The 56493-nt window shown below is 58.1% G+C and carries 51 protein-coding genes and 2 pseudogenes; 28 read left to right on the top strand and 25 right to left on the bottom strand.

The genetic code is table 11. The features are described from left to right. Positions 1-110: 110 nt before the first annotated feature. The 5 genes from ABE456_RS13755 to ABE456_RS13775 form a co-directional block, all read right to left on the bottom strand. Complete coding sequence (locus ABE456_RS13755; RefSeq protein WP_346644394.1) at positions 111-1259, bottom strand: ABC transporter ATP-binding protein; 1149 nt, start codon at positions 1257-1259, stop codon at positions 111-113. Between the two features lie 17 nt (positions 1260-1276). After that, complete coding sequence (locus ABE456_RS13760; RefSeq protein ID WP_346644395.1) at positions 1277-2083, bottom strand: ABC transporter permease; 807 nt, start codon at positions 2081-2083, stop codon at positions 1277-1279. Positions 2084-2089: 6 nt separating this feature from the next. Continuing rightward, on the bottom strand, positions 2090-3007 hold the full coding sequence (locus ABE456_RS13765; protein ID WP_201207091.1) for an ABC transporter permease: 918 nt from the start codon (positions 3005-3007) through the stop codon (positions 2090-2092). Next, the gene (locus ABE456_RS13770; RefSeq protein WP_346644396.1) at positions 3004-4029 is read right to left on the bottom strand and encodes an ABC transporter substrate-binding protein; all 1026 of its coding nucleotides are present in this window, start codon (positions 4027-4029) and stop codon (positions 3004-3006) included. Before ABE456_RS13770 ends, ABE456_RS13765 begins: the two co-directional genes overlap by 4 nt. A 518-nt stretch (positions 4030-4547) precedes the next feature. After that, complete coding sequence (locus ABE456_RS13775) at positions 4548-5372, bottom strand: aldo/keto reductase (protein ID WP_346644397.1); 825 nt, start codon at positions 5370-5372, stop codon at positions 4548-4550. 247 nt (positions 5373-5619) lie between these two features. On the opposite strand from ABE456_RS13775, the gene ABE456_RS13780 reads away from it, so the two are divergent. Beyond that, entirely contained in the window at positions 5620-6498 is an 879-nt protein-coding gene (locus ABE456_RS13780) for a DMT family transporter (RefSeq protein WP_346644398.1), read from the top strand. A 117-nt stretch (positions 6499-6615) separates the two neighbouring features. Here the strand turns inward: ABE456_RS13780 and ABE456_RS13785 are convergent, their stop codons facing one another. Continuing rightward, the gene (locus ABE456_RS13785) at positions 6616-7215 is read right to left on the bottom strand and encodes a hypothetical protein (RefSeq protein ID WP_346644399.1); all 600 of its coding nucleotides are present in this window, start codon (positions 7213-7215) and stop codon (positions 6616-6618) included. Positions 7216-7318: 103 nt separating this feature from the next. After that, on the bottom strand, positions 7319-8224 hold the full coding sequence (locus ABE456_RS13790) for a LysR substrate-binding domain-containing protein (protein ID WP_346644400.1): 906 nt from the start codon (positions 8222-8224) through the stop codon (positions 7319-7321). 401 nt (positions 8225-8625) lie between these two features. Between ABE456_RS13790 and katG the strand changes: the two genes are divergently transcribed. The 3 genes from katG to ABE456_RS13805 all read left to right on the top strand — a co-directional run bounded on the left by katG (position 8626) and on the right by ABE456_RS13805 (position 13837). After that, entirely contained in the window at positions 8626-10872 is a 2247-nt protein-coding gene (katG, locus tag ABE456_RS13795; RefSeq protein WP_346644401.1) for a catalase/peroxidase HPI, read from the top strand. 263 nt (positions 10873-11135) lie between these two features. Next, on the top strand, positions 11136-12347 hold the full coding sequence (locus tag ABE456_RS13800; RefSeq protein WP_346644402.1) for a M24 family metallopeptidase: 1212 nt from the start codon (positions 11136-11138) through the stop codon (positions 12345-12347). A 155-nt stretch (positions 12348-12502) separates the two neighbouring features. Continuing rightward, on the top strand, positions 12503-13837 hold the full coding sequence (locus ABE456_RS13805; protein ID WP_346644403.1) for an MFS transporter: 1335 nt from the start codon (positions 12503-12505) through the stop codon (positions 13835-13837). A gap of 69 nt (positions 13838-13906) precedes the next feature. Here the strand turns inward: ABE456_RS13805 and ABE456_RS13810 are convergent, their stop codons facing one another. Beyond that, positions 13907-14914: a GlxA family transcriptional regulator gene (locus tag ABE456_RS13810; RefSeq protein WP_346644404.1), complete on the bottom strand. Its 1008-nt coding sequence runs from the start codon at positions 14912-14914 to the stop codon at positions 13907-13909. Between the two features lie 180 nt (positions 14915-15094). On the opposite strand from ABE456_RS13810, the gene pssA reads away from it, so the two are divergent. Further along, on the top strand, positions 15095-16423 hold the full coding sequence (gene pssA / locus ABE456_RS13815; RefSeq protein WP_346644405.1) for a CDP-diacylglycerol--serine O-phosphatidyltransferase: 1329 nt from the start codon (positions 15095-15097) through the stop codon (positions 16421-16423). Between the two features lie 126 nt (positions 16424-16549). Here pssA and ABE456_RS13820 read toward each other — a convergent pair whose 3' ends face one another. Continuing rightward, a complete protein-coding gene (locus ABE456_RS13820; protein ID WP_346644406.1) occupies positions 16550-17509 on the bottom strand; it encodes a DMT family transporter in 960 nt (319 codons plus the stop codon). 102 nt (positions 17510-17611) lie between these two features. Here ABE456_RS13820 and ABE456_RS13825 point away from each other — a divergent pair, with 102 nt between their 5' ends. Continuing rightward, complete coding sequence (locus tag ABE456_RS13825) at positions 17612-18553, top strand: LysR substrate-binding domain-containing protein (RefSeq protein WP_346644407.1); 942 nt, start codon at positions 17612-17614, stop codon at positions 18551-18553. Here the strand turns inward: ABE456_RS13825 and ABE456_RS13830 are convergent. After that, on the bottom strand, positions 18498-18845 hold the full coding sequence (locus ABE456_RS13830) for a hypothetical protein (protein WP_346644408.1): 348 nt from the start codon (positions 18843-18845) through the stop codon (positions 18498-18500). The genes ABE456_RS13825 and ABE456_RS13830 overlap by 56 nt on opposite strands. Before the next feature lie 308 nt (positions 18846-19153). Here ABE456_RS13830 and ABE456_RS13835 point away from each other — a divergent pair, with 308 nt between their 5' ends. After that, entirely contained in the window at positions 19154-20299 is a 1146-nt protein-coding gene (locus ABE456_RS13835; protein WP_346644409.1) for a GGDEF domain-containing protein, read from the top strand. Between the two features lie 161 nt (positions 20300-20460). Here the strand turns inward: ABE456_RS13835 and ppnN are convergent, their stop codons facing one another. Together ppnN and ABE456_RS13845 are read right to left on the bottom strand one after the other, a co-directional pair. Continuing rightward, a complete protein-coding gene (gene ppnN / locus ABE456_RS13840) occupies positions 20461-21834 on the bottom strand; it encodes a nucleotide 5'-monophosphate nucleosidase PpnN (protein WP_346644410.1) in 1374 nt (457 codons plus the stop codon). Positions 21835-22046: 212 nt separating this feature from the next. Further along, on the bottom strand, positions 22047-23108 hold the full coding sequence (locus ABE456_RS13845; RefSeq protein WP_346644411.1) for a YeiH family protein: 1062 nt from the start codon (positions 23106-23108) through the stop codon (positions 22047-22049). Positions 23109-23219: 111 nt separating this feature from the next. On the opposite strand from ABE456_RS13845, the gene ABE456_RS13850 reads away from it, so the two are divergent. Then, complete coding sequence (locus ABE456_RS13850) at positions 23220-24107, top strand: LysR family transcriptional regulator (RefSeq protein WP_346644412.1); 888 nt, start codon at positions 23220-23222, stop codon at positions 24105-24107. A gap of 100 nt (positions 24108-24207) precedes the next feature. Here the strand turns inward: ABE456_RS13850 and ABE456_RS13855 are convergent, their stop codons facing one another. From ABE456_RS13855 to ABE456_RS13885, 7 genes are all read right to left on the bottom strand, one after another. Next, on the bottom strand, positions 24208-24813 hold the full coding sequence (locus ABE456_RS13855; RefSeq protein WP_346644413.1) for a thiamine pyrophosphate-dependent enzyme: 606 nt from the start codon (positions 24811-24813) through the stop codon (positions 24208-24210). 8 nt (positions 24814-24821) lie between these two features. After that, positions 24822-25337: a phosphonopyruvate decarboxylase gene (locus tag ABE456_RS13860; protein WP_346644414.1), complete on the bottom strand. Its 516-nt coding sequence runs from the start codon at positions 25335-25337 to the stop codon at positions 24822-24824. A 166-nt stretch (positions 25338-25503) separates the two neighbouring features. Next, complete coding sequence (locus ABE456_RS13865) at positions 25504-26328, bottom strand: CoA ester lyase (protein ID WP_346644415.1); 825 nt, start codon at positions 26326-26328, stop codon at positions 25504-25506. Next, on the bottom strand, positions 26325-27527 hold the full coding sequence (locus ABE456_RS13870; RefSeq protein ID WP_346644416.1) for a CaiB/BaiF CoA-transferase family protein: 1203 nt from the start codon (positions 27525-27527) through the stop codon (positions 26325-26327). Before ABE456_RS13870 ends, ABE456_RS13865 begins: the two co-directional genes overlap by 4 nt. A gap of 3 nt (positions 27528-27530) precedes the next feature. Further along, a complete protein-coding gene (locus ABE456_RS13875) occupies positions 27531-28883 on the bottom strand; it encodes an MmgE/PrpD family protein (protein ID WP_346644417.1) in 1353 nt (450 codons plus the stop codon). 14 nt (positions 28884-28897) lie between these two features. Beyond that, entirely contained in the window at positions 28898-30061 is a 1164-nt protein-coding gene (locus tag ABE456_RS13880) for an acyl-CoA dehydrogenase family protein (RefSeq protein ID WP_346644418.1), read from the bottom strand. A gap of 41 nt (positions 30062-30102) precedes the next feature. Then, positions 30103-30927: a MaoC family dehydratase N-terminal domain-containing protein gene (locus ABE456_RS13885; RefSeq protein WP_346644419.1), complete on the bottom strand. Its 825-nt coding sequence runs from the start codon at positions 30925-30927 to the stop codon at positions 30103-30105. Between the two features lie 139 nt (positions 30928-31066). On the opposite strand from ABE456_RS13885, the gene ABE456_RS13890 reads away from it, so the two are divergent. Then, on the top strand, positions 31067-31960 hold the full coding sequence (locus tag ABE456_RS13890) for a LysR substrate-binding domain-containing protein (protein ID WP_346644444.1): 894 nt from the start codon (positions 31067-31069) through the stop codon (positions 31958-31960). 109 nt (positions 31961-32069) lie between these two features. Here the strand turns inward: ABE456_RS13890 and ABE456_RS13895 are convergent, their stop codons facing one another. Both ABE456_RS13895 and ABE456_RS13900 read right to left on the bottom strand, forming a co-directional pair. Continuing rightward, positions 32070-32522 carry a VOC family protein gene (locus ABE456_RS13895; protein WP_346644420.1) on the bottom strand — a complete coding sequence of 151 codons (453 nt, stop codon included), beginning with the start codon at positions 32520-32522 and terminating at the stop codon, positions 32070-32072. Positions 32523-32524: 2 nt separating this feature from the next. Further along, positions 32525-33313: an NAD(P)H-dependent oxidoreductase gene (locus ABE456_RS13900; protein ID WP_346644421.1), complete on the bottom strand. Its 789-nt coding sequence runs from the start codon at positions 33311-33313 to the stop codon at positions 32525-32527. Between the two features lie 603 nt (positions 33314-33916). On the opposite strand from ABE456_RS13900, the gene ABE456_RS13905 reads away from it, so the two are divergent. The 14 genes from ABE456_RS13905 to ABE456_RS13970 all read left to right on the top strand — a co-directional run bounded on the left by ABE456_RS13905 (position 33917) and on the right by ABE456_RS13970 (position 46759). Next, a complete protein-coding gene (locus ABE456_RS13905; RefSeq protein WP_346644422.1) occupies positions 33917-35023 on the top strand; it encodes a branched-chain amino acid ABC transporter substrate-binding protein in 1107 nt (368 codons plus the stop codon). 66 nt (positions 35024-35089) lie between these two features. Continuing rightward, positions 35090-36001, top strand: coding sequence for a branched-chain amino acid ABC transporter permease LivH (locus ABE456_RS13910; protein ID WP_346644423.1), 912 nt, complete (start codon positions 35090-35092; stop codon positions 35999-36001). Beyond that, positions 35998-37305, top strand: coding sequence for a high-affinity branched-chain amino acid ABC transporter permease LivM (gene livM / locus ABE456_RS13915; RefSeq protein WP_346644424.1), 1308 nt, complete (start codon positions 35998-36000; stop codon positions 37303-37305). The genes ABE456_RS13910 and livM overlap by 4 nt, the downstream gene beginning before the upstream one ends. Then, on the top strand, positions 37302-38111 hold the full coding sequence (locus tag ABE456_RS13920; RefSeq protein ID WP_346644425.1) for an ABC transporter ATP-binding protein: 810 nt from the start codon (positions 37302-37304) through the stop codon (positions 38109-38111). Before livM ends, ABE456_RS13920 begins: the two co-directional genes overlap by 4 nt. Then, positions 38111-38833 (top strand): ABC transporter ATP-binding protein, encoded by a 723-nt coding sequence (locus tag ABE456_RS13925; protein ID WP_346644445.1) that lies wholly within the window; start codon positions 38111-38113, stop codon positions 38831-38833. Before ABE456_RS13920 ends, ABE456_RS13925 begins: the two co-directional genes overlap by 1 nt. 594 nt (positions 38834-39427) lie before the next feature. After that, a complete protein-coding gene (locus ABE456_RS13930) occupies positions 39428-40204 on the top strand; it encodes an SDR family NAD(P)-dependent oxidoreductase (protein ID WP_346644426.1) in 777 nt (258 codons plus the stop codon). Beyond that, positions 40201-40869, top strand: coding sequence for a 5-oxoprolinase subunit PxpB (gene pxpB, locus ABE456_RS13935; RefSeq protein ID WP_346644427.1), 669 nt, complete (start codon positions 40201-40203; stop codon positions 40867-40869). Before ABE456_RS13930 ends, pxpB begins: the two co-directional genes overlap by 4 nt. Continuing rightward, the gene (locus ABE456_RS13940; protein ID WP_346644428.1) at positions 40866-41825 is read left to right on the top strand and encodes a biotin-dependent carboxyltransferase family protein; all 960 of its coding nucleotides are present in this window, start codon (positions 40866-40868) and stop codon (positions 41823-41825) included. The genes pxpB and ABE456_RS13940 overlap by 4 nt, the downstream gene beginning before the upstream one ends. 11 nt (positions 41826-41836) lie before the next feature. Then, positions 41837-42604, top strand: a complete 768-nt coding sequence (locus ABE456_RS13945) for a 5-oxoprolinase subunit PxpA (protein ID WP_346644429.1) — start codon at positions 41837-41839, stop codon at positions 42602-42604. Positions 42605-42633: 29 nt separating this feature from the next. Further along, positions 42634-43083, top strand: a complete 450-nt coding sequence (accB, locus tag ABE456_RS13950; RefSeq protein WP_346644430.1) for an acetyl-CoA carboxylase biotin carboxyl carrier protein — start codon at positions 42634-42636, stop codon at positions 43081-43083. Between the two features lie 2 nt (positions 43084-43085). Continuing rightward, positions 43086-44441: an acetyl-CoA carboxylase biotin carboxylase subunit gene (accC, locus tag ABE456_RS13955; protein WP_346644431.1), complete on the top strand. Its 1356-nt coding sequence runs from the start codon at positions 43086-43088 to the stop codon at positions 44439-44441. Beyond that, entirely contained in the window at positions 44442-44840 is a 399-nt protein-coding gene (locus ABE456_RS13960) for a biotin/lipoyl-containing protein (protein WP_346644432.1), read from the top strand. It begins immediately after the preceding gene. A 40-nt stretch (positions 44841-44880) separates the two neighbouring features. Further along, positions 44881-45447 (top strand): TetR/AcrR family transcriptional regulator, encoded by a 567-nt coding sequence (locus tag ABE456_RS13965; protein WP_346644433.1) that lies wholly within the window; start codon positions 44881-44883, stop codon positions 45445-45447. Positions 45448-45487: 40 nt separating this feature from the next. Then, on the top strand, positions 45488-46759 hold the full coding sequence (locus ABE456_RS13970; RefSeq protein WP_346644434.1) for an aminotransferase class I/II-fold pyridoxal phosphate-dependent enzyme: 1272 nt from the start codon (positions 45488-45490) through the stop codon (positions 46757-46759). On the opposite strand, the gene ABE456_RS13975 is transcribed toward ABE456_RS13970, so the two are convergent. Further along, positions 46748-47515, bottom strand: a complete 768-nt coding sequence (locus ABE456_RS13975) for a helix-turn-helix domain-containing protein (RefSeq protein ID WP_346644435.1) — start codon at positions 47513-47515, stop codon at positions 46748-46750. The two genes, ABE456_RS13970 and ABE456_RS13975, sit on opposite strands and share 12 nt — an antisense overlap. A gap of 265 nt (positions 47516-47780) precedes the next feature. Between ABE456_RS13975 and ABE456_RS13980 the strand changes: the two genes are divergently transcribed. Next, complete coding sequence (locus ABE456_RS13980) at positions 47781-48950, top strand: FAD-binding oxidoreductase (protein ID WP_346644436.1); 1170 nt, start codon at positions 47781-47783, stop codon at positions 48948-48950. Between the two features lie 334 nt (positions 48951-49284). Here ABE456_RS13980 and ABE456_RS13985 read toward each other — a convergent pair whose 3' ends face one another. After that, positions 49285-50442 (bottom strand): MFS transporter, encoded by a 1158-nt coding sequence (locus tag ABE456_RS13985; protein ID WP_346644437.1) that lies wholly within the window; start codon positions 50440-50442, stop codon positions 49285-49287. 602 nt (positions 50443-51044) lie between these two features. On the opposite strand from ABE456_RS13985, the gene ABE456_RS13990 reads away from it, so the two are divergent. The 4 genes and pseudogenes from ABE456_RS13990 to ABE456_RS14005 all read left to right on the top strand — a co-directional run bounded on the left by ABE456_RS13990 (position 51045) and on the right by ABE456_RS14005 (position 54567). Then, the gene (locus tag ABE456_RS13990; RefSeq protein WP_346644438.1) at positions 51045-52616 is read left to right on the top strand and encodes an APC family permease; all 1572 of its coding nucleotides are present in this window, start codon (positions 51045-51047) and stop codon (positions 52614-52616) included. A gap of 736 nt (positions 52617-53352) precedes the next feature. Next, a pseudogene (locus tag ABE456_RS13995) lies at positions 53353-53583 on the top strand (NUDIX hydrolase); the annotation flags it as partial. A gap of 111 nt (positions 53584-53694) precedes the next feature. Next, positions 53695-53976: pseudogene (locus tag ABE456_RS14000) on the top strand (RHS repeat-associated core domain-containing protein); the annotation flags it as partial. A 57-nt stretch (positions 53977-54033) separates the two neighbouring features. After that, positions 54034-54567, top strand: a complete 534-nt coding sequence (locus ABE456_RS14005; RefSeq protein WP_346644446.1) for a hypothetical protein — start codon at positions 54034-54036, stop codon at positions 54565-54567. A 71-nt stretch (positions 54568-54638) separates the two neighbouring features. On the opposite strand, the gene ABE456_RS14010 is transcribed toward ABE456_RS14005, so the two are convergent. Further along, the gene (locus tag ABE456_RS14010; protein ID WP_346644439.1) at positions 54639-55568 is read right to left on the bottom strand and encodes a DMT family transporter; all 930 of its coding nucleotides are present in this window, start codon (positions 55566-55568) and stop codon (positions 54639-54641) included. Positions 55569-55861: 293 nt separating this feature from the next. Next, positions 55862-56455 (bottom strand): helix-turn-helix domain-containing protein, encoded by a 594-nt coding sequence (locus ABE456_RS14015; RefSeq protein WP_039613872.1) that lies wholly within the window; start codon positions 56453-56455, stop codon positions 55862-55864. Positions 56456-56493: the final 38 nt, after the last annotated feature.

The following is a 56493-nucleotide window of genomic DNA, read 5'->3' on the forward strand; positions in this document are numbered from 1 at the left end:
CCCACCGCCGCCACGCCCGCCCCCCCTGTTACACCGCCACCTTCAGGATGGCCACGCTCCCGGTGGCCGCGGCCTGGCCGGCGATGGGCCGCAGAGCGGCCCCGGCGATCTCAATGCGCCCCGGCCGATTTGTTCAGGTCACTTTCGGCCCACTCGGTATAGATGCAGGCATCAGCCACCGCCCAGCGCACTTTCACGGTATCACCCGGCTGCATCGGCATGCCCGCAGCCGAAAGCGCCTTCACCGTCAACTCGGTACCGCCTGCAGTCACCACATGGCAGGTTTGGCTCTCACCCAGGAACAGCACTTCACCCACCTTGGCGCTGACCTCGTTCCAGCCTGCAGGCAGCGGCTCGCGCGCGGCCTGTTCGGCAGTCAGGGCCAGGGCCTTTTCCGGCCGCACCATGATCAGTGCATCCTGCGAGGCGGCCAGGCCCGGGGTCAGGCGAATCGCCACCGGCTGGCCCTCGAAGCTGCCCGCGCCATTACTGCTGGCCTTGATCCGCAGGAAGTTGGAGTTGCCCAGGAACGAGGCGACGAAGGCATTCGGCGGGTTCTGGTACAGGTCGTAACCGGTGCCCAGGCCAACGATCTTGCCGTGGCTGAAAATGGCGATGCGCTGCGACAGGCGCATGGCTTCTTCCTGGTCGTGGGTGACGTAGACAATGGTGATACCCAGGCGGCGGTGCAGCTGGCGCAGTTCGTCCTGCAGGTCTTCACGCAGCTTCTTGTCCAGCGCGCCGAGCGGTTCGTCCATCAGCAGGATGCGTGGTTCGTACACCAGGGCGCGGGCAATCGCCACGCGCTGCTGCTGGCCGCCAGACATCTGCGACGGCTTGCGGTGGGCGAATTTCTCCAGCTGCACCAGCTTGAGCATGGCGTCGACGCGCTTGCTGGTCTCGGCAGCGTTGAGCTTGCGGATGGCCAGCGGGAAGGCAATGTTGTCGCGCACGTTCAAGTGCGGGAACAGCGAGTAGCGCTGGAACACCATGCCGATGTCACGCTTGTGCGGCGGCACGTTGACCAGCGACTGGCCATCGACCAGGATCTCGCCGCTGCTCGGTGTTTCGAAGCCGGCCAGCATCGACAGGGTAGTGGACTTGCCCGAACCGCTGGAGCCGAGGAAGGTCAGGAACTCGCCGTCCTGGATTTCCAGGTCGAGGTTGTCCACGGCGGTGAAGTCGCCGTAGTGCTTGTTCAGGCCGCGCAGGCTGACCAGGGTCTTGCCGTGCGCGTTGTCTTTGATCACTGCACTCATTGTTGTTTTCTCCGCGCTCAGGCGTTTTCGGTGCGCCGGCGCATGGCGGCGGCAATGAACATGACAAGCAGCGACAGGCCGATCAGCAGGGTCGAGGCCACGGCGATGACCGGGCTGAGGTCCTGGCGCAGGGTGGTCCACATCTTCACTGGCAGGGTCTGCAGGTCGGGGCTGGCCATCATCACGCTCAGCACCACTTCATCCCACGACACCAGGAAGGCAAACAGGCCACCGGCGATCATGCCCGGGCGAATCGCCGGGAAGGTTACCTTGAAGATTGCCTGCAGGCGCGAGGCACCGCAGATCACCGCGGCATCCTCGATCGACTGGTCGAACAGCTTTAGCGAGTTGATGATCGAGATGATGGTGAAGGGCAGGGCGACGATCACATGGCTGACCACGAAGGCGAACAGCGTGCCGGTGTAGCCCAGCTTGAGGAACAGCGCGTACACCGCCACGGCAATGATCACCAGCGGCACGATCATCGGCATGGTGAACAGCCCGTACAGCAGTTCGCGGCCCGGGAAGCGGCCACGCACCAGGGCGAACGCGCTGGGCAGGCCCAGCAGCACGGCAGCGATGGTGGTCAACACGGCCACCTTCAGGCTGGCCAGCGCGGCGTCCATCCACTCTGGGTTGGAGAAGAACTGGCCGTACCACTTGAAGGTCCAGCCCGGCGGCGGGAACACCAGCCACTGCGACGAGCCGAACGACAGCATCACGATGAACACCACTGGCAGCAGCAGGAAGGCCGCGATCACCCCGGTGGTCAGGTACAGGCCGGTACGCAGCGGGCGGCCCATGGCATTGGGAGACAGGAGCATGGCGGTTTACCTCGCGTTGCCAACCGGGGACTCCGGCTGCAGCTTCAGGTACAGGTAGAAGAGCACCAGGGTGATTACCACCAGCAGTGCGGCGGCGGCGCTGGCCAGGCCCCAGTTGAGGAACGACTGCACCTGCTGGATGATGAATTCGGGCAGCATCATGTTTTGTGCACCACCCAGCAGGGCCGGGGTGACGTAGTAACCGAGCGACATCACGAATACCATCAGCGCCCCGGAGAACAGCCCCGAGCGGCACAGCGGTAGGAACACCTTCCAGAAGTTGGTCCACGGGCTGGCGCCGCAGATCGAGCCGGCCTGCAGCACCATCGGGTCGATGGCATGCATGGTCGCCTGCAGCGGCAGCACGATGAACGGGATCATGATGTAGCTCATGCCGATCACCACGCCGGTGAGGTTGTGCACCATTTCCAGCGGGGCATCGATGATACCCATGGCCATCAACGCCTTGTTGATCACCCCCGAGCTTTGCAGCAGTACCAGCCACGAATAGGTGCGTGCCAGCAGGCTGGTCCACATCGACAGCAGCACGATGTTCAGCAGCCAGCGGCCCCAGCCCTTGGGCACCAGGGTGATCGCCCAGGCCAGCGGGAAGCCCAGCAGCACGCTGATCAGGGTGACCACGCCGGCCACCGAGAAGGTGTTGAACAGCACCCGTGCGTAGGCCGAGTTGGCGAACAGCTGCTCGTAGTTGCCCAGCCCAGGCGTTGGCTCCAGCACCCCGCGCAGCAACAGGCCGACCAGCGGGGCGAAAAAGAACAGGCCAAGGAACAGCAGGGCCGGCAGCAGGTTGCGGCTACCTTTCCAGCGTTGGCTCAGGCTGACGCGGCGCGGGGCCGTACCCGGGGCGCCGGCGCCCGTGGGGGCTCCTTGCGCGTTATGCAGGGCGTTGATGGCGACTTTCATTTGACCAACCACTCATTCCAGCGGGCAGCGATGGCCTGGCCGTTCTTGGCCCAGTAGGCAAAGTCGAGGGTGACTTGGTCCTGGGCGTAGGCGGTTGGCAGGTTCGGTGCGAGGTCTTTGTTCAGTTTGGCCACGCTGTCGACGTTCACCGGCGCGTAGGCGGTCTTGTTGGCGAACTCGGCCTGGCCCTCGGCGCTGCTGGCGTTGGCCAGGAACTTCATGGCCGCATCTTTGTTCTTGGCACCTTTGGGGATGACCAGGAAGTCGGCCATGACCAGGTTCTGCTTCCAGCTCACGCCAACGGGTGCACCATCTTGCTGCAGGGCATAGACGCGGCCGTTCCAGAACTGGCCGAGCGAGGCTTCACCAGAGGCCAGCAGCTGTTGCGACTGGGCGCCACCACCCCACCAGACGATGTCCTGCTTGATGGTGTCGAGCTTCTTGAAGGCGCGGTCCAGGTCCAGCGGGTAGAGCTTGTCGGGGGCTACGCCGTCGGCCAGCAGGGCCAGTTCCAGTACGCCGGGGCTCGGCCATTTGTACAGGGCGCGTTTGCCGGGGTAGGTCTTGGTGTCGAACAGCGCGGTCCAGTCCACTGGTTTGTTGGCACCGAGCTTGCCTTCGTTGTAGCCCAGCACAAAGGAGAAGAAGAACGAGCCGACGCCGTGGTCGGAGACGAAACGCGGGTCGATCTTGTCGCGTTTGATCTGGTTGAAATCGAGGGGTTCCAGCAGGCCTTCGCTGGCGGCACGCAGGGCAAAGTCGGCTTCGACATCGACCACGTCCCACTGCACGTTGCCGCTCTCGACCATGGCCTTGAGCTTGCCGTAGTCAGTGGGGCCGTCCTGGACGACTTTGATGTCGGTGGCTTTGGTGAAGGGTACGGCCCACGCTTCTTTCTGGGCGTCCTGGGTGGTACCGCCCCAGCTGACGAAGTTCAGGCTGTCGGCGGCCTGGGCGGCCTGACATGCCAGGGTCAGCAGGCTGGCGGACAGCACTGCGGTTACACGTTTGCTCAACAGCATGGTTACGCCCTCGTTGCTTTTGTTATTCGAGGCGGGGCTTTTGGTGCGCCCGCCAACAGTGTTCGGGGAGCAGCTAAAACAAAGTGTCATGTGGCCGTTTGTAATTGTAGGTGCCGGCCTGCAGATTCAAGGTCTACGGGATATCATATTATGGTATTCCAAACTTTTGGCAAGAGGCATGAGGCGACCGGCCATCACTCCGCCCTCTGCAAGGTGCCGCGAACCTTTGCAGGAGCAACTGCCTTGCTCATAATCCAAGCGCTTGCGCAATGTTTAGTGGGGGCGGGCGTGTCGAGGCGTCGACGTGGTGGTAGGCACCGGCTGTGCGCGGGTGTTCGCGGCTAAAGCCGCTCCTACAGGTGCGGCGATAGCCTGAAGATTGGGCAATATCTGAGGGAGCAACTGCCTTGCATTAATCGAGTGGCCTTGAGCTGGCTGCTCCCGCAGGGATCGCACAAGATTTTGGATTTTCAGCAAGACAGTTGCTGCTAGAGAGGGGAGCGCGCCAGCTTTCGGGGTTAGCTGTTCCAGTCCGGCGCAAACGCCGGGCTTACCACGCGCTGGTCTTTCGGCAAGCCGGCAATCGCCGCGCGGTCTTGGTCATCCAGTTGCACGTTAAATGCCGCCAGGTTGGCCAGCTGGTTGTCGCGGCTGCTGGCCTTGGGGATCGCCGCCACGCCGTCCTGGTCCAGCAACCACTTCAGGGCCACTTGGCTGGGTAGCACGCCATGCTTGCGGGCAATTTCCTGGATCACCGGCTGTGCCGCTGCCTGGCCGCGGGCCAGTGGGGTAAAGGCAGTGAGCAGCAGATCGTGGCGCCGGGCGTAGTCGAGCAGCGGTTGCTGATCGAGCAGCACATGGTATTCCACCTGGATCGCCGACAACGGCGCGCCCAAGGTCTCGATCACCTGGCGCAACAACCCCAACGGGAAGTTGGCCACGCCGATGTTGCGCACCTTGCCTTCATCGTGCAGCGCCACCAGGGTGTCGATGCAGCGGGCCAGGTCCCAGTCCTTGCCGGGCCAGTGGATGTGGAACAGGTCGACCTGCTCGGTACCCAGCGCGCGCAGGCTGTCTTCCAGCGACTGGCGCATGGCCTTGGGCTCCAGGCGGTCCCACCATACCTTGGTGGTCAGGTGGATCTGCTCGCGCGGCACGTCGCTGTCGCGCAGGGCCTGGCCGACGGCCGCTTCGTTGTCGTAGGCGGTGGCAGTGTCGATGTGCCGGTAACCCACTTCAAGCGCCTGGCGCACGGCCTGGGTGCACTCGGTGCCGGTCATTGGCCAGGTGCCCAGGCCGATTGCGGGCAGGTCCAGGCCGTTACGGGTGGTGAGCCTTTGCATGTAAATTCCTTGTAGGGTGTGCTGGGTTCGCGCTCGATGGTCGGTGATCAGCTCCACACGGGCCATGCGTGCGGGGTGGAAAGTGGTCGGTCAGCGAACAAAAATTGCAATCAGCCTGGACAAGCGGCATTTGAACTTCCTTATGCTGCGGCATCTCTTCTAGAATCCGAGCTGTTGCATCCGCCAGGCCATGCCTGTGCGGCCTTCCCTGGGCGTGGCATTCGGCCGCGTCGTCATCGAGAGAGCCATGAGTTCCAGCACACCGCTGTCCGGCGTCAACCAACCCCTGCGCGGCATTGCCCTGGTGGTAGTGGCGACGTTCCTGTTCGCCAGCCACGATGCCCTGTCGAAATTCCTTGGCGGCCTGTACCCGATCGTCATGGTGGTATGGGCGCGCTATGTAGTGCATACGCTGCTGATGGCCGGCATCTTCCTGCCCAAGGCCGGCCTCAACGTGCTGCGCACGCGCCGCCCGGTGTTGCAGACCTTGCGGGCACTGAGCCTGCTGAGCACCAGCTTGCTGTTCACCACCGGCCTGCAGTACCTGCCACTGGCCGAGGCCACGGCGGTCAACTTCCTCGCCCCGGTGCTGGTTACCGCGTTGTCGGCGCCGCTGCTCAAGGAGCGGGTGACGGTAGGGCAATGGGTGGCGGTGGTGCTGGGCTTTATCGGCGTGCTGGTGGTGGTGCACCCGGGGGGGGCGATGTTCACCCCGGCCATTCTGTACCCGTTCGGTTCGGCGTTGGGCTTCTGTTTCTATCAGTTGCTGACGCGCATCCTCGCTGCGCACGACAGCCCGACCACCAGCAACTTCTATGCAGGGCTGTGCAACACCCTGGCGATGAGTGCGCTGGTGCCGTTCTTCTGGGAAGTGCCGCGTTGGGACCATGCGCTGCTGATGCTGGCGCTGGGCGGTTTTGGCATGACCGCGCACCTGCTACTGACCCAAGCCTTCCGTCATGCGGCACCGGCGTTGCTGGCGCCGTTCAGCTATTGCCAGATCGTGTTTGCCGGTTTGCTTGGGTTGATCATCTATAGCCAGGTGCCGGATACCTTGAGCCTGGTGGGTATTTCGGTGATATGCCTCAGTGGGCTGGGGGCGGCGTGGATGCAGCGGGGTAAGTAACCTGTACCGGCCTCCTCGCGGGTGAACCCGCTCCCACGGTTCGGCACAGTATCGAAGCACTGTGGTGTACCTGTGGGAGCGGGTTCATCGAGGCGTCGAACCGCCGCGAAAGGGCCATCAGACTCGCCCCTTCATCAAAGCCTGCAACGAATCGTCGAAGTCCCGCAGCGCATCCGCCTGCACCGCCCGCTCATCTTCCATCACCCGCGCCACATCGCCCAGGCGCTTGCTGGCCCGCCCTTCGGCGCGGCCGATGTAGGTCAGCTGATCATCGAAAAAACGCGCCACCACCCGGCTCTCGATACCCACACTGGCCAAGCGGCTTTCGATGTCCAGCAGCACGATCACGTCCGGATGGTCGCCCAGCAGCGTGTCCAGGTCGTCATAAAAGGTGACTTCGGCGAACTGCTGCGCCAGCGAGCGTGCCAGCCAGTCATAGGCCTGGCTTTCGCTGTTCAGGGTCGCCACCGGAATATGCTGGCCTGCTACCGGCGCGGCAGCCTGGGTGCGGTGGCTGCTGAGGTAATTGAGGGTTGCCTCGGCATCACGCCCCAGCAACACCGCCACCCGCTGCCCGGGGGCCAGGGCGACGCTGGAAATGGCTGTGGCCGAATAGAAGTGCCCGAAGGGCCGCGCGGTATCGGTGGCGGCCGGGCTGGCACAACCGCCGAGGGCGGCCAACAAGGCAAGCAGGGCAGCGATCATGCCGGATTTCATGGGGTGATCCCTCAGCGATTCAGTGAATGCCACCATCTTCCGCCCGCGCCGGCCACAGCGGAACTTGATGGCATTCATGGTGGCTATCGATGAGGTCGATGTGTCACTGCGTAGCCATGAACTGCAAGATGCGTTCGCGCAGCCAGCGCTCGGCCGGGTCGTTGTCCTGGGCACCGCTCCACACCATCGAAAGCTCAGCCTCGGTGATGTCGAATGGCGCCGGGTCGGCGCGCAGGCTGCCGTCGTCGGCCAGGGCGCAGGCGGCGTAGTCCGGCACCGTGGCGATCAGCTCGGTGTTGCGCAGCAGGGCGCGCAGGCTACCGAACTGCGGCACCGCCAGCACCACCTTGCGGCAACGGCCGATGCGCGCCAGGTCGAGGTCGATGTTGCCGCTCATGTCGCCAGAGAACGACACCATCACATGCGGCCGGGCGCAATATTCGTCGAGGGTCAGCGGCCCCGGGCGGTCGTCGGCACGCAGCACTCGCACGCCGATGTCGCGCAGCTTGCGGCGCTTGGCGGTGGCCGGCAGGTCGGTGGTATAGCTCACGCCTACCGAGATTTCGCCGCTGGCCAGCAAACCCGGCATCAGCAGGAAGTTGGCCCGACGCACCACCACGCTGATGTCCGGGGCTTTCTCGCGCAGGGCTTGCAGCAGGGCCGGGAACAGGCCGAATTCGGCATCGTCCGACAAGCCCAGGCGGAACACGTTGCAGCTGTTGGCCGGGTCGAACTCGCGGGCGCGGCTGATGGCGGCGGAAATCACGTCCATAGCCGGCCCCAGCTCGGCGAAAATCTGCATGGCCCTTGGCGTGGGCTCCATGGCCCGGCCGCTGCGGATCAGCAGCGGGTCGTCGAACAGCTCGCGCAGGCGGGCGAGGGCGGCGCTGACAGTGGACTGGGTGATGAACAGTTTTTCACCAACGCGAGTCAGGTTGCGTTCGATCATCAGGGCTTCGAACAGCACCAGCAGGTTCATGTCGACGCGGCGCAGGTCGTTGCGGTTCATGAGGGGGCAGGTTCCGGAGTAGAGGGGTTGGCGGTGTATTGAAGCATGTGGGTGGCCTGTTTGCCTTGTATGGATGTGCCGGCCCTATCGCCGGCAAGCTAGCTCTCCCCGGTATTGCACAAGGCCGTGGCAGGTGCAGGCCTGACAGAGCCAACCTATCGCCCTCTAATAGCCACTCTATTAGAACTCTGCCCAAGCTCGGCTAGTCTTTCCCCTGGCCCCGCGAATTCCGCGAACGGGCGGTGTGTCAGCACCTGCGTGCAAGACCGCGCCAACCCGCCGTGACAGCTTCGCAAGCCCCGTGTACACCTGATGAGGGGTAGCATGAGCACACGCGCTCGGCTGAAAGAACACCTGGCATAGACCGGAAATCTGGATAACCGACCCAAAGGTACCCGCAGATGTCGAACGAATCGAAATGCCCGTTCCATCAAACCGCAGGTGGCGGCACCACCAACCGTGACTGGTGGCCTGACCAGCTCAACCTGAGAATTCTTCACCAGCACTCGTCCAAGTCCGATCCGATGGACCCTGGCTTCGACTATGCCAAGGCGTTCAAGAGCCTCGACTTCCAGGCCCTGAAGAAAGACCTGACCGCCTTGATGACCGACTCGCAGGACTGGTGGCCAGCCGACTTCGGCCACTACGGTCCATTGTTCATCCGCATGGCCTGGCACAGCGCTGGTACCTACCGCATTGGCGATGGCCGTGGCGGTGCGGGCTCTGGCCAGCAACGTTTCGCCCCGCTCAACAGCTGGCCAGACAACGTCAGCCTGGACAAGGCGCGGCGCCTGCTGTGGCCGATCAAGCAGAAGTACGGCAACAAGATTTCCTGGGCCGACCTGATCGTGCTTACCGGCAACGTTGCCCTTGAATCCATGGGCTTCAAGACCTTTGGCTTCTCTGGCGGCCGTGCCGATGTGTGGGAACCGGACGAAGATGTGTACTGGGGGTCGGAGAAGGTCTGGCTGGGCGGTGATACCCGCTACGGCAAGGCCCAGCCACCGGGCAAAGGCGACCTTGTGGCAGAACCTGCCAAGCGCCCCGAGGAGGAAAGCCGCACCCTACAGGGTGAACGCAACCTGGAAAACCCGCTGGCCGCGGTGCAGATGGGCCTTATCTACGTGAACCCGGAAGGCCCGGAGGGTAATCCCGACCCGGTGGCTTCGGGCAAGGACATCCGTGACACATTCGGGCGCATGGCCATGAACGATGAAGAAACCGTGGCGCTGATTGCCGGTGGCCACGCCTTCGGCAAAACCCACGGTGCCGGCCCCGCCGATAACGTTGGCCCCGAGCCGGAAGCGGCAGGCCTGGAGCTGCAGGGCCTGGGTTGGGCCAACAAGTTTGGCAGCGGAAAGGGCGGCGATGCCATTACCAGCGGCCTGGAAGTGATCTGGACCTCGACCCCCACGAAGTGGAGCAACGAGTACCTCAACAACCTGTTCAACTTCGACTGGGAGCTGACCAAGAGCCCGGCCGGTGCGCACCAGTGGCGGCCGAAGGACGGCAAAGGCGCAGGCAGCGTGCCGGATGCCCACGACCCGGCCAAGCGCCATGCACCGTCGATGCTCACCTCCGACCTGGCGCTGCGCTTCGACCCGATCTACGAGCCGATCGCCCGGCGCTTCAAGGACAACCCTGACCAACTGGCCGACGCCTTCGCCCGCGCCTGGTACAAGCTGATCCACCGCGACATGGGCCCGCTGGCACGCTACCTGGGCCCGGAAATGCCCAACGAAGAGCTGTTGTGGCAAGACCCGCTGCCCAAAGTCGACCACCCGCTGGTGGGCGAGCAGGACATTGCCGCACTCAAGGCCAAGGTGCTGGCTTCGGGCCTGAGCGTTGGTGAGCTGGTGGCCACTGCCTGGGCATCGGCATCGACCTTCCGTGGTTCGGACAAACGGGGCGGGGCCAACGGTGGCCGCCTGCGCCTGGCGCCGCAGAAGGACTGGGCGGCCAACCAGGGCACCGGCAAGGTGCTGGCGGCACTGGAGAAGATACAGGCCGAGTTCAATGCCGGTGGCAAGAAAATCTCCCTGGCCGACCTGATCGTGCTCGCCGGTGCCGCAGCGGTGGAGAAAGCCGCCAAAGACGCCGGGCACAATGTCAGTGTGGCGTTCCGCCCGGGGCGTACCGATGCCACCCAGGCGCAAACCGACGTCGAGTCGTTCGCCGTGCTGGAGCCGCTGGCCGATGGCTTCCGCAACTTCAGCAAGGGCCGCTACAGCGTCAAGGCCGAGAAGCTGCTGCTGGACAAGGCCCAGTTGCTGACCCTGACCGCGCCGGAGCTGACCGTGCTGATTGGCGGCCTGCGTGTGCTGGGCGCCAACCATGGCGGCAGCCAGCAAGGTATGTTCACCGACAAGGTCGGCACCCTGAGCAACGACTTCTTCCGCAACCTGCTGGACATGAGCGTGGAGTGGAAGCCGACCTCGGCGGACAACGAAGCCTTCGAAGGCCGCGACCGCAAGACCGGGCAGGTGAAGTGGACCGGTAGCCGGGTTGACCTGGTGTTTGGTTCGCATGCGCAACTGCGGGCGTTGAGTGAGGTGTATGGCAGTGGTGATGGTGGTGACAAGTTCGTGCGGGACTTTGTTGCGGCCTGGGAGAAGGTCATGGAGCTGGACCGTTTTGACCTGAAGTAACGTTGTTCGCAGCGGGGGGCGCTTTGCGCCCCTATCGCCACACAAGGCCGCTCCCACATTGATCGGCGTACGCAGGACCTTGTGGGAGCGGCCTTGCCGGGGCGCCGGACCGGTCGGATGGGCTGCAAAGCAGCCCCAGGGCAGGTGGCGATCCCGCCAATTCCAGGTCGGATAGATACAAAAGCGTCCTCGTCGGTTCTGTTGCAATGCTTCTCAGGCGGCCGGCCTGAACAGCGTGCTCACAACGACAAGGAACCCCGACCATGCAAATGCCCAAGACCCTGAAAATCCGCAACGGCGACAAGGTACAGCCAACGTTCTCAGCCCAGGAATACGCCGCCCGCCACGCCCGGCTGCGGGCCTACATGGCCGAACAGGACATCGAGGCGGCGATCTTTACCTCGTACCACAACGTCAACTACTACAGCGATTTCCTCTACTGCTCGTTCGGCCGCCCGTATGCGCTGGTGATCACCCAGGACAAGGTGGTGTCGATCAGTGCCAACATCGACGGCGGGCAACCCTGGCGGCGCACGGTCGGCACTGACAACATCGTCTACACCGACTGGCAGCGCGACAACTACTTCGTCGCCATCCAGCAGGCACTGCCGCTGGCCTCGCGCATTGGCGTGGAATACGACCACCTCAACCTGCAGAACCACGGCAAGCTCGCTGCCTGCTACCCCAAGGCAGAGCTGGTGGACATTGGCGCGCCGTGCATGCGCATGCGCATGATCAAGTCGGCCGAGGAGCAGGCGCTGATCCGCCACGGCGCGCAGGTGGCCGATATCGGCGGGGCGGCAGTGGTCGAGGCGCTGCGTGAGCATGTACCTGAGTACGAAGTGGCGCTGCATGCCACCCAGGCGATGGTCCGTGAAATCGCCAGGCGCTTCCCCGATGCCGAGCTGATGGACACCTGGACCTGGTTCCAGTCCGGGCTCAATACCGATGGCGCGCATAACCCAGTGACCAGCCGCCGGGTCGGCAAGGGCGAGATCCTCAGCCTCAACTGCTTCCCGATGATCGCCGGCTACTACACCGCGCTGGAGCGCACGCTGTTCCTCGACCACTGCCCGGATGAATACCTGCGCCTGTGGCAGGCCAACGTCGAAGTGCACGAAGCCGGGCTGAAGCTGATACGCCCGGGCATGCGCTGCAGCGACATCGCCCGCGAACTGAACGAGATCTTCCTGCGCCACGACCTGCTGCAGTACCGCACCTTCGGTTATGGTCACTCGTTCGGCACCCTGAGCCACTACTATGGCCGCGAGGCCGGGCTGGAACTGCGCGAAGACATCGACACGGTGCTGGAGCCGGGCATGGTGGTGTCGATCGAACCGATGATCATGCTGCCCGAAGGGCGACCGGGGGCGGGCGGGTATCGCGAGCATGACATCCTGATTGTCAACGACAACGGCGCCGAGAACATCACCAAGTTCCCGTATGGGCCGGAGCACAACATCATTCGCAAATAAGCATCGGCGTCGCCTGCTTCGCGGCTAAAGCCGCTCCCACAGGTATTCATTGTGAGAGCGGCTTCAGCCGCGAAAGGGCCAGCCCAGACAACAAAAAAATCACTGTATGACCACCAGACCCTGCCTCCAATTAAAAGAACCAGAGGGTACCCGTCATGTCCAGCACCACCCTTGACCCATCTGCAGTCGCCGGCCCCGCACACAACGCCGAACGCCAGGCCCTGCGCAAGGCCGCCCGAGCCAGTTTCATGGGCAACTTCGTCGAGTGGTTCGACTACGCCGCCTACGGCTACCTGGCCACCATCATCGCCGCCACTTTCTTCCCGCAAACCGACAAGGCCACCGGCCTGCTGGCGACCTTTGCGGTGTTCGCCCTGTCGTTCCTGGTGCGCCCGCTGGGCGGCATTGTCTGGGGCCATTTCGGCGACCGCCATGGCCGGCGCAACGCACTGTCGTGGTCGATCCTGATCATGTCAGTATCCACCTTCTGCATCGGCCTGTTGCCCGGCTATGCACAAATCGGCCTGTGGGCGCCTGGCCTGCTGCTGCTGATTCGCCTGGTGCAGGGCTTCTCCGCCTCGGGCGAGTACGCCGGTGCTGCGGCGTTTCTGGCCGAATATGCACCGCCCGGGCGGCGTGGCTTGTACACCAGCATCGTGCCGGCCAGTACGGCGGCGGGGTTGCTGTTCGGTGCAGCGTTCGTCGCGGTGCTGCACGAACTGCTTAGCAGCGAAGCCCTGCATGAGTGGGGCTGGCGCCTGCCGTTCCTGCTGGCGGCGCCGTTCGGCCTGGTGGGGCGCTATATCCGCATGAGTCTGCAGGACACGCCCAAGTTCCTGGAGATGGAGCAGCGCCTGGAAAACAAGGCCGGTATGGCCCCGGCGCCGCTGCGCGAGCTGCTGGGCCAGCACCGGCGCAGCCTGGCCATTGGCATTGGTGTCACCTGCCTGAACGCGGTGGCGTTCTACCTGCTGCTCAGCTACATGCCCACCTACCTGTCCAGTGAAATGGGCATGAGCGAGCGGGACTCGTTCATTGCCTCGACGGTGTCGCTGGCCACCTATATCGGCTTGATCTTCCTGATGGGCCGGCTGTCCGACCAGTTTGGCCGCAAGACCATGCTGGTGGTGGCCTCGTTGTTGTTCCTGGGGCTGACCGTGCCGCTGTTCCGCCTGCTGGACGGTCAACCACTGCTGGTGATCCTGGCCATCCAGATTTTCTTCGGCGCGATGCTGGCGATGAACGACGGGACCTTGCCGTGCCTGCTGGCGGAGATATTCCCGACACGGGTGCGCTTCAGCGGCTTTGCCTTGAGTTTCAATGTGGCTAACGCCTTATTTGGCGGGACTGCGCCGTTCATTGCCACCTGGTTGATCCAGGTGACTGGCAGCAAGCTTGCCCCGGCGGGGTATTTGCTGGCGGCGGCACTGGTGGCGTTGGTGGCCATGCTGATGTGTCGGGAAACGGCGCATTCGGCCCTTGAAGATTAGTTGATCTTCACCGGCCTCTTCGCGCCGAACCGCCGCGAAGAGGCCGGCAAAGCCGACACAATCCTTCAATCAATGTAGAGAAGCCTGCCGCCGCTCCCCCAAAGGCGACAAGCCAAAGAACCGGCTGTAGCTCTTGGAAAAGTGCGCCGGCGAACTGAACCCGCAGGCCAGCGCCACCTCGCGCACCTGCACGTCACTGCGCAGCAGCAGCTCCCGCGCCCGGGACAGCCGCAGCTCTAGGTAATACTGGCTGGGCGTGCGCTGCAGGTACTTGTGGAACAGCCGCTCCAGCTGGCGCACGGTCACTTCGTTGAGGCTGGCCAGCTCCTCCAGCCCTAACGGCTCTTCGAGGTTGGCCTCCATGATCGCCACCACCTGGCTCAACTTGGGCTGTGCGCTGCCAAGCAGGGTGCGCAGCGGCACCCGCTGGCGCTCGCGCTCACCACGTACCCGGTCGCACAGCAGTAGTTCGGCCGCCTTGGCCGCGATGTCCTGGCCGCCGGGTTCGCGGGCTACCAGTTGCAGCATCATGTCCATGGCCGCTACGCCGCCCGAGCAGGTATAACGGTCGCGGTCCAGTTCGAACAACTGGCTGGAGATGACGATGCCGGGGAATTGCGCCTGCAACGTTGGCAGGTCTTCCCAGTGGATGGTGCAGCGGTAACCCTTGAGCAGTTCGGCCTTGGCCAGCAGGTAGCTGCCGGTGCAGATGCCGCCCAGTGGCAAGCGTTGGCGGGCCAGTTGGCGCAACCAGTCGACCAGCGGGCGGTTACCACGGCCGCGGTTGATCGGGTTGGCTCCGACCACCAGCAGGGCATCCAGCGCGGGGGCGTTGGCGATACTGTAGTCGGGTAGCACGCGCATGCCGTTGCTGGCCATCACCGGCGCATCGTCTGCAGCAATCAGCACGCTGCGAAACAGTGGCTTGCGCGCGGCCAGGTTGGCCATGCGCAGGGTCTCCACCGCCGACGCCAGGCCGATGGTGGTGAAATTGGGCAAAATCAGAAAGCCGAAGGTTTTTACCGAACAACTCTTTACAATAGAAGGCGATAGGTTTGCAGAAACGGGGTGGACCATTGCGCTGTTCCTGTGCAAGCTGAGGCATAGTTCGTCAGGGGCAGTGAGAAAAACAGCCTCGCGTGATTCTTGTTGTTATAGGTCGTTGCCGGGTCGATCTTACACCCCGGGCGCAGCGGCCAGGAATGGCCCCGCCGGCCGGCAGGGCCGACAGTGATTGCACAGAGAAGGTGATCGTTCGTGAACCCCGAATCCATGCTGGCGGCATTGCCGGGCTACGCCATGTCGCCCGAGTCGATCCAGGTGCTGCCCGATGCCAAGGCCTACCGCGCCTGCCTGCTCGAGCGCATCCGCGCAGCAACCCGGCGCATCGTTATCGTTGCGCTGTACCTGCAAGAAGACGAAGCCGGCCAGGAAGTGCTGGATGCCTTGTACCAGGCCAAGGCCGAGCGGCCGGGCCTGGAAATCACCATCGTGGTCGACTGGTTCCGCGCCCGGCGCGGCCTGCTGGGGGCGGGGCGCCAGCCAGGTAACGCGGCCTGGTACCAGGCCCAGCGCCAACAGCGCGGGCTGGATATCGTCATCCATGGCGTGCCAGTGCAGACCCGCGAGCTGTTTGGGGTGCTGCACCTGAAAGGCAGCGTTATCGACGACTGTGTGATCTACACGGGCGCCAGCCTGAACAACGTGTACCTGCACCGCTTCGACCGTTACCGCCTGGACCGCTATCACCTGTTCCAGTCGCCAGCACTGGCCGACGCCATGGTCGACCTGGTGCGGCGCCTGCTGCATCACACAGCCACACCGCGCCTCGACCTGCCGGCGCCACCCTCCACCCGTAGCCTGCGCGGCGACATCCGGCGCTTGCGTGCGCGGCTGCGGCGCATGGCCTATGAAGCACCGGCCAGTGTGGCGGGGCAGGGCCTGCGGGTGGTCCCGCTGCTGGGTGTGGGCCGTGGCAACCCGTTGAATCGGGCGCTGTGCGCCTTGCTGGCAGCGGCGCGCACGCAGGTCATCATCAGCACGCCGTATTTCAACCCCCCGCGGGTAGTGATGCGCGAACTTGACCATGCCCTGGCGCGGGGGGTGCAAGTGGAGCTGATCGTCGGTGACCGCACGGCCAACGACTTCTATATCGCCCCTGGCGAGCCGTTCAGCGCCAGTGGTGCGCTGCCCTATCTGTACGAGGACAATCTGCGCGCCTTCGCCCGACGCCGCCACGCCGCGATTGCCAGCGGCCAGCTGCAAGTGCGGATCTGGAACGATCCTGGGCATACCTTCCATGCCAAGGGCGTGTGGGTCGACCAGCGCTATTCGCTGCTGACCGGCAACAACCTGAACCCGCGCGGTTTCAACCTGGACCTGGAGAATGGCCTGCTGATCGATGACCCGCAAGGGCAATGGCTGGCGCCACGTGAGGCGGAGTTGAACGAGCTGCGCCGGTATGCGCCGAAGATTGGTTCGGCCGAGGCGCTGGGGGTCAAGGCCGAGCACCCCAAGGAAGTGCGCAAGTTCTTGCGGCGGCTTCGCTATAGCCGGTTGGAGCCGTTGATCAAGCGAGTGCTCTGATGTCGCCTATTCTGGCCCTATCGCCGGCAAGCCAGCTCCCACAGCTAAAGCGCAGGTTTCAAGGCATGCGCTGTACCTGTGGGAGCTGGCTTGCCGGCGATAGGGCCAGAACAGCCAGTCGAAAACTCAGGCTGTGGCGCCTTTGGCGGGTGCCACCTCGGCTTCCTTCTTGCTTTTCGGCTTGAGCCGCGACACGGCAAACAGCACCACCGCCAGCCCGACGACCTGGTACAGCGAAATCTCCTCGCTCAAGATCGCCCAAGACGCCAGCACGGTCAGCACCGGCCCCAGGTTGCCCACCGCCGCCGTATGGGTCGGCCCCAGGCGCTGAATCGCCAGTGCCACCCAGTAGATCGGCAACACCGTGGAAAACAGAGCCATCAACCCGGCATTGGCCCACACCGCACCTGGCAACTGCCACAGCTGGCCCACTGGTGCCACCAGCAGGTAATGCGCCAACACCATCAGCGAGGACGCGGTGCCGCATAGCCCGGCCAAACGCATCGAGCCCATGCGCTTGAGCATCATTCCGGTGCCGGAGTAATACAACGCGTAGGTCACCGCACTGGCGAACACCCACAGCGAACCCAGCACCACCTGCTGGCCAACCCCGGCAACACTGACGTCATGGACAAAGGCGATGCCCAGCCCCAGGTAGCACAGGCCCATGGCCGACAAGGTGCGCAGGCTTGGCCGTTCGCGCAGGGCGATGGCCTGGAACACCAGCACCAGCGTCGGGTAGGTGAACAGGATCAAGCGTTCCAGCCCAGCGCTGATGTACTGCAAACCATAGAAGTCGAACAGGCTGGCCAGGTAATAACCTAGCAGCCCGAGCAAGGCGACACGCAAGCCGTCGCCCAGGTTGAGGGGGATGCTGCCCTGACCACGGCTGGCCCATACCAGCCAGGCAAACAACGGCAGCGACAGCCCCATGCGCAATGCCAGCAGGCTGATGGCGTCCACCGGCCCGGCGGCATAGGCGAGCTTGACGAAGATGGCCTTGAAGCTGAAGCCCAGGGCCGCCAGTACGGCGTACAGGGCGCCGCTTTGCAGCTGGCGCTGGATCAGGCTGCGTAATGCGTTCATGGGATACCCGCGGCAGAAGAAAGACAGGGCTTATTCTGAACAGAAGGCGGTCGCGCTAGAATCGCTTTTTAGCGAACATGGTGTTCGTTTTTGGAGAAGGGCATGCCATTCGACCTGACTGACTTGCGCCTGCTGCTGGCGATCGCGGCTACGGGCAGCCTGAGCAAGGCGGCTGCGACCTTCCCGGTGGCGGTGTCGGCCGCCAGCAATCGCCTGCGCCTGCTGGAGGAGCGCTGCGGCCTGGTGCTGTTCACGCGTAAGGCCGACGGCATGCAGCTGACGCCTTCCGGGCGCCTGGTGCTGGAGGGTGCGCGTAGCGTGCTTGGCGAAGCGCAGAAACTGCAGGAGACCTTGCAGCAGCTGTCTGGCGAGCACCGCATCACCTTGCGCCTGGCGGCGTCCACCGTGACCAACAGCACTTTGCTGCCGGCGGTGCTGGGGCCGTTCCTGGCGGACTACCCGGAAGTCGACCTGCAACTGGTGGAGCACAAGAGCGTCGATGTGCTGCGGGTGGTGGTGGCCAACGAGTGCGAGATTGGCGTGTACGACGGCATCCTGCACAGCGAAGGCGTGGTATCGCTGCCGTTTCGCACCGAGCGCCTGGTGATGCTGGTGCCGGCCGATCATCCGCTGGCCGGGCGCGAGCAATTGCGTCTGGTCGATGCCTTGGGCTATGCGTTCATCTGCTTGCCGGGTGAGCGGCCGATGCAGCGCTTTGTCGAAGAGCTGGCGATGAACCTGGCCATGCCACTCAAGGTGCGGGTGCGTGCGCCCAGTTTCGAGGCCATTGCGCAACTGGTCGCGCAGCGCGCAGGGGTGGCCATGCTGCCTGAAACAGCCGCAGTGCGCGCCGAGCAGGAGCTGTCGGTGCGCCGAGTGGCCCTGGCGGAAAGCTGGGCCACCCTGGAGTTACGCCTGTGCTTCCGTGACTGTGAGCGCCTGAGTTCGCACGGGCGGCAGCTGGTGAGCTTTCTGTCCGGGCAACGGCTTACTGCGCCGGGGCCAGGCGAATACCACTCACCTGCACCTGATCACCGGGCTTGAAGCGGGCATTGGGCGAGCGGTAGCGCTGGGTGCTGCCGTCGTCGTGGCGCACTACATAGGCCGGGTCGCTGCTGCCAGTGCTTTGTTGCACGGCAGCACCGCCAAACGCGCCCAAGGCAGCGCCGGCGATGGCGCCAAACGGGCCACCGAGCGCAGCGCCGACCATCAGGCCGCTGACACCGCCGGCGCCATAGCCCACCGTGTTGTCGGCGCTTTCCGACAGCACCTCGTCGGCGCAGGCGGGCAGGGCGATAGACAGGGTCATCGCCAAGGGGAGGAGGAAGTTTTTCATGATAGTTATTCCGCAAGGCAGATTGTGGCGAAAGAGAACGGTTCAGTTTTCGTGCCAGGTAGTCAGCCCTTGCAATTCGGGGTATTGCACCAGTGCGTTGTCTTTACGACAGCGGTTTTTGTGGTGCGAATGACAGCGGTGATGTCAATATGACATGCATTTCGTGCAGGTACCTTCAAGGGCTGGTCTATGATTTGCTGGCACGTATGCAGGGCCCCTCTGAAAAGTCATCACAAGCGCATACAATCGGGCCCTTTTCCTCTTTAACCAGAAAGGCCAATCCGTATATGGCGCTTGATCCACCCACGATGCTGACTATCTCGATCGCCTTGGCCGCCGCAGCTGCCTTGTACCTGGCGATCGAGTGGCGCAGCGTTCGCGAGCCTTCACTGCTGTTCTGGAGCGCAGGCTTTGCCACTATTACGGTGGGCTCCACCTTGGCTTTGCTGCGGGGCATAGGCTTGCTCTTGATCGGTATCTGGTTCGCCAACGGCTTGTTGGTGGTGGCGCACTGGTTCTTCCTGGTTGGGGTATTGCGCTTCACCCAGAACCGTCTGTCGCGCAGCTGGCTGCTGATAGTGGCTGTATGGTTTGCCTTGCTGCTGCTGCCTGTCGGGCCGCAGTGGTCGAAGGTGATGCTGATGGTCAACTCGCTGCTGGTGGCCTTGTTGACGCTCAAGGCCAGCTTCCTGCTGCGGCCGCATGGCAAGTCGCTGAGTGTTGGCGCGGTGCAGTTGCGCTATGTGTTGCTGATCCATGGGCTGTTCTATGTGGCCAAGGCGATCATTGCAGTCACACCGGGTACGCTGATCGACCTGGCCACTTTCGGTGGGCTGATCATTCAGGTTTCCTTGGTTGAAGGTGTGATGGCGATCATGTTGATTGCCTTGTCGATGACCGGCACCGTGCGCTACCGGCGTGAAGAGCGGATTGCCCGGCTGGCGGCCCGTGACCCGCTAACTGCGCTGTACAACCGGCGTGCATTGGAGGTGCGCGCTGCAGATTTCTTCAAGGACGTTGGCCCGGCGCAACCTGGGGCGTTACTGCTGATCGATATCGACAACTTCAAGCTGGTCAACGACCTGCATGGGCATATTGCCGGGGACCGCTTGCTGATTTCGCTGAGCGAGATGATTCGCACGGCGCTGCCCGAGCGTTCGCTGGCGGCGCGGTTGGGTGGCGATGAGTTCGTCATTTTGCTGCGTGGGGCCAGTAGCGAGCGGGTCTTGGAGTTGGGTGAGGGGTTGCGTGAGCAGTTCCAGCAGTATGCTGGCAAGACCGTGCCTACGCCTGAGGCGGTTACCTTGAGTATTGGTGCCAACCTGTTCGACCAGCCGCCAGCGAGCCTGGCGGCGTTGATCGAGCAGGGGGATGTGGCGTTGTATCAGTCCAAGCGGGGCGGACGCGATAGCATTCGGTTTGTTGAGCGCTCGATGGCCGACCTCAACCAGTAGCCTACGTATTGCTTTTGCTTTTGCCTTTGCTTCTAAGCGCGCGGTAGTTCAGGCGCCGCAGATTGCGACTTCAGGAGGCCTGCGTTCGGCCTCCTGAAGTCGCGAAGATCAAGATCAAGATCAAGATCAAGATCAAGATCAAAAGCAGGGGCAGGCAGGAATCAGGTCACCACCTGGTAGCACGGTACATACGCTGCGCCACCAGGCAGCTTCATCCGGTGCTGGTCGACGAACGCCTGCAGCAGCCGGCCCAGCGGGTCCAGCACGGCGCTGTCGCCACGGATCTGATAGGGCCCGTGTTCTTCGATCAGGCGGATGCCCTTGTCCTTGACGTTGCCGGCGACGATGCCAGAGAACGCCCGGCGCAGGTTGGCGGCCAGTTCATGGGGTGGCAGCTCCCGGCGCAAGTCCAGGTCGGCCATGGCCTGGTGGGTCGGGTCGAACGGGCGCTGGAAGCTCTCCTCGATCTTCAGCAGCCAGTTGAAGTGGAAGGCATCGTTGCGCTCGCGGCGGAACTGCTTCACGTCCTTGAGCCCTTCGACCATGTGCCGGGCGACTTCTGCCGGGTCGTCGATGATGATCTCGTACAGGCGGTGTGCCGCTTCACCCAGGGTTGCGCCGACGAAGGCGTGCAGCTGCTGCAGGTAGGGTTCGGCACTGCGCGGGCCGGTGAGCACCACCGGGAACGGCAGGTCGCGGTTGTCCGGGTGCATGAGGATGCCCAGCAGGTAGAGGAACTCCTCGGCCGTACCGGCGCCACCCGGGAAAATGATGATGCCGTGGCCGACACGCACGAAGGCCTCCAGGCGCTTCTCGATGTCCGGCAGGATCACCAGTTCGTTGACGATCGGGTTAGGTGCCTCGGCGGCGATGATGCCCGGTTCGGTCAGGCCCAGGTAGCGGCTGCCATGCATACGCTGCTTGGCGTGGGCGATGGTCGCACCCTTCATCGGGCCCTTCATTACGCCCGGGCCGCAGCCGGTGCACACGTCCAGTTTGCGCAGGCCCAGCTCGTGGCCGACCTTCTTGGTGTACTGGTATTCCTCGCTGCTGATCGAGTGGCCGCCCCAGCACACCACCATCTTCGGCTCCACACCCGGGCGCAAGGTACGGGCGTTGCGCAGCAGGTGGAAGACGTAGTCGGTGATGCCCTGGGAGCTTTCCAGGTCGATGCGCTGGCTGGCCAGCTCGCTTTCGGTGTAGACGATGTCGCGCAGGGCGCTGAACAGCATTTCACGGGTGCTGGCGATCATCTCGCCATCGACGAAGGCATCGGCCGGGGCATTCAGCAGTTCCAGGCGTACGCCGCGGTCTTGTTGGTGGATACGCACCTCGAAGTCCTGGTAGGCCTCGAGGATGGTCTTGGCATTGTCGACATGGGCGCCGGTGTTGAGGATGGCCAGGGCGCACTGGCGGAACAAGGTGTAAAGGCTACCGGTACCGACTTCACTCAGTTGCTGCACTTCACGTTGTGACAGCGTCTCCAGGCTGCCTTTGGGGCTGACGGATGCATTGATGACATGGCGTTGGGGCATCTAAGTCTTTCCTGTGCAGGTAAAACATCCTTCTTTGACAACACCATACCGAGAAATTTGGGCGGCAACGAGGGGGGACAACAAAAACGTCATGAGACCAAGTTGGCTTTTTCGCGGGTAAACCCGCTCCCACAGGTACAGCGCAAGCCCTGAAGACGGCGCTGTCCCTGTAGGAGCGGGTTTACCCGCGAAGCAGGCAACTCGGTCTCACATCAGCCCAACAGCTTTTGCACCCCCAGGGTAATCGCCATTCCACCGCCAACCAGCCACAGGTTGAGAATCGCCCCGGTGGCCAGCGCCCGTGGCCCGGCCTGGCGAATCTGGCTGAAGCGGGTCTCCATCCCCAGCGCGGTCATGGCCATGGTCAGGGCAAAGGTGTCCAGGCTGTTGACCGCCTGTGTCACGCTGCCGGGCAGCACCTGCAGCGAGTTCACCAGCACCAGCGCGAGGAAACCGAAGGCGAACCAGGGCATGGCGATGCGCCCGTTGCCCTGCGCCTGGCCAGCCTGGCGCGAGCGGCTGATCCACAGGCCCACCACCAGCAGCACCGGCACCAGCAGCATTACCCGGGTCATTTTGACGATGGTGGCAATGTGCGTGGCCTCGGGGCTGACGTTGCTGGCCGCGCCAACCACCTGCGCGACTTCGTGGATGGTGCCACCCAGGAAGAGCCCGGCGCCCATGGTGTCCAGCTGCAACCAGCCGGCGTTGATCGCCAGTGGGTAAAGGAACATCGACAGGGTGCCGAACAGCACTACGCTACCCACCGCCATGGCGCTTTTGTGCGGGGCGCTGCGCAGCGCCGATTCGAAGGCCAGTACTGCGGCAGCACCGCAGATGGCGCTGCCAGCGGCGGTCAGCAGGGCGGTATCGCGGTCCAGCTTGAACAGTTTCATGCCGCACCACAGGCCGATCAGCAGGGTGCTGGACACCACCAGCAACGACACGATCAGCCCCGACCAGCCGACTTCGGCGATCTCCTGCAGGCTTACCCGCAGGCCGAAGAAAGCCACGGCGATGCGCAGCAGGCCGCGAGCGGAAAAGTTGATGCCCGCTGCCCAGCTTGCCGGTACGCCGTCACGCAGGGCATTGCCATACAGCGCACCGGCGACGATACCGACGATCAGCGGGCTGATGCCCAGGTTGGAGATGGCGGGCATGGCCGCCAGTTGTGTGACTGCGAGCGCGAACAGCGCGACGAACAGGATGCCATTGAGCCGCCCTTTGGTAGAAAGGGTAGGGGCAAAAGCAGGGTTGGACGGAACCGTGGCCATGTGAGTCCTCCGGAAAGGTGTTTCGACAAGGCCTACGTTAATCTGGTTATAAGCTTATAAAAAATCGTAATTTAGAATGGAAAATATCCGAATAGCTGATATTTTTCATTTATGACCCCGGAACAACTGATAACGTTCGCCGCCGTCGCCGAGCATGGCAACATCAGCCATGCGGCCCAGGCCCTTCACCTGTCGCAGCCAGCGGTGTCTGGCCAGCTCAAGCTGCTGCAGGAGGCCTTTGGCGAGCCGCTGTATCAACGTGCCGGCCGTGGTGTGCGGCTGACGGCGGCTGGCGAGCAGTTGCTGGCGCATGCCGAGCGCCTGCGTGAAACCTTCCGCCAGGCCCAGGCGCTGCGCGACGCGATGCGCGGGCTGGAGCGCGGGACCTTGCGCATTGGTGCCAGCACCACACCGGCCAGCTACCTGTTGCCGTATCTGCTTGCCGACTTTCACGCGCGTTATCCGGATGTGCTGGTGACTACGTCGCACGGCAACACGGCGGAAATCGTCGCAGCACTGGACACTGTAGATATTGCGCTGATCGAAGGCCCTCCCGGGCAGGAGCTGCCGTTGGGCACGGCAGTGACGGCATGGCGGGAGGATGAGATCGTGGCCATCGTGCCGCGTGGGCACCCCTTGGCTGATAGTGACCAGCAGGTGCTGGCGGCGCTGGGGGCGTACCCGTTGGTACTGCGTGAGAGCGGCTCGGGTGTGCGGCAGATCGTCGAGCGCGCGTTTGCCCGCAGTGGCGTGGCGATGCGTGTGGCGCTGGAAATTGCCGGGGTGGAAGGGGTGAAGGAGGCGGTGCGGGCCGGGATGGGCATTGGTTTTGTGTCGGCGATGTCGATCCGGCATGAGGATGGGGCGTTGCACAGGTTGCAGGTTGCGCCGCAGGCCTTGGTCAGGCGGTTTTCCATACTGATGCCGCATGCGGCCACGCCGTCGCGGGCGGCGGCGCGGTTTCTTGAGTTGTGTGTTGGCTTGCAAGAGGTGGGTTGACTGCGCCGGCCTCTTCGCGGGCTTGTCGCCCTAGGAAAAAGCCTATAAACGGCAAAGGCTCCCCTCAGCGAGCACTGAGAGGAGCCTTGCTTTTTAGCGATCAGCGGTGAGCGTCATCGCCCAGCACGGCTGTTCTGAAGCGGCTGCGCAGGTAAGGCCCATCGCGAGGAGGCAGGGCGGTCGGCTCCGGATCAGTGGTCACTTTAATCACCACCAGGACAGGGCCGTTGTGCTGGTAAAGGGTATCCAGAGATGCATCAAGCTCTTCATCGGTTCGAACGATGAGGCTGGCCTGGATGCCGGCAGCCTTAGCGATAGCGCTGATGTTCACACCTTTGCCGGCGTGAGCAGGTTGCATACCAGTCTCTGCGTAGTGCTCGTTGTCGATGACAACGATGGTCAGGTTCTGCGGGTTTTGGCATGCCACTGTAGCGAGCGAGCCGAGTCCCATCATCATCTCGCCGTCGCCTACGAAGACGAAAGTACGACGAGTCGGCTGCGACAGCGCGAGGCCAAGGCCAAACATGGCAGCACCGCCCATTGCGCCCCAGAGATAGAAGTTCTGTGGGCAATCACCTGCCGCCGCCACATCGAAGGTAGGGTTACCCAAGCTGGTGATGGCAAAGGAGTCTTTGCGATTTTTCAGGATCTTTGAAACCACTTGCCGGCGACGCAGCGTCGGTTTGATATCGTTCGAGTAGGTCATGACTTCTCTCACTTGTTAAAGTTTTTAGTTCCGATCACGCGCTGGGCGATCAACACTGCAACCATGCGGCCAGTTTGATATGCGAAGCGGGCACCAGCGGCGATGTTGGGATGAACTTCTTCTGGCGAGTCGGCGCGATATACATGGACGCCGGAGTCTTCGAGAACAGCTTGAGTCGATTTACCCATAGCTACCTGCCAAGGGTTGAACTCACCCCATTCGCCACGCATGGTGACGATCATGAACAGAGGCATACGCGTCTCATGCTGAAGAGAAAGCATGTTGATGCAGTTGCCTACCCCGCTCGATTGAATAAGCAGGACGCCGCGTTGACCACCGATCCAGGCACCACCCAGTTGTGCAATACCTTCTTCTTCGGTGGTCAAAGAGACCGAGTGAATTTCAGGATCTTCATCGCACATGCGAATCAGTTTGGCGTGACCTGCGTCCGGCACATATGCAACTTGCTTGACGCCAAGTGCTTTGAACTCCGAGAATATTTGTTCTGGCCAATTGGTGCTCATGGTGTACTCCACGTTTTATTTAACGGTTGCCTACGCAAAAGCAGGCAGCTTAGACAGTCCAATAATTAAAAACTTCACGAATTTCTTCATTTTGATGCAGCTCTTTTTCTTTTTGTTTTTCATTGGCTCACCTGTGGTAGCCAGTTACATCAAGGCTTGGTAATGCTTATCGCTGCTGCTGCAATAGTTTCCTCGCCGCAGCAATGACTGGGGCATCGATCATCTGGCCGTCGAGAGAGAATGCACCTGGATGGGATTTGGCTGCTTCCAAGACTAGTGTCGCCCATTCAATCTCTGACTTTGAGGCTTCAAAGATTTTTTTCGTTTGCTCAACCTGTTTAGGGTGGATGCAAAGTATCCCTTCCAACCCCATATGCTTTGCATTTAAAGCATGCAGCTTGAACTGGCTGCCTTCTTGGGTATCAGCACAGACCGTATCAAGTGGCTTTTTCAAACCAGCGTTACGACTTTCAACGACCAGGTTGTATCGAACAAGGTCGAAAATTTTGTTGCGTCCCGCCTCCTCTTTTCCGAGGCCGAGATCTACAGCGAGATCGAGGGCGCCGAACGTAAGCCGTTCAATGCCGCGAGTGCTTGATATCTCGCGGAGGTTGGCAAGACCTTTCGCACTCTCGATCAATCCCCAAACTGGCTTGCCAAACTCCGCGACGACTTCCACGTCGTTTCGTGTTTCAGTCTTGGGCAGCATGATTGCTGCAACGCCAGGATGGTGTGCCAAGCGCTTGAGGTCATCCTTGAAAGCTGGGTGATGGCGACCATTACACCTGAGGACGATACGAGACTTAGGCGATTGAATTAAGAAGACATCGATGTTTTGCCGAGCCGTCTCTTTCGCTGCTTCCTCGACTGCATCTTCAAGATCAATGATTATGCAATCCGCACCTGAGGCAAATGCTTTCTCAAAACGATCTGGCCGGCTTCCAGGCACAAAAAGTGCCGTGCGGATCTGCACAGGAAGACCTTGTGTCATGCTGTTTCTCCTTCACGCGGAGAGCCAATCACCTGCTGGTCGATATTCAGTTCAGCCAGGATCGATGCAGTGTGCTCGCCCAGGGCTGGTACAGCATCCATGCGTGGTTGGTAGGCGTTTGTCCTGCCCGGAGGCAACAACGCAGGAAGAGGGCCGGCGGGGCTTTGGATCTCTACCCAACGTTCACGCGCCTTAAGCTGTGGGTGATCCCACACAGCCTTCATGTCGTTCACGGTAGCGTTAGCAATACCGGCATCGTCCAGGCGACGCAGAACCTCTTCACGCCCCAGGCTCGCAAACACCTCGCAGATGGTCGCGCGGAGGCCGTCGCGATTTTCAGAGCGCTTGTAGTTCGCTGAGTAGCGTGGGTCTTGCTTGAGCTCTGGCTGCTGGAGAACCGAGTCGCAAAAGATCGCCCACTCGCGCTCGTTCTGCAGACCGAGCATCACGGTTGCCCCTTCTCCGGTGGGGAAGGGGCCATACGGGTAAATGGTCGCGTGGGAAGCGCCCGCACGCTTCGGCGCGGGAGCTCCGTCGTAGGCGTAATAGAGGGGGTATCCCATCCATTCGGCCAGCGACTCCAGCATCGAGACCTCTACTCGCGAGCCTTCACCAGTGCGCTCTCGCAACAAAAGTGCGGAGAGAATGGAGCTATAGCCATACATGCCTGCCGCGATGTCAGCGATCGAACATCCAGCCTTGGCCAGCTCATCTTCCCCTTCGCCGCCAGTTACCGACAGGAAACCTGCCTCACTCTGGATGAGCAGGTCGTAGGCCTTCTTCTGTTCGTACGGGCCACCTTCTCCATAGCCGGAGATGTCGCAGACGATCAGGCGGGGGAAGCGGTTGCGCAATTCCTCGTAGGACAGCCCCATGCGAGTTGCGGCGCCGGGCGCGAGGTTTTGTACCAGCACATCGGCCTTTTCGAGCAGCTTGAACAGGACGGACTTTGCACCTTCCTCTTTAAGGTCGAGGGCCAAACTCTCCTTGGAGCGGTTCGCCCACACAAAATGCGATGCAAGCCCATTGGTACGGGTGTCGTAACCCCGTGCAAAGTCGCCGGAGCCTGGTCGTTCTACCTTGATGACCCTGGCTCCAAGATCGGCCAGCTGGCGAGTACAGAATGGAGCTGCGATTGCGTGCTCCAAGCTGATAACGGTTATGCCATCCAGTGGACGTTGAGCATTTGGACTGTTCATGGATTACTCCGTAAACGCGCTGAGGTTCTGTGCAGAATGCAGTTGCCAGGAACCCGCAATGAGCTTCTCGGTTTGATCAGGCGATCGAGCCTCTGCAAAGGCGACCAATCTGCGGAATTTGTCTTCCAGCTCTGGTCGAGTCAGTGTGTTTCCTGGATCACCTTTAGGTTCATCGATGGAGCCTTCGATGGTGCGTCCATCCTTGGTCAGAACAGTCACGCGGCCCAGCCAGCGTGCCGGATATGCGCTGTCTACCTTGCGATCCAGTTCCATCGATACCTTCTGGCGGAAGCTCGCTACGTTGGGATCGACCAAGGCCAGATCACGGAACTCAATCAACCCTGCATTTCCGTGAACAGCGATGAGCCCAAGTACTGTTCCCATCGAGAACTTCGCCTGGTGAACAGTCTGTGGTTCAACGACGCGACCGAGTACGTCGATTGCGGCCTGGTGCACATGAGTGACCACACGTTCCACATCGTCATGCTTCAAGTTCTCCCGCTGCATCAGTGCGAGCAGGGCATCTGCAGCAGGGTGCGTATGGCGGCACGAGGCATGGAACTTGAACGATGTTTCCTCAAGTGCCCAACGAGTGCCGAGTCGATCGCTCAGCCATTCCGGTGCGGCGTCAGAAGACATACCGGCAGCCATGCCCTGGTCACCTTCGAGGATGTTGCGTGCACCAGTGAGGCCATCCCGTGTCAGGTATGCAGCCAGAAGGCCATCTGCAGCAGCCTTGGCGGTATGCAGTTGCTTGGAGTCTGCCGCATCGCGCAGGAACTCCCAGAGGCCTGCTGCCTGAGTGCCCGCAGTGCCCAGCAGGTTGATGAACTGCTCTCGATCGAAGCCGAGCAGCTTCCCTACGGCTACTGCTGCTGCAAGCGTTCCCACCGTGGCGGTGGTATGGAAGATGCGATAGTGACTGCGACCCAGGAACTCACCAATACGAATGCCTGCTTCATAGCCGGCGACGGATGCGACGATGAACGCTTGGCCAGAGCTTTTCAGGTCTTCTGCCGCTGCCAAGGCGGCAGGGAACACCACGGTGGCCGGGTGGAGAACGGAGCTGTTGTGAAGGTCATCCTGCTCAACCAAGTGAGAAGACGCGCCGTTCACCAAGGCTGCGAAATAGGGGCTGGTTTTCTTGCCGTTGACCAGGATCCCGGCTGAACCAGTCGAGGGCCCCATGAGGGCGGCATAGTTCTCAAACAATGGAATTGGATGCGCTGCGCCGCTCGCCAAGGCCGAGCCCAGCCAGTCCAGGAAGAGATCTTCCGTGCGGCTGATGGTGCTGGCTGGGATTTGTTCGTAGCTGAGGTTAGCCAGGAAGTCAGCCAGTTGTTCAGTGTGGCTCATTGTCGCTGTCCTTTTTAGAAGCTGCGAGGAAGTTCGAGCAGGTGCTCTGCCACGTACGACAGGATCAAGTTGGTGGAGATAGGGGCAACCTGATAAAGCCGTGTCTCACGGAACTTGCGTTCGACGTCGTATTCGCAAGCAAAACCGAACCCACCGTGTGTTTGGAGGCAGGCATTGGCTGCTTCCCAGCTTGCCTTCGCAGCCAAATATTTGGCCATGTTGGCTGCAGCACCGGCGTTACGACCTGCGTCGTATTCCTCGCATGCTTTCCAGCGCATCAGATCGGCAGCTTCGATCTCGATGTGGGCTTCAGCAATCGGGAATTGAACGCCCTGGTTCTGACCAATTGGGCGACCAAATACGACGCGATCTCGTGCGTAGGTGCTGGCTTTCTCAATGAACCAGCGGCCATCACCTATACATTCCGCAGCGATCAGGGTGCGCTCAGCGTTGAGGCCGTCGAGGATGTAGCGGAAACCTTTCCCTTCTTCACCAATCAAGCTCGAAGCAGGAATTCGCAGGTTGTCGAAGAACAGTTCGTTGGTTTCGTGGTTAACCATGTTGGAGATTGGTTGAACAGTCAGACCGTTCCCAATAGCTTCACGCAGGTCGACCAGGAAGATGGACATGCCTTCAGACTTCTTCTTTACCTCAGCCAGTGGCGTGGTTCTGGCCAAAAGAATCATGAGATCAGAGTGCTGGATGCGAGAGATCCAGACTTTTTGGCCATTGATGACGTACGCGTCGCCATCACGAACTGCGGTTGTTTTGATCTTGGTTGTGTCAGTGCCAGTAGTCGGCTCAGTAACACCCATGGATTGGAGGCGAAGCTCCCCGCTTGCAAGCTTTGGCAGATAATAACTTTTCTGTTCCTCGCTGCCATGGCGCAGCAAGGTGAACATGTTGTACATCTGGCCGTGGACAGTGCCAGAGTTGCCGCCGCAAGCATTAACCTCTTCGAGGATTACCGAGGCCTCAGAGAGGCCCAGGCCTGATCCACCATATTCCTCTGGAATCATCGCAGAGAGCCAGCCTGCCTCGGTCATGGCTTTTACAAAAGCCTCTGGGAAACCTTTTGTATCATCAATTTTGCGCCAGTACTCAGCTGGGAATTCAGCGCAGAGCGCTCGAACGCCATCGCGAATTGCCGTGAGTTCCTCTGCTTGGTAGTTGTCCATCTCTTTTACCTCTTGTGCTTATTTTTGGAGCGACGGTCAGGTCAGGTGAAAGTTAATTCTGCGGACTGTGCTTCGCCTTCTGCTGAAGTAGCCCAGAGCTTTGCTTCGCCGATCCCTGTAACGCAACCTTCTACTCGGAATCTGGAGCCACTGAACAGGGGTCTTAGCCCCCTGAATTGGAAGCTATCTACTTTGGCTGTCGGATGTGTTTTGACGAATGCTGCTAAGTTTAAAGTTGCGATAAGTGGGCCGTGTACAACAAGCTCTGGGTAACTTTCGTGGTTGCTGGCGTAAGGGTGGTCGTAATGAATTTTATGGCTATTAAAAGTTACGGCTGAGTACCTGAAAAGTTGAATTGAAGACGCAGTGATGCTCTCAGACCATTGTGGATTTTGTGCCGGAAGAGGGCCGGAAAGACGAGGCTTAGTTAGGTCTTTGTAAACAATATCTTGTTGCTCTCGAATGCAAATTTTTCCGCCTTGAGAGATAAGGTGCTCAACTTTGTAGAACGTCAAAGTGCCTGTGCTTCCAGACGTTTCTTTGATGCCAGTAATTCGTGATTGTCGGGATGCCCGAGAGCCCACCAAGATGGGGTTCAGAAACTCAACCCGACCACCGGCCCACATCCTGCTGCGCCCGGGAACCGGCGTGATATGTGTATTTCGGATAGGGTGGCCGTCAGCTCCGAGGTCTTCCTCCCAGACAGGCCGCTGGAAAAAACACCAGTGCCAAAGATGAGGAAGTGGTGTGCCGTCTGCAGGAATCGGGAGGCCGAAAGTGGCAGCGATACGAGACAAAAGTGATCCGCCGATGTAATCAGTAATCACTTCTTCAGTGGGCAGTTCAAGATCAGTGGTACTTGTCATGGAACACATTGCGGCGGCCCTTTGTGTTTAGTTTTTATGGCTCAATATTGCGTGACATCGGGGGGGGTTGGGAATAATATTTTACTGAAGCCCCTATTAAGCTGGGCTGAACATAAATTGTTGTAGGGTTCCCCTGATGATTCACTTCGACCTCACTGATTTGCGACTTTTCATCTGCGTCGCTGATGCTTCTAGTTTAACGAAAGGGGCCAGGCGAGCATTTATTTCGCCTGCGGCTGCTAGCATGAGAATCAAGGCTTTGGAGGAGCAGTTGGGGACGCAAATTTTTTACCGAGACCGCAAGGGAGTTGTGTTAACCGACTCAGGAAAAAAGTTGATGAAGCATGCGAGGATCGTGCTTCGGGATGTTGAACGGTTGAAGTCAGAGTTTTCAGCGACCGATGGTCAGGAATCAGGCCATGTTCGGATATTTGCCAATACCACCGCAGTTACTGACTTTCTGCCAGAAGTGCTGGCAGATTTTTTGTCTAGCCGACCCGCTTTAACCGTTGACTTGCAAGAGCGGCCCTCGGTGGAAATTGTGCGCGGGGTGGTTGAGGGGGCTGCAGACATGGGCATTATTGCTGGGCCTGTCCAGGTTCCTGATATCGATATCGTGCATTTCAGTACTGACAAGCTAGTGCTGGCAGTTCCTGTTGGCCATGAACTCGCGAGTCGAACGACTATTACGCTTGGTGAGACATGCTCGTTTAGGCATATTGGCTTGCAAGAAGGATCGACGCTGCATAGTTTTTTGGCAGAGCAAGCTCAGAAGCTGGGTCGAAAGCTTGATTGGCGTATCCAGCTGACGAACTTTGAATCTGTTTGCCGGATGGTTAGTGCGAATGTAGGTGTCAGTATAATGCCCGAGTCTGCCACTCGCCGGAGTGTCGCTGAAGGACTTATTGCTACAGTTCAATTGCAGGAAGCATGGGCTGTCAGAGAAAGAAGTATATTGGTCAAGGCGCTCAGCTCTCAGCCGGCATTTGTACGAGAGCTTGTCGATATGCTGGTCAAACACCACCTGGCGTAAGTTGGAATCCAATGAGACAGTGCAGGTTGAGGCGGGCATTGAACTTGGGGGAAGGGGATAGTGGCGAAGGGCCCTTTCCCCTTAGTGATTGGGAAAAGGGCTTGGCTATTTACTTGGCTGCGGATCGAACCTGCAGTGTGACTCCGGCGCCTCGATCAATCGTGTCGAAGTAAGTGAAGCCATGTCCGTTAGGAAGCCGACCTCGAAGCAGAGCGAGCAGGCCCAGTGCCCTGCCATCTGCTTCGCCCTTGTCGACCTGATCTACGACGAACCCAAGATGGAAAACGCCTTCGCCGTGGGACTCCAAGAAGCGCCGCTGAGGAGTGTCCCCTGGTGGTGGCGCACAGAGCTGCAACTGGATATTCGCCAGGTTGGCGAACCGGTAATGGAGCTTCAGGAAGTCCTCGGCATTGGGGACTTGGAGGTTGCCGGCAAATGCGGTGAGAGACGGAAACTCCTGCCAAGGGCCGATGCCAACTGACTCATAGAAAGCGGTTGCTTGCTCCAGGTCGTTGACGACGATGCACACATGGTGGATTTCTTTGAAAGGCGTGGCAGTCATTGTTATCTCCGGGTGTAGCGATCGGCAGCCTCAATGCGGGTTTGATCTGCACGAGGATTCCACTGAACGCCCGACTTAGCCACGATCCCCGGCTTCAGGCGCTGAGTCTCGTCGTAGTCTTCCCAGTTGTGGAAGAAGAGTGGTTCAAGGGTTTCGATCTGCTGCAGGTGCTGCTCGTAGTCGGAGAGGTAGGCTTGACGTTCTTCATCGGACACACGAGCTGGCATCCAGGCTGCAAATGGAGGCAGTACAGTGAAGCCGGTGTAGGCGAGCAGGCCGTTATGGATTGGCCACAGGACGTGATAAAGGTCGCCATCGATGCCATTGGGTTCGTAGAGCGTCGACGCGGTACCGGTCGTTAGGCACAGCATTGCTTTCTTGCCTTTGAAATGACCACTGCCGTATTTGTGCCCGGTGCTATAGGCGAAACCGCGAGCAAAGACGCGATCTACCCAGCCTTTCATGATCGCGGGCATCGAGAACCACCAGACCGGGAAGTGGAAGAGGATCAGGTCGGCTGCAGCAACTTTTGCCTGCTCATCAGCGATGACTTGGGCGAACGTTTTGTTGGCAAACGCATGCTCCTGCTCGCGCGACAGATCCAAGTAGTTGGGTTCTGCGTGCTCACCAGTGAAGTCGTCGGCGCTCAGCGCTGCCTGCCAGCCCATTGCGTACAGGTCGCTGACGGACACGGTGTTGCCTGCCTGCGTCAAGGTTGAAACGGCAGTGTTTTTCAGGGCTGCACTGAAGGACTGCTTCTCGGGATGGGCGAACACGATAAGTACATTCATTTGGTCGGACCTTGCTGATACAGGATTCCTGATCATTCAAGCATTGGCCCGTGCCCGGTGTCTTGGAACAAAGCGTGCCGTTTTCTACGGTTTTTTGCATAGTCTTCGTTGGGTGCCGGCTCCGTTCGGCTGGTGCATTTGCGGGGTATAGTCGCAGCTGAATTTTCGTGCCAATTCCTATAAGACGCGGGGCCTGTCCTCTCGCGGGGATGTCTTTTCACGGGGGAGCGTTGTTGTAGTCCAGGCGCGAGGTCATGAAGGGCCGGTTTTGCGGCACTTAGCGTTATCCGAGTGCTCTGGCAGGCCGAAAATTCAGTTGTTCTGCTCCCCAGGATGAACTTCACAAAGCTCGGAGCAAAGGCACTTGAGGAGGGCAAAACTGCCAAGTTGTGCAGAAAGCCGCAGAAAAGCCCTTCGTTAAGATCAAGCCATCCTTGTTGCCCAGTCGCAGAATGAATTCGCTGGGCTTCAAATAAAAAAACGCCCATCAGCCGGTGAGAGCAATTCCCGGCTGCTAGTCATTTACTGCCGATCCGCGTTTCCACGAAGCACATCGCCGTGCTTACGAGACAGCCAGAATAAAAAACAACTGGAGAAGGCGTTATGAAAAAGCAATACCGCGTAATGTTGGGCGGCTGCTTCGCCGCTATTAGCTATCTGAGTGCGCAAGTTGCAAGTGCCGATCTCCTTATCGGCGTCGCTGGGCCCATGACTGGGCCCTACGCGTCGGGTGGACAACAGATGCGAAATGGCGCTGAAATGGCCATAGCAGATATTAATGCGCGTGGAGGTGTCCTAGGTCAGAAGTTGAAGCTTGTAGTGGGTGACGATGTATGTGACCCAAAGCAGGCTGTTTCAGTAGCAAACACTTTTGTTAATAAGGGCGTAGTATTCGTTGACGGTCACTATTGCTCAAGCTCGACCATGCCGGCATCCGAAGTTTATGGCGATGAAGGCATTCCCATGGCAACCATCTCGACCAACCCTCAAATTACAGAACGAGGCCTGGTAAATATCCTGCGCGTAGTCGGGCGTGACGATCAACAAGGTGTCGTCGCGGCTGATTACATCGCTACCAATCTTAAGGGCAAAAAAGTTGCAGTTGTCGATGACAAAAGTGCATACGGGAAAGGCCTTGCAGATGAAATTACTAAAGGCTTGAAAGCAAAAGGCGTTACTCCAGTTCTGGAGACGTCAATCACCGCAGGCGAGAAAGACTACAATGCGTTAATCAGCCGCTTGCGAGCTGCCGGTGCCGAAGTCCTGGCGTTTGGTGGCTACTATGCAGAGCTTGGTATGATCCTGAGGCAAGCAGAGCAAAGCGGGCTGAAAGTCACTACGATTGGTGGGGATACACTGACCAACTCCGAGCTTCTCACTGCAGCCGGTAGTGCTGCAGATGGGACATTGTTTACCTTCGGCCCTGACCCTCGAAACTCTCCAGTCGCTGCAGAAGTAGTTGAGCAGTTCCGCAAGTCAAAGATCGAGCCAGAAGGCTATACGCTCTACTCCTACGCCACAATCCAGTTATTCGCACAGGCCGCAACTGAAGCCGGCTCAATTAAGTTAGATGATATACGCAAGGTTTGGGGTAAAAAGACCTTTGATACGGTCGTAGGCCCTTTGAATTTCAACGAAAAGGGTGACATCACCAAGCCGGGATACGTTGTTTATCGCTGGACAGGGAGCCAGTACGGTTACGCGAACTGACTTCCTCGCTTGCCTCCTCGGGAGGAGGGGGCAGGCATGCTATTCGTCCACCTGGAGTAGATGAACATGTATCTCGCATTGCAGCAGTTAGTCAACGGGCTAACGCTAGGCGCTGTCTATGGTTTGATCGCAATTGGTTATACGATGGTTTATGGAATCATCGGCATGATCAATTTCGCTCATGGTGATATTTTTATGATCGCCGCTTTTATCTCGATCGCTGCGTTTACACTGTTGTCAGTGTTTGGGATTAGTTCTGTTCCGCTTGCTATTCTCTGCGTATTGATCGTGTCTATTCTGCTCACGTCCGCATACGGTTGGGCCGTAGAGCGTACTGCCTACCGGCCATTGAGAGGGGCGCCAAGGTTGGCCCCTCTGATTTCGGCTATCGGTATGTCAATTTTTCTGCAGAACTTTGTCCAGTTGACGCAGGGCGCACGGGTAAAAGCAATTTCCCCCGTTATTCCAGGAGGCGTGAGAATCCCTCTTGGGGCAGACAGCGTGTTCCTTTCATACAGTCAGATGTTGATTGTGTTCGTAACGGCAGTGCTACTGACGGCGTTCACGTGGCTGATCACCAGGACATCCTTTGGGCGGCAGCAGCGAGCCTGTGAGCAGGATCTGAAGATGACCAGCTTCCTTGGGTGCAACGTTGACCGAATCATCTCGTTCACGTTCATGATCGGAGCTGGCCTGGCGGCTGTGGCAGGGGTGATGGTGACGATCTACTACGGAGTGGTGGATTTCAGTATTGGTTTCCTCGTTGGGATTAAAGCGTTCACAGCTGCGGTTCTTGGTGGCATCGGATCTCTGCCTGGAGCAGTGCTGGGCGGTTTGCTGATAGGGCTTATCGAGTCTTTCTGGGGTACCTATTTCTCTGCGGAGTATAAGGACGTCGCAACGTTTGCAATTCTTATTCTCGTGCTGTTGGTTCGCCCCTATGGTCTGCTCGGTCGACCTGAGGTAGAGAAAGTATGAATATGATCAGAGAGAAGAATCTGCGGCGGCATTTGGTTGATGCCCTTAAGATGTCGGCCATCGGTGCAGTCTTAGGTGTCCCGCTGATTGGGATGTATACCACCGATAAGGGTGGCGTACTTGAAGTGCATACAAGGTGGTCTCTGCTGGCGGCGGTGGTGATCGCTATATTCTTCATTCGCCTAGCTCAGTCGGCAGTGATGACGTCGCTGCATATTAGACGCAAGAAGCCAATCTTAGGGCGATCCCTTCGGCAGCCCAAAAAAATTACCAATCCATTGGGGTGGGCAATATTTGTTGTGGCATTACTTTTGCCTATCCTGTTTTCAGGGAACCGGTACTTTGTAGATGTGGCAACCACCGTTTTGATCTACGTCATGCTGGGTTGGGGGTTGAACATTGTGGTGGGGCTAGCAGGCCTGTTAGACCTTGGCTACGTAGCGTTTTACGCCGTTGGTGCATACGCATATGCATTGTTGTCCCACCACTTCGGTTTCTCATTCTGGGCATGTTTGCCTATTGCGGCAGTTATTGCCGCTACATTCGGCATATTGCTGGGTTATCCGACATTGCGCTTGCGTGGTGACTACCTTGCTATTGTCACATTGGGCTTTGGCGAAATTATAAGGCTTATTCTTATTAATTGGGGTGGCCTTACCGGTGGCCCAAACGGAATTTCGGGGATTGATCGCCCAACGTTGTTCGGGCTGAGCTTTAGTGGAAATGCAGACGATTCATTTGCTAAGTATTTTGGCCTGGAGTACTCAAGCTCTCATCGAGTGATATTCCTTTATTACTTGATTTTTGTTTTGGCTGTAATTACCAATACCCTAGTGCTTCGCATGCGCAAGGTGCCTACGGGGCGGGCTTGGGAAGCTGTGCGAGAAGATGAGATCGCATGCCGGGCTTTAGGTATAAATGTCACTAATATCAAATTGTCTGCTTTTGCACTTGGTGCAATGCTTGGTGGCCTGGCTGGTGTGTTCTTTGCCGCTCGCCAAGGTTTTATATCTCCGGAAAGCTTTACGTTCAATGAAAGTGCAATCATTCTGGCGATAGTAGTGCTAGGTGGCATGGGTAGTCAGTTGGGTGTCGTATTTGCTGCGCTGGTCTTGGTGCTGTTGCCAGAGTTCGGGCGAAGCTTCACGGAATATAGGATGTTGCTTTTCGGTGCTGCCATGGTGCTCATCATGGTCTGGCGTCCAGGAGGAATTTTCTCATCCCGTGAGCCAAGCATAATTTGGGCTCGGCTCCGCAAAAAGCCTTCACCAGACGGTCGCCAGGCAGCAGAGGTGGTGCGATGAACTCTGTTCTCCTTGATGTTCAATCCCTCGGGATGACCTTTGGTGGTATTAAGGCGATTGAAGGGCTTAGCCTTCAGGTGCGCAGCCGAGAAATCACGTCGGTAATTGGCCCGAATGGTGCTGGGAAGACTACGCTTTTCAATTGCCTCACAGGTTTTTACAAGCCCACAGCCGGCAGCATTCAGATGTCCCATCCAGAGCGTGGGCAGATGAACCTGGAGAAGCTGTCTACAATCGATGTCACTAGGCGTGCAGGAGTAGTTCGCACATTTCAAAACATCAGACTTTTCCCGAAGATGACCGTCTTGGAAAATTTGCTGATCGCGCAACATAACAGCCTGCAGAGTGCGTCAGTCTTCTCCTTGGCCGCAATTCTGGGCTTGAAGAAATACCGCAGTGCGGAAGAGGAGGCCGTCGAAAAGGCTTATAAGCATCTGGCATCGTTGGGCCTCGAAAAGTTTGCCGACGAGCCTGCTGGTGCTTTGTCCTATGGTGTGCAGCGAAAAGTAGAGCTCGTCCGTGCGCTGTGTACAGACCCGGTTCTCCTGTGTCTGGATGAGCCGGCTGCGGGATTGAATCCAAAAGAGTCGATGGAGCTCAATTACTGTCTGCAAGCACTTGTGGTGGAGCAGGGTATCAGCGTGCTTTTGATTGAGCATGATATGAGTGTTGTTATGAATATCTCGAACCATATCTATGTTCTGTCATATGGCAAGAAGATCGCCGAGGGCACACCTAAGGCTATTCAGGAGGATCCACGGGTGATTGCCGCCTATCTTGGTACGCCTGGTGGGGAGGCTGCATGATGCTTGAAGTTAATGAGCTGAATGTACATTACGGCCACGTTCACGCCCTGCGAGGCGTCAATCTGCAGGTTGAGCAGGGTGAGATCGTTACTCTGATCGGCGCCAACGGCGCAGGTAAATCCACACTGATGACCAGCCTCTTGGGCAGCCCCGTGCCCAGTTCGGGATCCGTGGTCTTTGAGGGGCGTTCTTTGGTTGGCTTGCAGCCTCACCGAATTTCTCGGATGGGGATCGCACTCTCTCCCGAGGGGCGTCGGATTTTTTTGCGAATGACTGTCGAAGAGAACCTGCTGATGGGGGCAGTGTTCCAGGATGTCGGCACACGTGCAGCCGATCTGCAGAGAATGTATGAACTGTTCCCAATCCTGGAGACGCGTCTTCATCAGCCTGCGGGTACGCTCTCCGGTGGTGAGCAGCAGATGCTGGCCATCGCACGGGCGCTCATGAGTCATCCCAAACTGCTGCTCCTCGACGAGCCCTCGTTAGGTCTGGCTCCGATTTATATCCAGAAAGTGTTCCAGATCATTCAACGACTGAACCAGGATCTGGGCATGACCATTTTGCTGGTTGAGCAGAACGCCGCCCAGGCGCTTGCGGTCGCTCATCGTGGCTATGTGCTTCAGCACGGTGAGATTGTGATGGAGGGTACGGGTAATGAACTCGCTAGCAGCCAAGAGGTGAAGGCGGCGTACCTGGAGGGCGGGCATAAAGTGAGCGCGTAGTCTCAGTTGTTTGTGGCGTCTATCGGCACCGCCTTCAGTCTGAAGGCGGTGCTTTGCCATTGGTGTGTGGGACTGCATGGTGGGCCGCGAGCAATTACTCCAGCATCGGTTTCGGCGCGAATCTACTAGACCTCTCTGTGGCGCTATCCAAATGACCAATGCGTCGTGTTTCTGGGGCCTGAGCCAGGTCTTTGCGGCCTGTCGGCTTCACCTGTGTCTGGCCTTTGAGTAAAGCATGCGGGCTGGGATTTTTTCCGGCTGTGGCTGGCAATTTGCCGAATCCATTGAGCTGCCCGATTGTTCGCAAATCTCGACTGGGATTGCCCGCGGAGTGATTCGTGCGCTGGTTACCAACGCCCCGTTTTGTGGCGCATTGCACCATGGTGGGCTGCACGCTTTGCTGAGATGACGATTCTAAAACACCGCAGCCGACAGATGGTTAAATTGTGCTAGAAACCGCAATCGACTGCCTGTCTTGATACAAGTCAAACGCCGTTCTGTCTAGCAAGATGTTACCTAACCGCAATCAGCTCTTTCGCCATTCGTTCTGACGGATCGATGGCACGCCAAAGAGCACAATCGTTAGGAGCAACTATGAAACATTCCGGCAAAGTCGCACTGGTTACCGGCGCCGCACAGGGGCTTGGCCTCGCTTGCGCTGAGCGCTTCCTTCAAGATGGCGCAAAAGTGATTCTGGTCGACGTGCAGGCTGACAAAGTCCGCGCGCAAGCCGAACGGCTGGGCGCGAATGCGTCCTGGTTTGCTGCCGACCTGAGCGAGATCTGCTCCGAGCTGGCTACAGCAATTGTACAAAAAGCCGTAGACGAATTCGGCTCGATCGATATCGTCGTGAACAACGCCGGCATCATCCACACCGCTGACTTTGTTGATTTCCCGGAAGATGCATTCGACCGTGTTCAGCGTGTAAACCTGAAGTCCCCATTCCTGATCGGCCAGGCAGCAGCTCGCGTGATGGTGGAGCGGGGTATCCAGGGTTCGATTATCAACATGTCGTCGATCAACGCTGAGTTGGCCATTCCAAACTCGGTTGCCTACGCCGTTTCCAAGGGTGGCATCAAGCAGCTGACCGCCGTCATGGCTGTTGGCCTGATCAAGCATGGAATCCGGGTTAACGCTATCGGCCCAGGCACCATCGCAACTGAGTTGGTGTTGAACTCCGTAATGGCGAACGAGGCGCAACGCAAGACCGTGCTCTCCCGTACGCCTATTGGCCGTTGTGGCGAGGCGTCCGAAGTCGCGAGTGTAGCTTCGTTCCTGGCAAGTGACGACGCCTCCTACATCGTTGGCCAAACCATCTACCCAGATGGTGGTCGCCTAATTCTGAACTACACCGTTCCGGTGCAAGAGTGACTGTAGAGCTTTCAGCGCCCCCGCGTCTTCATAGCGCGGGCGCGCGGGCGGTCTTATTCGATCCGTCGTCTACCGTTTTCAGCACCTCCATCCAGCAGCGTCTCTTTGCGCTGGTGGATCTGCTGAGCCGTGTAGATGGGGTCGAGCAAACCGTACCTGGCATGAACAATCTTCTGGTGGTTTTCAATCCCCTGGAGATTCGTCGAGAGCGTCTGAGTGACTGGCTTGTCGAGCACTGGAATGGTGATTTGCCCGTATCGCTTCAGGGCAGGGAATTTGAAGTTCCGGTTGTATATGGTGGTGATGAAACGGACTTGAGTGAAATCAGTGCGCAGCTTTCGGTTGCCGCTGATGAGTTTGTTGATCGTCATGCCAATGGAACGTACAGCGTCGCCTGCATCGGCGCGATGCCAGGGTTCCCTTATCTGAGTGGGCTCGATCCAATGATTGCAGTCCCTAGGCGAGCGGTACCGAGGATGAGGCTTGAGCGTGGTGCTGTCATCGTCGGCGGAGCACAAGCGGGGATCATGCCGTGTGCTGCACCTTCTGGCTGGCACATCATTGGACACACCGACTTGGAGCTGTTCGATCCCAAACGCTCCCCTGCAGTCCTGTTGTGCCCAGGAGACATTATCCGATTCAAGGTTCTTGAGGTTCTAAGATGATCGAGATTCTGACAACGGGAGCGGGCAACACAATCCAAGATCTTGGCCGCCCTGGGCTGTTAGCGTTGGGTATCAGCTCTGGTGGAGCGATGGATCGCCTCGCTTTACGCCTCGGTAATCTGCTCCTAGGAAATCCTCAAAACACCGCCTCCTTGGAAGTCTCGCTGTTTCCATTCCGCTTGCGTGTCGAAGAGGATGTTTGGCTCTCAATCACCGGGGCGGACTGCAGGGCAACTCTCGACGACAGGGCCCTGTCGCCAATGTGGGCGGTGCACGCCAAAGCAGGGGAGACCCTTAAGCTAAGTCCGCCGGCTCGGGGAGCTCGCTCCTACATTTCATTCGCGGGTGGCATAGATGTCCCTCAAGTGATCAGTTCTTGCTCCACTGACCTGAAAACCGGGTTTGGGGGCCTTGAAGGGCGTGGCCTGGGCCGTGGCGACAGGTTGCAGCTTCGTTCAGTAGCGCATCCTGAACCCAGGGATCAGGGTATTTACTTCCCGGTAGCCATGCCCGGGAGAAATGAAGCCACCGCGATTAGGGTGGTGGTAGGCGCAGAGCACGAGGTTTTCACTAAAGACTCGCAAGCAACTTTCCTCGACGAAGAGTGGCTAGTGACACCTGACTCCAATCGCATGGGCATGCGATTTAAAGGTGCTGAGCTGAAACTTGAACAGCCGTTGGAAATGCTCTCGCACGGCATATTGCCTGGAACCATTCAGGTTCCTCCTTCCGGTCAGCCTATTGTGCAGCTCGCTGACGCGAACACTTGTGGTGGGTACCCGAAGATAGCGCATGTCATTGACGCGGACTTGTGGCGGTTGGGACAGCTTCCTATCGGTGGGAAGGTTCAGTTCAAGGTAGTGACGGAACAAGAAGTGCTTGCTGAAGAACAGCGCCTGGAAGGGTGGATTTCAAAAATCGAGTGCAACTTGGGCATTCTCGCTAAGTGTAATTGAGTGATCTAATAATGACTGAGAAGACACTGCGTGTTGACTTGAACTCCGACATGGGTGAGGGGTTCGGTACCTGGAGTATGGGTGACGACGAAGCCATCCTGGATATTGTCAGTACAGCGAATGTCGCGTGTGGTTTCCATGCTGGTGATCCAGAGATCATGGCTCGCACTTTTGCGTCCGCGAAGAAGAAAGGGGTTGCAGTTGGAGCCCATCCAGGGTTTCCCGACCTTTGGGGCTTTGGACGCCGGGTTATGCCTTATACAGGGCCCGAAATCGAAAGGATTGTTGCCTATCAAGTCGGGGCAGCCCAAGCGTTGGCTTCATATGCGGGGCATAAGCTCACCCATGTGAAAGCACATGGCGCGCTGGGCAATCTCACGCAAACCAGCCGAGAAATCGCTACGGCGGTCTCTCGTGCTGTGAAGGCCGTGGATCCGTCTTTGACTTGCCTGGTGATTGCTCTGGGCGAGCAGTCGCGAATCGCAGCTGAAATGGGCTTACAGGTCAAATCTGAGATTTTCGCTGACCGCGCGTACGACGCCATGGGGCGTTTGGTGGCGCGGGGTACTCCAGGCGCGGTGATTCATGATCCAGAAGAGGCTGCCCTCCGGGTCGTGAGAATGGTGCGGGCTCAAGCCATAGAGACAATCGATGGGATGTCGATCCCTTGTCCGATCGACTCTATTTGTGTTCATAGCGATACCCCGAGTGCAGTCAAGGTGGCGGCTGCTGTGCGGAAAAGGCTTCAAGAAGATGGAATTACCATCGGAGCTTGGTAAGAGATTCCCCACCTTAATCGGAATAAGTTATGAATACTGACTTTATTGATCGGCTCATCGATATTGCGCAAGCGTCCAATATTGATGAATTGCAATATTCGGAAGGAGGGAAGCGAGTGCAAATTCGCCTGCACAGTGCGATTGCTCAAGCCCCCAAGAGTAACGTTGCAGCGACCGTTGTTGGTCAGGCACAAGAGACTGTAGCAAAACCTAAAGACGACGCGCCTGCACCCAAAGGTTATACCGTAAAGTCATCGTTGGTCGGGATCTTCTATCGCTCACCTGCTCCTGATAAAGCTCCTTTCGTTTCTGTCGGCGATCAAGTAGCGGAAGGGCAAACTCTCGGGATTATAGAAGCGATGAAGATGCTGAACCCTCTGGAGGCTGATCGTCAGGGGAAAGTTGTATCTATCTTGGTGGAAGATGGTGCATCCGTCGACCAAGGCACTCCTCTTTTTGTGATTGAGGAGAATTGCTGAAGATGTCGACTTCCTTTGATAGTGTATTAATCGCCAATCGTGGCGAAATCGCATTGCGTATCATGCGTGCTGCTCGCGACCTTGGCATTCGTACCATCGCGGTGCATTCCGCTGCAGACGCCGATCTCAGGCATGTGGCTTTGGCCGATCAAAAGCTCTGTATTGGCCCAGCACAGTCGAAAGACAGCTATCTGTCGATTGAGCGCTTGCTTCAGGCCGCAGAGTTGACCGGTGCTCAAGCTATCCATCCGGGGTATGGTTTCCTTGCGGAGAATGCCAAATTCGCTGAAGCGGTGACGAATTCTGGCAGGGTTTTTATTGGCCCAAGTGCTGAAGCAATCCGTTTGATGGGGGATAAGGTATCCGCTAAGCAGGCCATGCTCGCAGCCGGTGTGCCTTGCGTTCCCGGATCGCCTGGAGCACTACCTGACTCTCCTGATGAGATTCACGCCATCGCGGATCGCTGCGGTTACCCCCTCATTGTTAAAGCGTCGGGCGGCGGCGGTGGTCGAGGAATGCGCATCGTGCGGCACTCCAGCGAGCTCCTTGAGGCAGTTGCCATGACCAAAGAGGAGGCGGGGAGGGCGTTTGGCAATCCAGAGGCCTACTTGGAGCGTTTCCTTGAGCACCCCCGCCATATTGAAATTCAGGTGTTGGCTGACGCTCACGGTAACGCGGTATGGCTGGGTGAGCGGGATTGCTCGATGCAGCGCCGTCACCAGAAAATCATTGAAGAGGCGCCCGCGATCGGGATTGATCGGGAAAGGCTGAACGTCGTTGGTGAGCGTTGCGCAGAAGCCTGTAAGCGCATTGGGTATCAAGGTGCCGGAACCTTCGAGTTCTTGTACGAGGACGGCGAGTTCTTCTTCATCGAAATGAATACTCGTGTCCAGGTTGAGCACCCTGTTACAGAACTAGTGACTGAGGTGGATATCGTCGCTGAGCAGTTCAAGATTGCTGCCGGCCTTCCACTGAGCTTCGGGCAAGAAGACGTCAAGCTTCAAGGTCATGCTATCGAATGTAGGATCAACGCCGAGGATCCCTATTCATTCCATCCCGCTCCGGGGAAGGTAACCCAGTGGATATCTCCTAGCGGCCCCGGAATCAGGGTGGACAGTCATCTCTACAGTGGCTACGTAGTTCCCCCGCATTACGACTCGTTGGTGGCCAAGTTCCTTGCATACGGCGCTACGCGTGAAGAGGCGATCCGACGTATGCGTGGTGCTTTGGCTGATGCGTCTCTGGAGGGTATTAAGTCGAATATTCCTCTGCATCAGGAACTTATGGGGGAGTCATCCTTTGTAGAGGGCGGATTTGATATCCACCACCTAGAAACCTACCTCGCTGGGAGAGGATAAATGAATCTTACTGATATTGAGAAACTCGCCCAGTTAGTCAATCGACGAGGCATCAGCTTTTTAGAGTTTGAAGAAAACGGCGCGTGCCTTTCGCTGAGCGCTATTTCGACCGTTGCTGCGCCTATTCAGACAGAAAGCCAGGCGCCGCAGTCTGCTTCCGTTTCGACAATTCAAGTCCTCTCTCCAAGCATGGGCATCGTGCGATTGGAGCATCCTCAGCGTGAAAGTCAAGTGATTGCGCCGGGGCTGCAGATTGTGCCCGGTGATGTGATCGCTTGGCTTGAATATGGGGATGTGCTTACAGAAATTTGTGCTGACCATCCGGGCGTTGTTTCTTCGGTCAAGGTAGCCGACGGTGATGTGGTCGGCTTCGCCCAGCTGATTATTGAATTGGAGTGACGGTAATATGAGCACTGCTTGCTTGGCTCAGGTTTCTGGCGTGGACGTTGGTATCAACATTGTTCAGGCCGCATACGAAATGTTAGCCAGCCAAGGGTTTGGCGCCATGTCGATGCGAAGTTTGAGTGGCAAAGTCGGCCTGCAGCCGGGCAGTCTCTATTACCATTTTTCCAGTAAACAGGATGTGTTGGAGGAAGTGTTGGATGGCCTGCTTGGCCAGCGGCTAAGCGCATGGAAACGGTGCCGTAAATCCTCAGGCTCGATCATTCATGAGCTTGAGGATTTTCTGACCTTCCACATTTCATATGTGAGATCGCATCCGCTGGACACGCCCCTGCTCCGATCTGAAATGAAGCACCTTGATCTGGCCAGGCTCGAACGTATCCAAGAGCTGGAGCTAGCTTACAACCGTTTCTTGGTTGACATCATCGCAAAGGGAATGCGTCAAGGTGTGTTCAATGTCCCCGACAGTGAGGGTATGGCTCTTGTTTTGCTTTCGATGCTCTCAGATGGTCAGGTAGGTCAAGCGTCGCAGTCGAAATGCTCGAACGCATCTGAGCGTTGGCTGATCGAATTGTCTAAACGGATGTTAGGCGTGCGGCAGTAAAACAAATATTAATAGCTAGTCGAGATTGCGAGGGCATCTAATGAGTCTCTTCCATGGGCATAGTGCGGGTCAGATTAACGAGTTGTACGCACAGGCACTGGAAAACCACAGTGTCTACCTGAAAAAGCCATTCAACATAAACATGGCTCGTGGTGTGCCGAGCGCCGAGCAGTTGGACCTGTCTAACGGGCTGTTTGACCAGATTGGCTATAAAACCCAGGATGGTACGGATTGCCGTAACTACATGGGGCAACAGGGCATCAAGGAGGCTCGGGAGCTTTTTGCCCCGTTGCTCGGGCTTCCACCTGAACAGGTCGTAGTTGATGGCAACTCCAGCCTGGCTGTGATGCATGACTGCATCGCTTACTCCTGGAATTTTGGCAATCCGGATTCTTCAAAACCGTGGTGCAAGGAGGAGAAGGTTGCGTTCCTGTGTCCCACCCCTGGGTACGATAGGCACTTCAAGATCTGTGAGGTCTACGGGATCGAGCTGATCCCCGTACCGATCAGCGACGACGGCCCAGATATGGATGTCGTGCGGTCTCTCGTTGCCGATCCGAAGGTCAAAGGCATCTGGTGCGTGCCCAAATACAGCAACCCGACCGGCGCAGTGTACAGCCGAGCGGTTGTTCAGGCCTTGGCATCCATGCCTGTTGGGGCCCCCGACTTCCGTATCTATTGGGATAACGCGTACTGCGAGCATCATTTGACGGCAGAGCGGATCGAGATCGCTAATATCTCCCAGCTGTGCGCAGAGAGCGGTAACCCGAACAGAGCCTTGCTGTTCTCCTCCACCTCGAAGATGACCTTTGCCGGGGCGGGGCTTGCTCTGTTTGGCGGTTCGAAGGCCAATGTGGACTGGTGGCTCAAGCATGCCTCCGTGCGCAGCGTCGGGCCTGACAAGCTCAACCAGTTGCGACACGTCGCGTTTCTGAAGGCCGTCGGCGGCCTACCGGTGCTGATGGATAAGCACAGAGAGATTCTTGCTCCGAGGTTCCAGGCTGTTCTCGAAGTCTTCGAGAGGGAACTGGGGGCTTTGGGAGTTGCAGAGTGGTCTTCGCCAAAAGGGGGCTATTTCATTAGCGTCAACTGCGCTCCAAATATCGCTACGAGGGTGGTTGTCCTAGCCCAAGAGGCTGGGGTCCAGCTGACCCCTGCTGGTGCGGCTTTCCCTTATGGCAAGGATCCTGAGGACAGGCATCTTCGCATTGCTCCATCCTCAGTGCCGCTCAACAACATCTCGGATGCATCGTTAGTCATTACTAACTGCATTCTGATGGCTGCCTGTGAGCAGCATCTGTCAGAGCGGTGATATCGAGTTTGCCTTCACTGCATTCTTCCGTGTAGTCCCACGAAACTGCTGGGGAGTGCAGTGTAAGGCAGCTTTAAATTGTCGGCTGAATGCACTATGGTCAGAGTAGCCGCATTCAGTCGCAATCTCCGTAATACTAGCTTCAGAGTTTTCTAGCATCTCGCAAGCCTTTTCAATTCTTGCCTTCATCAGGATTTGTTTAGGCGTCAACTGAAAAACTTCGCGAGTCAATCTCTGAAGTGTGTCCATTGAAAGGTCAACTTCCTTTGCAATGTCAGAAATTAGAACCGGCTGCCCCAGGTTCTCTTTTACAAGCCTTGAAAAATCCATTAACCGCTTGTAGCCCAAGTGTTTTTCATCTGGTCGAGACAGAATGCGTGAAATACCTGCGAGTCCGCTAGGCTTCATGTTGTCATCGAAAAGACCGTATTTCGAACTCAAGCACCATTGCTTATGCCCATCGGCGGAGCGGAACAGGCGCAAGGCATCAACGATGTCCGTGCCTGTGTGAATGACGCTCAAATCTTGTGCGATGATGCTGGAGCTGGTGATGGGAAATAATTCATCAGCGGTCAGTCCTATGACCTCTGATTTATGCCGTTTACCGCTGTGGCGAACAAGCGTCTGGTTGACGACCACATACCGGCCCTCGGTGTCTTTAACGTAAAACATGACGTCGGGCATGCAGTCGAAAATTTTGTCGAGTAGGGTAAAGTCTCTATCGAACAAGTGGAGAAGCTGCGCTCCAGTGGCCATTTTCTGTTCCTCAAGCTAACCCTGAAATTGCAGAACTGTACCAGATATCCCCGCAGTTGTAATCAGCGATACGGTATTCGATTGTGCTAAAAACCGCAGAAAATTCTGTCTTAGGCACAAGACAGTGCAGCGATTGTGGTTCAGGATTGCTGGGAAGCGGGCAATAGCGAGAGGACGGTAGGTTCTCAGGCGCTACTGTGACGCTTTCACCAAATTCATCGCCGGTCATATTCAGACGGGCGCGTTCGATGTTGGGGTTGAAGCTATGAGTGAATCCGGTTCGGTTGTAATTATTGGTGGGGCGATCATCGGCAGCTTCGTTGCGTATTTTTTGCGCAAGGAAGGTTTTGAAGGAAAGATTCAGGTAATCGAGCGTGACTCCTCTTACCAGTTCTCTTCAACTGCACTGTCTGCTGCTTCCATTCGTACCCAGTTTGGATGTCATTTCAATATCAGCATGAGCCTGTTCGGTGCTGATATGTTCCGAAACATCAAAGATTGGTTTGGGCCGGAAGCTGATATCGGCTTTGAAGAGCGCGGATATCTCATGATCGGATCGGCGGAACATGCTCCTGTTCAGCGTGAGAATGCCCTGATTCAGCGTGAATATGGTGCGAATATTGACATCTTGACACCCGACCAGGCTAAAGAGCGTTATGGCTGGTTGAATGTTGAGGATGTTGGTATTGCAACCTACGGCGCCAAGAATGAGGGCTGGTTCGACGCTTGGGCGCTGATGCAGCTGGTACGTAAGGAAGCAAAGAAGCTCGGTGTTGAATACATCGATGGAGATGTGGTTGAGCTTCGCCAGGAGGCTGGGCGCATTTCGGCTGTTGAATTGAAAGACGGCACCGTGTTGCCCTGCGATTGGTGCGTTAACTCTGCCGGTGCTGCAGGCGGTAAGGTTGCAGCTCTGGCGGGTATCGATCTCCCTGTCGAGCCTCGAAAGCGCACTATCTTCCACATCAAGGCTCCAGTGCCCTCCGAGAACTTCCCGATGCTCTTCGATAACTCGGGCGCATGGATCCGCCCGGAGGGTGACGGGTTTATCTGCGGCATCGCGCCAGAGATGGCGCGCGACCCTCATGCTGAGGGCGATTACGAGCCAGATCACTACCTCTTTGAGGAGTTTATTTGGCCGCTGTTGGCCCATCGTGTGCCTCTGTTGGAGCAGGTTCGCATCCAGCGTGCTTGGGCTGGCCACTACGAGATGAACCTGCTTGACCACAATGGTGTGATAGGCCCTCATCCTGAGATCACCAACTTCCTCTTTGCAACTGGCTTCTCTGGCCATGGCGTTATGCATTCCCCGGCAACAGGTCGCGCGATCGCTGAATGCATTGTTCACGGTGGCTACAAGTCGATTGACCTCAGTGAGTTGGGATACAGCCGCATCATCAGGAACACCCCGATTGTCGAGGCGGTAGTCTACTAAGTCACTGTTGCTTTACCCCTCTATGTAACAATTTGCCTGAGTTTGGGGCGGCCTAGGCCGCCTCCTTTTTTTGCCCAAAATAAGTGCTGCAGGGTAGGGGCCTGGTTGTGGCCCAATGCGGGATTGGGTTGTGGGAGCTATAGGGTAGGCCCAGCGCGAGCGGTCGGAGATCATCGCCGACGCGAATCTGGTTGAGAGTAAAGAGGGCGCGTATCGAGGGATTCGAAGAGGCGCAGGGCGAGCTCCTTCCGCCCATCGCCGTAATCGCCTTCGCTCCCGCTGGTTAGCGGGGAGAGAAGACTTTTCTAAAGTGCGGGGATTAATACGAAGGGGCTCACATCCCTGATGTAGCGTTTCTGGCCAGGGTGTAGGAGATGATCCAGCAGACCGCTAGCATCGCGCTAATGAACAGGGCAACACCTTGCCAATGAAGTGCTGACCAAAACTCTCCACCTGCAGTGCCTGCAACGCTGGCTCCACAGTAGAAGGTGATTTGGTACAGGGAGGTAGCTTGAGCCTTCCCGCTGGTGGCAAAGCGCCCAATCCAGCTGCTAGCGGTCGCGTGTGAACCAAAGAAGCCAATGGTGAACAGAATGGTGCCGAGCACGATGGTTGGCAGTGAGTCAACGAGCGTCAAAAGGACGCCCAGGAGGGCCACCAGTATGATGCCTTTGAGAACCTTCGCGTGGCCATGGCGATCGGCCATGCTGCCGATTTTCGCTGAGCTGTAGGTACCCGTCAGGTAAACCAGAGAAAACAAACTAACTATGGTCTGCGATAAGTTAAAGGGCGCACCAAGTAGGTGGTAGCCGATATAGTTGAAGAAAGTAACCAGACTCCCCATCAAAAGAAAGCCGGCAACATATATATAAATTAGGTTGGGATTTTTTAGGTGGGGAATAAAGCCTGTGAAAATTCTCAAGCCTGATATTGTGCTTGCTTTGAAATGTTTTGACTCTGGTAAGAACTTCCAGAACATAACGGTGGCAGCGAATACTATTGCTCCCATCGCAGCAATTACCCAGTGCCACGACACGTAGTCGACCATCATGCCGCTGATCAGTCGGCCCGCCATGCCGCCAATGGCGCTGCCTCCGATATAGATACCTAGGGCGAATCCAACGTTTCTAGGGTCAATTTCCTCTGAGAGATATGTGATAGCTACAGCTGTTATCCCGCTCAATGCCAGCCCCACACAGGCACGCATAGCCAGGAGATACTCCCATTTTGTGGTGGCTGCAGAGGCTAGGGTCAATAGAGATGCGCCGAACAAAGCAATGACCATTACATTTTTCCGCCCCCAGGAATCAGAGAGTGGGCCTGTAAAGAAAAGCCCCAGCGCAAGGGAAATTGTGGAGATCGAGAGTGTTAAGCTTGATTGAGTTGCATCCACTCCAAATGCCGCAGAAATTGCCGGCATCATGGGTTGAACACAATAGAGCAATGCAAAGCTTGAAAAACCACCTGCTAGAAGTGCCAGGCACGTTCGCATGAACTGTGGCGTTCCTCTGCGAATATGTATGTCGTTAGGAGGCTCGACAGCAGGCGTTTGATGTCTATGTGATTCCTTTAAGCTACTTTCCACGTTACCACCTTTGAATAAAGTTACGTTCTTTTGACATCGGTTATTGGCAGGTCTGCATTCGAATGGTGCGGATTGGTTTTCTTGTTGCTGAAAATTTTAATCCCATGCCTGCCATGGGTCTTGTAGGTAGGCGGTTGTGTCGTGCGGTAATCTGCATAGCCTTGCAGATGGTGATGCTCCTATATTGTGCGCCAATTCTGAATGTGCACGGTTTCGATGCATTTTTACTGGGTGGTGTTTTGCATAATAATGAAGGGGTCATGTGGTGCCGGCGCTTTCAAGGAAATGTGCAGAAAACGGCATGAATGCTGCTCCTTTCCCACAAGCGACTAATGTAGGCCAGGCGTAGACTTGATGGATGGCTTGAGTGCGTATTCTTAAGCCCTACTAACTTAAAACAAGAAATAAGCAGGCGCCGACCGTGCTATATAGATCCATTTGCTGCCCTGGTTTCGCCATGATTCACAAAGTTGTGGATCAATCGGCTCTGCTTTTCATGGAGTAAGGGTATGTCAATTTCAAATCATATGAAGCGTAATCTGTCGCTGCTCGATCTAACCCTGATTGGATTGGGCGCCACCTTTGGCTCAGGCTGGCTCTTCGCTTCTGCCCATGTGGCCGGCTTAGCTGGGCCTGCGAGTATTATTTCGTGGGTGATAGGTGCTGCTGCGGTATTTATGCTTGGCCTGATGTACTGCGAGCTGGGTGCGGCTATTCCGGCTACAGGTGGTATCCTTCAATATCCGGTAATCAGTCATGGGCCGATGTTGGGCTATATGATGGGCGTGATTACCCTGATTGCTTATTCTAGTGTTGTTGCTATTGAAGTAGTTGCTGCCAGGCAGTACGCGAGTGCTTGGCTTCCCTCGCTAACTATCGAGGGAGGAAGTTCTCCAACCCTTATTGGTTGGTTGGTGCAGTTTTTGCTTCTTTGTATTTTCATGCTGGCGAATTACTTTAGCGTCAAGTCTTTTGCGCTGGCTAACAATATTGTTAGTGTTTTCAAGTTCCTTGTTCCTGTTTGCGTTATTTATGTTCTTTTCAAACATTTTAATGTTGAAAATCTGACTAAGGATGGGTTCGCTCCGAATGGCTTGAGTGGCATCGGGCATGCGGTCTCTGTAGGTGGGATTGTCTTTGCTTACCTTGGCCTGACGCCTATCGTCTCCGCTGCAAGCGAAGTGAAGAATCCTCAACGCAATATTCCCCTGGCACTGATCCTTTCCATCGCCTGTGCCGCTGTGATCTACATCTCCTTGCAGGTTGCCTTCCTGGGCAGCATCCCGGCAGACCTGCTTTCCGGCGGGTGGTCAGGGCTCAGCGAGAAGCTCCCATTGCCTTTCCGCGACATCGCTCTACTTTTGGGGGCTGCTTGGCTGGCATCGATTGTGGTCATTGATGCCGTCATCTCGCCAGCCGGTTGCGGTAACGTGTTCATGAACTCAACGTCGCGCATTGCGTGTGGCTGGGCGGCCTCGACGATACTCCTTAAAGGTTTCGCCAAGGTCGATGCCAAATCCGGAATCCCTCGTCGTGCGCTTTGGTTGACCTTCATTCTTTCAGTGGTATGGACGCTGCCATTCCCTTCTTGGGACAAGCTGATTGGCGTCGTTTCTGCTGCGCTGGTTCTGAGTTATGCGGTAGCGCCTGTATCGGTTGCGGCACTGCGCTACCGGGAGTTCAACCGTCCGTTCAAAGTGGCCGGTCTGGTCTGGGTTGGGCCTGTGTCGTTCTTCGTGGCGAGTTTGCTCGTGCTCTGGACTGGTTGGAGCGTTGTGTCTTGGCTCGCGGGCGCACAGATCCTTATCTTCTGTGTGCAAGCCTCCATCAAGTTGTTCCGTAAGGGCGGGTGGATAGATCAAATTATCCGCCAGGAAATCAAGTCGTCCCTGTGGATGGTCGCTTACTACGCCGGCATGCTCGTTCTGACCTGGGCTGTTGGCCCTGGTGGGGTTAGCCAGGGTGTGGTGATTGGTGCCACTGCCGTGTTCTCTGTGGCGATTTACTTCTGGGGGGCCGTATCCGGCTACAAGGAGCCTTATCCCGCCTACGCACGCGATCCTCAACTCGCTCAAGCTTAGTGATCAACTCAGCGGCCTTCGATGAAATTAAGGCCGCTTTCATTTCTTGGTAAATGACTGGGGCGGCAGATGAACTTCTTCAAGAAAGTTATCGAATTGCTTGATGAGCTGATGACCATGGAGCTTCCTCGCGACGATGAGGAGGCATTGATGGTTATGATTGCCTTTGCCCGTGGCTGAGTTCGAGGAAATACCCGTGTCGGATCACTCGGTGCCGGTTCTCATCGACCGGCCTGCTGATCCATCGGCAGTTGCATTGATCCTGCATCCCCACCCGGTTCTAGGGGTGACCCGAACCATAAAGTGCCCTTCACGTTGATGAGGTCGTTTTTCTCGCAGGGGATGGTCTGTTACAGGCCGACTCTCTGGTGAGGTGGAGCACTGCCTGACGGTAGTGTGGATGCGCGGGAAGATATCGCAGATGTAGTGAACCTGGTCGAATACATCTACAGTCGGGAAGGCACTGCTTCAATTTACATCGCTGGTTTCTCGTACGGCGCCTACGTTGCTGCAGAGGTAGTGGCCCGGATGCGGGCATTCGATCATTCCTTTCGGGATGTCATGCTCTGCGGTCTGCCGTATGGGTTGGTGTCCAGTGGCCGCCTCTATCCGACACCGGCTGTACACGGCGCGTATTTGATACACGGTGAGCTGGACAGTGAGGCGCCCCTTCCACAAACGATGGAGTGGGTTGGGGGCAGTAACTGCCATATCAAGGTTGTTCCGGGGGCTGACCAAGTTCACAGTGCTGGATGCGTTAGGGCCGGTACAAGCGTGCCTGGGGCAGGCGGTGAATAGCACCTCGCTGCGCAAACGGCTGGAGCGCTTGCGCGAGTTGGGGTGGGTGAGTGATACCGGGGAGAAGAACCAGCCCAGGCTGGGTAGGCCGCAGCAGTTGTATCAGTACACGCCGCAGGGGGAGCGGGCGTTTATGTTTGACCGCAGTCTGTTGCCGGAAGGGGGCTGATAGTGCCAGCACGATCGCCGATTCAACCGGATGATCTGGTAAAAATGCCAGTTTTAAAATCACGAGTATCTATCTAGGGTGAAGGTATCTGATGCTTGGAGGGGGTTTACGATGGATTGTCGCCTTCGGAACGTCAGCCTCCAAAGTAGCCCGAACCTTGATCTAGCCTATACGGCTTACGGTTTCGTCGGCATATCACAACATTCGTCCATTGTCGGATTCGCCGGACAGTGGCGTGACGCAGTGAGTGGTTTGTATCCGCTAGGACATGGTCGGCGTATGTACAGCCCTTCAATTAGCCGCTTTACCAGTCCTGATGGTTTAAGCCCGTTTGGTCGCGGAGGGATTAATGCGTATGCCTATTGCTCTGGCGATCCCGTGAATTATGTTGATCCTTCTGGGCATAATAGGTACGGACCTTGGGCGCAAGCGCGCCAAGATAGGCACAGCATGGATGGCCGTGTTTTGAGCGCTGCAAAATTATCGAAGAGTTTACGCCCTCAGCTTGAGCACTTCAGGCAGGCGGCTAAGAAAATGCACGAAGGAAACTCTTCAGGGGTGGTGGTTGCGCGTTTGTATAAACGTCAGAATCCGCACTATGCGTACAATCGATGGGATCTAGAGTACTCGTTTGGTAATGATGGCTTTACTGCGGATTTTGTGTTTGGGAATGCTATTGTATCTTTGCCGGCGGGTAAGTATGCGTTAAGTAAGAATATCTTTATATTGGGTGTTGGGGGTTATCAGCCTGCGCGGGGGCTCAAGAATTATCATTCTTATGAAGTAAGTTTGGCAGATATGGGGCGCTTTCATAAGCCTGCTGTTCAGCACGACAGGCCGCAGCTTGCAGAGTCAGCGTGGCCTGAAGTTGCTAACGCAATGTGGGATGTGCGTTTCCAAAGGGAGATTGGCCAGTTTGATAAGATGCTTGAACGCTATGCACCACCAGAAGCCCCTCCTTCTCCACCCCCTAGGCGACGTTAACTCTAGGCGTGAGCCTTCTCGCATTCGTTGAGCAGGCGCGGCATGCGTTTAGCCGCGCCAAGGGCAATTATTCAATGCGCGCAGCGGCTGGTATCGCCTTGCTCGGCCGGTGCCTTGCGTGCCGCTGCGAGAATAGTCGCCAGCACGATCAACGCAGCCCCCGCTGCCATGCGCAGGCTCGGCTGATCACCGAACAACCACCAAGCCCCGATGATCGCGTACACCGGCTCCAGCGCGATGATCATGCCGGCCGTACGCGCCTCCAGCCCTTCCAGGCTCTTGACGAACAGGAACTGCGACAGTCCGGTGCAGAACACCCCCAGCAATGCCAGGTTGACCCAGTCACTGCCGCCCAGGCTGGTATTGCCCAGGTGAGTAAAGGCAAACGGTGCCACCAGCGCAGCCACCACCACGTTCTGCCAGAACGCTACCTGCATGGCATTCATGCTCGAACCATTGCGGCGGTTGGCCACGGTCAGCAGGGCGAACGCCAGGCCCGAACCCAGGCCCCAGAGCAGGCCGACGGTGCCTTTGTCGAGCAGGTCGAAGGTCGGCACCACCAGCAGCAGGCCCGCAGTGACCATCAGCAACAGCAAACCTTGCACGGCACCAATGCGCTGGCCGAACACGCCGCGCTCGATCATGGCGATAAATGCCGGGAAGCTGGCGAAGCCCAAGGTAGCCACAGCCACGCCGCCGACCTTGACGGCAATGAAGAAGGTCACCCAGTGGGTAGCCAGCAGGGCGCCGGTCAGGCCCAGTACCGGCAGGTTACGCAGGGTCAGCGCATCGAGCAGGCGCGTGCCCTTGAGCCCGGCAACGAAGCCCAGGGCGATGAAGGCGAAAGTGGCGCGGCCGAAGGTGATGATGCTGGCGTCGGCCTCGATCAGGTGACCGAGGATACCGGTCAGGCCAAACAGCACAGCGGCGATGTGGGCAACACACAGGGCGTTACGGTGGCCGGTGGCAGCACCGGCTACGGGGATTGAAGTCGCGATCATGGCAGTCAAGTCTTCACAATGTGGCGCGCGCATACACTCCCGGTTGCGCGACGCGGGTCTCTAATACTGGGAGTTTTATCGTTATGAGCCCGGACGAACTGCCCGGTGCAAAAAGGCGCCACAGCGTTGGAATTGTGAAGCGAGGCTGTTTTACTCGCGGTTACCACGTCGGCCAGCCCACGGCGCGGGGCTGGTCGATGTGTGTATTATCTTTGTATACATGGTTTTCAGCCGATCGCGGGCGCCGTGTGCTTGTCTGATCGCGACATCGCTTGTTGCCTTGCAGCGCCGCGTCACTCGTCGCCGTAGTTCATGATCGACAACAGGCGGATTGGCACCTGCACCAGTTGCTCGGGGCCGTGCGGGGTTTCGCCGTCGAAGGTCAGGCTGTCGCCGGCCTGCATGTGATAGAGCTGGTTGCCGTGGCGGTACACCAGCTCGCCTTCCAGCAAATGGAGGAACTCGGTGCCGGGGTGGGCGAAGGTCGGGAACTCTTCGCTGGCGTCGTCCATGCTCACCATGTACGCCTCGAAGTTCTTCTTCGGCCCCCTGGCGTGATTGAGCAAGTGGTAGGTATGGCCCTTCTCGGTACCGCGGCGCACCACCTCCAGGCCTTCACCGGCTTTTACCAGCAGGGCATTGCCGTCGGGCTGGTCATATTGGCTGAACAGTTTGGCCATCGGCATGCCGAGCACGTCGCACAGGCGGCTGAGGGTGTCGAGGCTGGTAGACACCTGGGCGTTCTCGATCTTGCTCAGCATGCCCTGGCTGATGCCGGCGATGCGCGCCACGTCGGCGAGCTTGAGGGACTGGGCCTGGCGCTGGCGCTTGATCTGCAGGCCCAGGTACTGCTCCAGGCGAAGGCGCGGTTCGGTTTCGGTCGGCATCGAATGTCCTGCACGGTTTCAGTTCAAGAATAAAGGTT

The sequence above is a fragment of the Pseudomonas sp. TWI929 genome, from assembly GCF_039673335.1.
GTDB lineage: Bacteria > Pseudomonadota > Gammaproteobacteria > Pseudomonadales > Pseudomonadaceae > Aquipseudomonas.

Bases quoted from the DNA above. Each gene is read 5' to 3' on its own strand.
- ABE456_RS13760 (WP_346644395.1), bottom strand. From the start codon at position 2,083: ATGCTCCTGTCTCCCAATGCCATGGGCCGCCCGCTGCGTACCGGCCTG.
- ABE456_RS13990 (WP_346644438.1), top strand. From the start codon at position 51,045: ATGTCAATTTCAAATCATATGAAGCGTAATCTGTCGCTGCTCGATCTA.
- ABE456_RS13770 (WP_346644396.1), bottom strand. From the start codon at position 4,029: ATGCTGTTGAGCAAACGTGTAACCGCAGTGCTGTCCGCCAGCCTGCTG.
- ABE456_RS13980 (WP_346644436.1), top strand. From the start codon at position 47,781: ATGAGTGAATCCGGTTCGGTTGTAATTATTGGTGGGGCGATCATCGGC.
- ABE456_RS13905 (WP_346644422.1), top strand. From the start codon at position 33,917: ATGAAAAAGCAATACCGCGTAATGTTGGGCGGCTGCTTCGCCGCTATT.
- ABE456_RS13810 (WP_346644404.1), bottom strand. From the start codon at position 14,914: ATGGTCCACCCCGTTTCTGCAAACCTATCGCCTTCTATTGTAAAGAGT.
- ABE456_RS13845 (WP_346644411.1), bottom strand. From the start codon at position 23,108: ATGGCCACGGTTCCGTCCAACCCTGCTTTTGCCCCTACCCTTTCTACC.
- ABE456_RS13920 (WP_346644425.1), top strand. From the start codon at position 37,302: ATGAACTCTGTTCTCCTTGATGTTCAATCCCTCGGGATGACCTTTGGT.
- ABE456_RS13880 (WP_346644418.1), bottom strand. From the start codon at position 30,061: ATGGACAACTACCAAGCAGAGGAACTCACGGCAATTCGCGATGGCGTT.
- ABE456_RS13850 (WP_346644412.1), top strand. From the start codon at position 23,220: ATGACCCCGGAACAACTGATAACGTTCGCCGCCGTCGCCGAGCATGGC.
- ABE456_RS13860 (WP_346644414.1), bottom strand. From the start codon at position 25,337: ATGAGCACCAATTGGCCAGAACAAATATTCTCGGAGTTCAAAGCACTT.
- ABE456_RS13945 (WP_346644429.1), top strand. From the start codon at position 41,837: ATGACTGAGAAGACACTGCGTGTTGACTTGAACTCCGACATGGGTGAG.
- ABE456_RS13900 (WP_346644421.1), bottom strand. From the start codon at position 33,313: ATGAATGTACTTATCGTGTTCGCCCATCCCGAGAAGCAGTCCTTCAGT.
- ABE456_RS13870 (WP_346644416.1), bottom strand. From the start codon at position 27,527: ATGAACAGTCCAAATGCTCAACGTCCACTGGATGGCATAACCGTTATC.
- ABE456_RS14010 (WP_346644439.1), bottom strand. From the start codon at position 55,568: ATGATCGCGACTTCAATCCCCGTAGCCGGTGCTGCCACCGGCCACCGT.
- ABE456_RS13780 (WP_346644398.1), top strand. From the start codon at position 5,620: ATGAGTTCCAGCACACCGCTGTCCGGCGTCAACCAACCCCTGCGCGGC.
- ABE456_RS13800 (WP_346644402.1), top strand. From the start codon at position 11,136: ATGCAAATGCCCAAGACCCTGAAAATCCGCAACGGCGACAAGGTACAG.
- ABE456_RS13825 (WP_346644407.1), top strand. From the start codon at position 17,612: ATGCCATTCGACCTGACTGACTTGCGCCTGCTGCTGGCGATCGCGGCT.
- ABE456_RS13805 (WP_346644403.1), top strand. From the start codon at position 12,503: ATGTCCAGCACCACCCTTGACCCATCTGCAGTCGCCGGCCCCGCACAC.
- ABE456_RS13765 (WP_201207091.1), bottom strand. From the start codon at position 3,007: ATGAAAGTCGCCATCAACGCCCTGCATAACGCGCAAGGAGCCCCCACG.
- ABE456_RS13930 (WP_346644426.1), top strand. From the start codon at position 39,428: ATGAAACATTCCGGCAAAGTCGCACTGGTTACCGGCGCCGCACAGGGG.
- ABE456_RS13835 (WP_346644409.1), top strand. From the start codon at position 19,154: ATGCTGACTATCTCGATCGCCTTGGCCGCCGCAGCTGCCTTGTACCTG.
- ABE456_RS13865 (WP_346644415.1), bottom strand. From the start codon at position 26,328: ATGACACAAGGTCTTCCTGTGCAGATCCGCACGGCACTTTTTGTGCCT.
- ABE456_RS13940 (WP_346644428.1), top strand. From the start codon at position 40,866: ATGATCGAGATTCTGACAACGGGAGCGGGCAACACAATCCAAGATCTT.
- katG (WP_346644401.1), top strand. From the start codon at position 8,626: ATGTCGAACGAATCGAAATGCCCGTTCCATCAAACCGCAGGTGGCGGC.
- ABE456_RS13885 (WP_346644419.1), bottom strand. From the start codon at position 30,927: ATGACAAGTACCACTGATCTTGAACTGCCCACTGAAGAAGTGATTACT.
- ABE456_RS13895 (WP_346644420.1), bottom strand. From the start codon at position 32,522: ATGACTGCCACGCCTTTCAAAGAAATCCACCATGTGTGCATCGTCGTC.
- accB (WP_346644430.1), top strand. From the start codon at position 42,634: ATGAATACTGACTTTATTGATCGGCTCATCGATATTGCGCAAGCGTCC.
- ABE456_RS13755 (WP_346644394.1), bottom strand. From the start codon at position 1,259: ATGAGTGCAGTGATCAAAGACAACGCGCACGGCAAGACCCTGGTCAGC.
- livM (WP_346644424.1), top strand. From the start codon at position 35,998: ATGAATATGATCAGAGAGAAGAATCTGCGGCGGCATTTGGTTGATGCC.
- ppnN (WP_346644410.1), bottom strand. From the start codon at position 21,834: ATGCCCCAACGCCATGTCATCAATGCATCCGTCAGCCCCAAAGGCAGC.
- ABE456_RS13855 (WP_346644413.1), bottom strand. From the start codon at position 24,813: ATGACCTACTCGAACGATATCAAACCGACGCTGCGTCGCCGGCAAGTG.
- accC (WP_346644431.1), top strand. From the start codon at position 43,086: ATGTCGACTTCCTTTGATAGTGTATTAATCGCCAATCGTGGCGAAATC.
- ABE456_RS13830 (WP_346644408.1), bottom strand. From the start codon at position 18,845: ATGAAAAACTTCCTCCTCCCCTTGGCGATGACCCTGTCTATCGCCCTG.
- ABE456_RS13960 (WP_346644432.1), top strand. From the start codon at position 44,442: ATGAATCTTACTGATATTGAGAAACTCGCCCAGTTAGTCAATCGACGA.
- ABE456_RS13925 (WP_346644445.1), top strand. From the start codon at position 38,111: ATGCTTGAAGTTAATGAGCTGAATGTACATTACGGCCACGTTCACGCC.
- ABE456_RS13985 (WP_346644437.1), bottom strand. From the start codon at position 50,442: ATGCGAACGTGCCTGGCACTTCTAGCAGGTGGTTTTTCAAGCTTTGCA.
- ABE456_RS13775 (WP_346644397.1), bottom strand. From the start codon at position 5,372: ATGCAAAGGCTCACCACCCGTAACGGCCTGGACCTGCCCGCAATCGGC.
- ABE456_RS14005 (WP_346644446.1), top strand. From the start codon at position 54,034: ATGGATGGCCGTGTTTTGAGCGCTGCAAAATTATCGAAGAGTTTACGC.
- ABE456_RS13785 (WP_346644399.1), bottom strand. From the start codon at position 7,215: ATGAAATCCGGCATGATCGCTGCCCTGCTTGCCTTGTTGGCCGCCCTC.
- ABE456_RS13970 (WP_346644434.1), top strand. From the start codon at position 45,488: ATGAGTCTCTTCCATGGGCATAGTGCGGGTCAGATTAACGAGTTGTAC.
- ABE456_RS14015 (WP_039613872.1), bottom strand. From the start codon at position 56,455: ATGCCGACCGAAACCGAACCGCGCCTTCGCCTGGAGCAGTACCTGGGC.
- ABE456_RS13975 (WP_346644435.1), bottom strand. From the start codon at position 47,515: ATGGCCACTGGAGCGCAGCTTCTCCACTTGTTCGATAGAGACTTTACC.
- ABE456_RS13820 (WP_346644406.1), bottom strand. From the start codon at position 17,509: ATGAACGCATTACGCAGCCTGATCCAGCGCCAGCTGCAAAGCGGCGCC.
- ABE456_RS13910 (WP_346644423.1), top strand. From the start codon at position 35,090: ATGTATCTCGCATTGCAGCAGTTAGTCAACGGGCTAACGCTAGGCGCT.
- ABE456_RS13790 (WP_346644400.1), bottom strand. From the start codon at position 8,224: ATGAACCGCAACGACCTGCGCCGCGTCGACATGAACCTGCTGGTGCTG.
- ABE456_RS13875 (WP_346644417.1), bottom strand. From the start codon at position 28,883: ATGAGCCACACTGAACAACTGGCTGACTTCCTGGCTAACCTCAGCTAC.